This is a genomic window from Pseudoalteromonas sp. EB27 (assembly GCF_001974875.1).
GTDB lineage: Bacteria > Pseudomonadota > Gammaproteobacteria > Enterobacterales > Alteromonadaceae > Pseudoalteromonas.
This window is the reverse complement of record NZ_MTQD01000015.1, coordinates 57,672-115,342: the sequence shown is the minus strand read 5'-3', so window position 1 is coordinate 115,342 and position 57,671 is coordinate 57,672. Positions and strand designations below refer to the sequence as shown.

Sequence of the window (57,671 nt, the reverse complement as noted above, 5' to 3'; positions counted from 1 at the left end):
CTTAAAGAAGATGGGAGGAAAAATGAAAGTATATTTAGCATTAATCGCTATTTTACTAAGCTTAACCGCTTGTAGTGATTTAAAAACCAGTACTGCTTACCAATGCGATGATGAGAGCGTAAAACTCAACATCATTAACAATTCTGAAGCCGAACTTATCTTTAACAATAAAGTGCATGTACTTAATCACGAAAAAAGTGCATCAGGGAATAAATATATAAGTGAAGAGGTACTGTTTTGGAGTAAGGGTAATGAAGCCATGTTAATCATTGCAGGTAAAAAAAGACAGTGCACCAATATTTAACATAAAAACAACCAATAAATTACAATAATGCTACAATAATTAAAGACCCATTATTGTGATGAAGTTATGCGTTCAATTGCGATCAAACATAAAATAATTTTAGCCTTTACAGCCATTGGCATATTGGTGCTAACAAGTAGTGTATTTTTTTATTGGTCATTAAACAAAATTAGCGTTAACAATACCCGAACCGAAAAATTAGCGGTTCCGGTACAACAGTTCAGCAAAGATTTAAGGCTATCATTACTGTCTATTACCAAATTTAACGCCTTAGCTTACAGCCAAGCAAACCTTGATTTACTTCAACAAAATAAAAAACAGGCGCAAGTTGAGCAACTACAATTTAGCGATATGCTCAATTCGTTAAGCGCTCAACTAAATCAACAAATAACCATGCAAAATTTACTCACCAGTACCAACGCAGGCTTCGAGCAACTGACTGAAGTAAGTGTCGCAATGTTTAGCGCTAAAGAGCGTAAGTTTGTAGCGCAAAATTCCACCATAGAATTATCAGCAACGTTTAACGAGCAACTTTACAATTTAAGTTCTAACTTACTTGATATAGAACTTTTAGAAGTGCCTGTAAAACAGCAGGCGTTACTTAATGCTATGTTTGGAACAGCGACCCGTATAGACGATTTATTGTTTAACTTAAGCAATAATATAAAAAGCATTACTCAAACTGCAAGTATCAATGATTTAAATAGTCATCAGCAAGATACTCTATTTCTACTAGATAACATCCAACCTAATTTCACCTATTTAGAGCAACAAGCGCTACCTTTTAATAATGCGTTTAATGCTAAAAATTTAACGGCTAAGTTTAATCAATTAAGAGAATTGCTTAACAACGATACAGGAATTTATGCCCAACAAAATAAAGTACTCAAAAGTGCTATTGCTGCGGCTCAAAATTTTGAACACTTTCAACAGCAATTTATAACAACAGAAGGTCAGCTTATTGAACTTAATAAATTGGCTGATGAGCGCTTTAATGCCTTACAAACTAATGCAAAGGCCGCCATAAATACAGGGATTAGTTCTGTAGTAATTATTACGATTGTTTTAATTATATTGATTATCGCTATCTCTATTTTTACAACTCGCGCAATGCTAAAACCGCTTAAAAAAGTAAACCGCGATTTAGCCCGAATCGCCTCAGGTGATTTATCAAAGCGAAGCCACCCACGTAGTAAGGATGAATTTGGTACTTTGCTAAATAACATAAATAAACTCAGTGAAGACCTGACTAACCTAATTGGTGCAATTAGTAGTGACGCCCACGAGCTAGACCGCAGCGCTATTAAAACCAGTGAAAAAGGTCAGCAAATGACGGTTGTTGCACAACAGCAGTTAGAGCGAAGCGCGCAGGCAACATCGCTTGCACAAAATATGCTAATCAACTCACAAGCGGTTTATGAACAAGCAGATAAAACATCAAGTGAAATAACAAACGCATCGCAATTTGCAAATGATGTAAACGAGATTGCTAATCAAAATAGTCTAAGTATAGAAACTTTATTGCAGCGTCTTGATAAAGCAGTAGGCAGCACAGAAGAACTCGCACAGTACACCCAGCTTATTGAAGCCATTGTTGAAACAATTAGTAGCATTGCCGAGCAGACTAACTTACTTGCACTTAATGCTGCAATTGAAGCAGCGCGAGCGGGTGAAAACGGACGCGGGTTTGCTGTAGTTGCTGATGAGGTTCGATCATTAGCTGCACGAACACAAACCTCGACTGGCGAAATAAACACCATGATCCAAACATTGCAACAACACACTAAAACAACTCAAGAACACATTACTGATGGCCAACACCAAGCCAAGCAATGTGTTAAAAACAGCACTGAACTAAATAAAGCCGTAGAGCGTATTAAAAGCACATTGTTGTCTGTTAATCAGATGAGTGAGCAAATTGCTCATGCATCACATGAGCAATTGACTAACAGTGGCGACATTCAACAAATAATGGCAAAGGTGACAGAGCAAGCAACCTTGAATGCCCAAAACGCGACAACCCTAGCAAGCGAAAGTGAAGACGTAAACCAACTTGCACACTCTTTAACGAGTGCCGTAGAGCGCTTTAAGTTTTAAGTGCAAGTAATGACTTGCCTTGCATGAAATGGGTATAATACTTTAACTCTTTTGCTTAATAGCGGCCCACAATGAAATATAAAGATCTACGTGATTTTATCGATTTGCTTGAAAAAAAAGGCGAACTTAAACGTATCACCCAAGAAATCGACCCGTATCTTGAAATGACCGAAATATCTGATCGCACATTGCGTGCAAAAGGCCCTGCGTTATTATTTGAAAACCCAAAAGGCTACGATATGCCGGTGCTTACCAACTTATTTGGTACACCAAAACGCGTAGCAATGGGCATGGGCCAAACCGATGTTAGTGAGCTGCGCGAAGTAGGTAAGCTACTCGCTTTTTTAAAAGAGCCAGATCCACCAAAGGGCATTAAAGAAGCTCTAGGCGCTATACCGATTTTTAAGCAAGTGCTTAATATGCCAGCAAAAGAAGTTAAAAAAGCGCCTTGTCAGCAAGTAGTTTTAGAGGGTGATGATGTAGACTTAACTAAATTACCTATTCAGCATTGCTGGCCAGGTGACGCAGCACCATTAATTACTTGGGGCCTTACCGTAACTAAAGGGCCTTATAAAAAGCGCCAAAATTTAGGTATTTATCGCCAGCAGCTATTAGGCAAAAATAAAATAATTATGCGTTGGTTATCACACCGTGGTGGCGCGCTTGATTTTCAAGAATGGTGTAAAGAAAATCCTGGGCAACCTTACCCTGTCTCGGTAGCACTAGGTGCCGACCCTGCTACTATATTAGGTGCAGTAACGCCTGTACCCGACACATTAAGCGAATATGCGTTTGCTGGTTTATTACGTGGTAGCAGAACCGAAGTTGTTAAATCTATTTCCAATGACTTGCAAGTCCCTGCCAGTGCAGAAATAGTACTTGAAGGTTACATTATGCCAGGTGAAATGGCGCCAGAAGGCCCTTATGGCGATCATACTGGTTACTATAATGAAGTAGACGACTTTCCTGTTATGACCGTGACTCACTTAACGCATCGTAAAAACCCTATTTATCACAGCACATTTACTGGTCGTCCGCCTGATGAGCCTGCGATCTTAGGTGTAGCACTTAATGAAGTGTTTGTGCCAATATTACAAAAGCAATTTCCTGAAATCGTTGATTTTTACCTGCCGCCCGAAGGGTGCTCGTACCGTATGGCGATTGTAACAATGAAAAAACAATATCCTGGTCATGCCAAGCGCGTGATGATGGGAGTTTGGTCGTTCTTACGTCAGTTTATGTATACCAAGTTTGTAATTGTGTGCGATGACGATGTTAACGCCCGCGATTGGGAAGATGTTATTTGGGCTATAACAACCCGAATGGATCCAGCGCGCGATACAACATTAATAGAAAACACACCTATTGATTATCTCGATTTTGCATCGCCAGTCTCTGGCCTTGGTTCAAAAATGGGAATGGATGCTACCAATAAATGGCCTGGCGAAACCACCCGCGAATGGGGCGAGCCTATTGTTATGGATAAAGACACCAAAGACCGCGTAGATGATATTTGGGAAAGCCTTAATATTCTTTAAGTGTTTATATGTAAGTACATAACAGGCTATAAAATAACCCTGCAGATATGCTAGAATCGAGTCATTCGATTGCGTATCTGCTGTTAAAAGCGCTGCTAAAAGGTAAAAAATGCAAACATTAAAAGCTGAAGTTGTAGCTATCAGCCCACTTACAGAATTTGTTCATAAAGTAATTTTAAAGCCACAACAACCTGTGACCTTTGAAGCTGGCCAATACATGCAACTCGTATTGGGCGAAAAAGACAAACGTGCTTTTTCTATAGCTAGCCGCCCTTCACAGTGCGATGCAATAGAACTGCATATTGGCGCGTCAGGTGCCGATTCGTATGCAATGCAATCGCTGGAACATTTACGAAACGCCCATACCACAGGGCAGTTAGTAGACATTGAAGCTGGCTTGGGTATTTCACAGTTGCGCCTGCAATGTGAGCGCCCTATTATTTTACTTGCCGGCGGTACTGGTTTTTCATACGCAAAATCAATGGCTGATCACTTAGCTGAAATTAAGTGCGACCGTCCTGTATTATTTTACTGGGGTGTAAAAGAAGAATCTGCTTTATATGCACATACAGAAATGCAAACATGGGCCGATAGCCACAAAAACTTTGAGTTTATCCCTGTGGTAGAAAATCCATCTGCTAATTGGCAAGGTCATACTGGCTATGTACACAAAGCAGTAATGCAAGATATTGTATCGCTTGAACCGTACGATATTTATATGGCCGGTCGTTTTGACATGATAGGTATAGTGCGTGATGACTTTATTGCTCATGGTGCAATACGCGAAAACATGTACGCAGATGCATTCGCATTTATCAAATAATTGAAATTTACTTTCAGTTATAAATAAAGGCACCTAATCGGTGCTTTTATTTTATATAGCAAAAAATATTTAATAGTTAAAATCTATCAACCTCATCAATATAAACAATTTCCTAAACCCCTATCTATAAACCATACTTTGTATAGAACATCAGCGGGAGAGACCCAAATGCTAAATACAAAAGTAAAAGATTTTATGCAACGCAAGTTGCCAAATATCACACCAGATACAGAAATGACGACAGCCATAGCAGAACTACAAAAATTTAAACTACTTGGCGCACCAGTATTTGATAAAGATAAATGCCTAGTCGGATTTATCTCAGAGCATGAACTTTTAAAACCGCTTACGCAAAGCAGTTATTTTTGTGATGGGATGGTTAAAGTATCGCAACTTATGCAAACAGAGGTAGTGACTGTTAGCGGCGATACCAACATTATCGAGCTTGCACAGCAGATGCAGCCTGGTAAACCAAAAAACTACCCTGTTGTAGAGGGTGTTAAAGTAATCGGCATGATCAGCCGAGCAGATGTACTTAAAGCACTCTACGATAATTACATGAGCTGCCAAACACACTAAATATAATTTACAGATACAAAAATGCCGCTTATAAAGCGGCATTTTTAATGTTCTTAAATTAACGCGCGCTAACGAGTGCTGAAAGTTCTTTTTTATCGCCATCGCTTAAAAATGCTATTTCTAACGCATTTTTTTGCGCTTTTTCCATATCAGCTTGTGTTAAACCAGCTTTAGGTGCTGCAACAGTATATTCGTACTCAATTTCAATGCCTTCAACTGCTGGGTCATCAGTATTAATACACGCTAAAATACCGTGATCTAAAAACTGTTTAAGTGGATGTTTAGCTAAGTCGTTCACTGTACTTGTTTGAATATTACTTGTTAAGCACGACTCAATACCAATACGGTTATCGCGTAAGTAATCCATTAATTTTGGATCTTCAATAGCTTTAACGCCATGCCCTATTCGGCTCGCACCTAGCTCGTTAATTGCTTGCCAAATACTTGGGGCGCCAAGTGCCTCTCCAGCATGAATAGTCGAAGCTAAATAAGCATTTCGTACTTGCTTAAAGTGATCTACAAATAACTCCCCCGGAAAACCAATTTCGTCACCGGCTAAATCAACAGCCACTAAATCATTTTTAAATGCGAGTAATGCATCAAGCTCTTTTTGACATGTTTTTACGCCATAAGTACGCGATAAAATACCAATCAAGTTAGCTTTTATATTTGCACCCTTTGTTGCTGATTTAATACCATCAACAACCGCTTCTACAACCCCTTCAGGGTGTAAACCTTGGCTCTGCGCCATGTAGTAAGGGCTAAAGCGAAGCTCTACATAATCAAGGCCTTGCGCTTGTGCATCTTCAATGTTTTCAATCGCTATGCGTCTACACGCATCGTAGTCACCAAGTACAGTGACACCCCAATCTAGCTTTTGTAAAAAAGCCATAAGGTTTGGCTCAGGGTCAATAACTTGAACATGAGGAATTAATGCCTCAACGTTATCTGCAGGTAACTCTATATTAAACTGACGACCAAGTTCTAATATGGTTTGCGCACGTACATTACCGTCTAAATGACGGTGAATATCTAGCAAAGGTAATTTTCTATTGATCATAATAGCAACCCAGTTTAGTTAAATTTGCGCGCATGATACGCAGATATAGTTATTTTTCAAGTGTATATGGTTTGCGTTAAGTTTAAGCGGTCATATGTCTGCTTTTTGTGCAAAAAATAGCGTTACTTATTTATTTGATAAATAATGCCAAAGAGTTTTAAAAAGCGTATTTGCATCAATAGGTTTAGTAATATAACTATTCATTCCCGAGGCTAATGCCTTTTTAACATCATCGTCATGGGCGTTCGCCGATAGTCCTATTATGGGTAAATCAATTAACCCTAAATCACAACGAATTACTTTTGTTGCTTGGAGTCCATCCATTCTTGGCATCTGAATATCCATAAGAACAATGTCGTAGCTATTTTCGGTTAGCTTTTCTATGGCTTCAAAACCATCGTTAGCAATGTCGGCAATACACCCTTTTGTTTTTAAAATGGCATTGGCAACATGCTGATTAAGCGGGTTGTCTTCGACTAAAAGTAATTTATAGTTTGTGAATGATAAAGTACTTACATCTATTTCGTTATATTGCTGCTGTATTTGCTCTGCTTTTGGTAAAGGCGAGATGAGCGGCAAACTAAATGTGAATGTAGAGCCCTTTCCTTCATAACTAACTAAATCAATTGCACCGCCCATAAGTTCAACCAATTTTCTACAAATACTTAACCCTAAGCCAGTGCCACCATATTGACGAGAGGTTGAGCTATCGGCTTGCGCAAACGGTTTAAATAATTGTTTTTGTGCTTCGCTACTAATACCAATACCCGTATCGTTAATACTGAAGTAAGTCATTTTTTTAGATTGCCAAATTTTCAGAGTTATCTCACCTGCTCCTGTAAATTTAACCGCGTTATTGAGCAGATTCAGCAGCACTTGTTTTAAGCGGATTGGATCGGTATTAATAACCAAATTTGATGTTTTATCAAAATCGAGACTTAACTTTATTGATTTAATGTCAGCTTCAAACTGAAGTAAATTGAGCATTTCATCCGCTAAACTCGCTACATTAATGGGCTCTTGTATTAAGTCTAGCTTGCCTGCTTCCATTTTTGAAAAGTCGAGCACATCGTTCAATACCCGTAGTAAAACACCAAGTGCCCCATCTGCTTGTTCAATGTAACTTCTTGCTTGTTGCCAATCATTCTGCTGTAGCGCTAAATAATGCAGCCCTTTTATACCGTTAATAGGGGTGCGGACTTCGTGGCTCATATTTGCCAAAAATTGCCCCTTAATATGACTCGCTTCATCTGCTTTTTGTTTTTCTTTACGTAAAGTATGTGTTTGCTTAGCCACTTGTTCGCGAATTTGTATGTTTGTACCAGTAACTGAAATCAAAAATGTAATCAATAGCCACACAAACAACATCCCTACTATTTGTGCAAGCCAATACATTAACCAAGACGTTCTAACTATTGGTTCATATAACTCGACCTGCCACATGCGTTTGCCAATCAACAATTGATATTCTTTAAACAGCATTTGCGAGTTATCGGTATCGGCAATATAAATTGCCTGCTTTTTCCCTGGTATCGTTGTATCAAAAAAACTGGCTGAAATTGAATTGTTGTGATCAAATAACAATGTTTGCGATAAGCGCTTAAGGCTAACAATAGCGGCCACAAAACCTTGAAAATCATCTTCGGTAGATGATTCACCAAAAACAGGATATAAAAAGAGTACTCCCTTCTCTGATGTATTTTGGACTAAATTAATTGGCTCACTTAGTGCTAGCTCATTGAGTGTTTTCGCTTTGCTAAGCGCTACTCCTCTGACTTTACTTGAAGCCAAATCAAACCCTAAAGCATCTTCATTGCCCTCTAATGGATATACATATTTTACAGGAAAGTAATTTCTACGATCACCTGCAGGTTGCCAAGCTCCATCTAGTGACTTTTCTTTTATGTATAAAGGTTTGCCTGTGGCTGTATTTTCATGTGTTTCAAAATCAGTGAGTTTATTTGCTGATACATAAGGTATCCATTCAAATGCTAAAATTTCTTGGCTATAGTCCAATTGCTTTGAAGTAAACTGTTTAAACTCTTTAAAATTCACGTTATCACTACTAGCAAAGTATGTAGCTAACAATCCTAAGTGAGCAGTAATACCATCGAGCTTCTGGCTTATAGCATTTTGCACAACAAGTATTTTAGCTTCTTGCTTTTGAATGTCTTTTTCTTTTTTAACACTGGCAGCACCATAAAAGCTAACGCTAATTAGTATATAAATTAATAGTGAGGGTAAAATCACCAGCATACGGTGGCGTACTTGCGTGTAATTAAAGGCTGCGAGTATAAGAGGTGTAAATATAAGTACACCGATACTGTCGCCAATCCACCATGCTATAAAATTATCAAAAATAGCATTGGTCGGGATCACATTATTCAATGCTAATAAGCTAGTTCCCACACCTGCTGCAATAACACAGCATATTGGCCCTGCTACTATTAGGCTCTGCACACTGTGTTTTAAAGAAGATAAATCTAGCGGCGCCTTAATAACATTTACTATAATTTGACGACCAATCCAAGCCTGTAAAACAGAGGCTAAAGTGACGCAAATAGCTTGTAAAAGCACATTAAAATGAAGAATATCTACAGTGTTATCAAGATGAATTAAGTTAGTACAGAAAGCACCAAGAATAAGGCCAATAAATGACTTACGTCCCCAAATTAAAAAGCTCGCTAAAGCAATTCCTGAGGGCGGCCAAGAGGCGACCGCATAGCCATCTACAGAAAGAAGTGAGTTGCTAAAATACCCAGTAAAAAAGTAAGCACAAGCCAAGCTAAGGGTTAATATTAAAAACTTTCTCAATGCTTGTGCTCCTGGACTACAAAAAATGCTAAGTAGTTATAGTGTAGTCATTTATTGATATAAAACGAGCGCCTTTTCTGCCTGTGCACTATTTTTATAACTTAAAACAGCTTGTTCAGAGAACTGTTTTTTATTGTCACTATTCAGTGCTTTATCAAAAATCCTAGCTGCTAAGTCATAATCACCTTGCGCGTTGGCCAGGCAAGCCAATGCAAGTAATAATGAGTTATTTGAATCATCCTTTTTTAGACGATCTTGGATGCTTACTTGCAGTTTAGCTGCATCGGCAGACGTCGCTTTACTTAATATATTAGCCAGTTGCGCATGCTGTTCGTTGTGTTTAACCATTTTAATTAGGTCACCCTCAATAACAGCCAATTGACCCGCTTGCGCCATTTGCATTAAATAAGCAGTGTGTGCATGAACTTGCAGTTTTTTAGGTAGTTGTTTATATTTTTCACTCAGTTGACCTGCATCTAACGCATTAAAGTAAGCACTAAATAACTGCGTCCACTGTGCATCAGTAAGTGCTTTTTTGCGTAGTAAACGCGGTAAAAACTCTTCAAGCGCACTAAAGTGTTGTTGCTGTACCAATACTTCTGCATAAAGTTTTAACTCAAGTGCGGTGGCTTTTTTAGCTTCTGCGCTAATACGCATTTGTGATTCAATCGCGCTACTGTCGCCACTTGCCAACCATAGCTTTGCTACTTTTAATTGATGTTCTGGGCTTATTTCAAATAAACGCTCAAGTGCTTTATCTGTTTGATTATTAGCAAGCGCTGCTTTTGCAAGTAATGCTAAGCGAATATCTTCAAACTTATCTGGTACGCTATTACCCGATAGAGCCTTTTCTACGTGCTCGTAATCATCATTAATAGCACTCCACAGAGCCTGCTCAATAGCTGCTTGTTTGCGCTCTTGGCTACGTGCAAAAAAGCCATGTTTAGTATTATGATAAATCGATAATAAGTAACGGATTAGCTTATATGTTAAATATAAAACAACAGCGGTAATGACTGCCATTATACAAAACGATACTATCGTGCCTTCTATCGTCGTGTTGTTAAACGAAATAAGTACATAACCTTTTTCATCTAGCACAAATGGAGTAACCGCTAGTACAACAACAATAGCTACAATTAAAATAACTAGCCCTATCATTGCGCCCACTCCTTAACCTTTTGTGTACTGTTTAAGGTTACTTTGGGATTAAAGTTAAGCTGCTCTTTTTCAAGTTTAGACAACACTTTAAGTACCATTTTAGTTGTATCATCGTCTTGCTTAAAGTACTCACCAACTAAACGTTTTGCTTCACTTAAGGCGCTAAAGAAAATACTCGCCTGCTTACTCATAAGTGCATCTTGTGCCTGAGTTATATTAAGCTTTATACGTTGATTTATTAAATGGCGCTCTTGATCCGTAAGTAATGGCTCAATGGAAACACCTTCGTGCTGGCGAATAGTAATAAAGCTATCCACAATTTTATTCCAGCTATTACTCAGATTTTGCTGCCAATCACTCACGTCATCACTTAAAGCGTTTTCATCTATTGCAGCCGCTTCTTCTGGCAAGTTAACCGCATTAAAAACTAAGTTATCAACACTAGTTAACACACTATTTAACTGTAAATAAATAGCCTCTGTTGCTATAGGTTTAAGGCTATCAAGTGTTTGTATGTCTTGCATAATAGCTTGGCGAACTTCAACTGTTCCTGGATGTTCGCTAAGTAATGCATCTAAGCGCTTTAAAACAGCACTAGTGCCTTGGTAATCTTTTTCAGCCCATAGTTTAAATTCAGCCATACGCTGCAAGCTGGTCACTTCTTGTGGATTTAAAGACGAACCTTGTTGCTGCGCTTTTTGCAAAGCTGCTTTTAGTTCTTGCTGATTTTGAGTTGCACTTTCACTGAGTGCTGCGGCAACTTTTTTCTCACTATTAAATAGCGCTTGCTGCAAATTAGATTGTGCTGACTTAAGTGCTTGCAGCTCTTGGGCGAGTGACTTATTTTGCTCACTCAACTCATTCGCGGCCAGGTTTTGAGCCTTACCCGCATTTAATTTTTGATAAAACTCGTAACCCACGCCTGAGGCCACAATTAGCGAAATAAGAAGTGCAAGCACTGCAACTTTGCTAACTTTTTGTTTATTTTTATCTGCAGTGTTTTTAGCGGCTGCTGGCTCTTGCTTAGCTGATTTAGCTGAGGCCGTGTTAGCTATTGTTGGTGTGGCTTTTTCTGCCGTAACTGGCTTTGACTGTTCGCTCATGTTGCTACCTTGCTGATTTATGCAGGTAAACATAGCATTATCGCTTGCCCCTGCTGCAATGTGTATATTAGCCGAACTTACCTGTTGCAACTTTAAATAAGCGGCTATCCGCTCGCTTGCAACATAAAATCGGCACTGTTGTAACCATTGTAGTTGGTGTGCAGTAAGGCTTTTAAATATAGCATCAACTGCTGCATTACTTGTTATGACTATACCGTGTACATTCTGGCTTTTCCAGTGGTCTGGCCAGTTAGGAGTAATACTCTCTGTGGGTTCACGTTTATACACAATACAATTATTTAAAAAAGCACCGCGCTCTTTCAGCGTTTTAGCTAACTCAGGGCGGCCACCTTGCCCCTTAACTAACACTATATTACTGCCATCAACCTCGGCGAGTGATTTAAGCGCAAGTAACCCTTCTGAATCATACTGCTTCGGTACTGCTGCGCGCACACCAAATTGCTCATATATAATGTCGGCTGTTTGTTGTCCAACTGCATAAAACTGCGCTTTGGTATTTATATCGGGTTTTAATTGCGAAAGTGCACTGACTGCATCTTGCGATATAAATATTATTTTATCTGCATTTAACAGCGGACTAAGTTCAGTACTGGAGGGTGTTAAATGCGTTATTTTTAATACCGGAAATAAAGACGCCTGATAACCCGCTTGCTCTAATTGCTGTGCAAGGGCTGCGCCTTTTCCTTCGGGCCGAGTTATCAGAATATGTGTCATTTATGCGTCTCTATAAACTTCAGCTAATATTTTGTCTGCGCCTTGAGCTAATAATTTTTTAGCAAGCTCAATACCTAGTTCTTCTGCATCATTTACATGACCTGTTACTTCGTCACGTAAAATTTCGCTGCCATCAACAGCACCAACTAAACCACGCAAATGTACCTGCTCGCCATCAACTAATGCATAAGCACCAATAGGAACTTGGCAACCACCTTCTAAATAGCGGTTCATTGAACGTTCTGCGTTTACGCGAATACGTGTTTGGGTATGCTCAAGTGGTGCAAGTAATGCTTTTGTTACTTCATCATCAATACGGCATTCAATACCTACAGCACCTTGACCATTTGCCGGTAATGACACTTCTGGCTCAATGTAGTCAGCAATACGCGACTCCATTTTCAAACGAATAAGCCCTGCAGCCGCTAAAATAATAGCATCGTATTGGCCGTCATCTAATTTACCTAAACGCGTATTTACATTACCGCGCAAATCACGAATATCTAAATCAGGGCGAAGTGCTTTAATTTGGCACTGACGGCGTAAGCTAGAAGTACCCACAATGGCGCCCTGTGGTAGCTCGTTTAAATTAGCAAAATTGTTTGATACAAACGCATCACGCGGATCTTCACGCTCACAAATAGTATACAGCTCTAATCCTTCTGGGAACTCTACTGGTACGTCCTTCATAGAATGTACGGCAATATCAGCTCGGCCATCTAACATTGCTTGCTCTAGCTCTTTAACAAATAAGCCTTTACCGCCTATTTTAGCCAATGGCGTATCTAAAATGATATCCCCTTGCGTCGACATTGGGACTAATTCTACGCGCACATCTGCATGAAAACGCTCAAGCTCTGCTTTCACAAATTCGGCCTGCCAAAGTGCTAAGGCGCTTTTGCGCGTTGCAATGCGTACTAATTTTGTTTTTTCTATCATAGGGGTATCCAATTAATTACTGCGTTTAGCTAGCTTTATTCAGCTAAAATTCTAAATTCTTTTTGGGCAATTAAATTGCCTTGCTCATCAACTACATCAACACGCCAATGGCCTGTTTGTGAGTCCATGATATTTTTTGTTGAGTACGTTCTGTAGCGAGGCGAAGTAACATCATGTGTAATTTCAGCCATAATTTCACCTTCAAACGACCAAATATGCTTAACTTGCTGGCCTTGAAGATTTTTAATCTCGCTAAAAAACGATAGTCCTTCATCAAACTGACTTAATCTAATATCAGCAGCAAACACATTAGTAGGTTCACGTTTACTTACTTTGCGAGTAAGTACTGCACGGCTAATTTTACCTGTGTCTATTTGCGCGCCCAATGCCACACTTGCCACTTGTGCTGTCGGTGAAAAACCTTCAGTGCCACTCAATGCACCATCATCACTTTCTAAATCTAAAAGTAACTCTGTTTGATTAGCAGGTTCAGCTACGTTTTGAGCTTCTTCGGTTTCTTCTTGTAGATCATTATCAAGGTCTGAGTTTAACTCAGTATTAATACTCTCACTTTGATCAATCACAATATCGTTGTTAGCTAGTAAAACTGTATCAGTATTTACAGAATCCGCTTTAGCCGGTGCATTAATTGATATGTTTTGCTCAACCTCATTTTGCTCAGCTGACAACGGTTCAATCCGAGCTTGCATTACCTCTGCAGGCTCATTAGGGCTATTGTTTACTGATGATTCAAGCTCAACATCCGTTACTTCAACGCTTGCTTGGTTTTGAGCGTTATTGCTAAAATTTAAAAATTGTTCCTGCTCATTTGGATGCTCACCTTGCTCTGCACTGGCTGACGTTGTTAAGCCATACACAACTGCTGCAGAGGTCATTAATACCAACATAGCAATACTCACAATACGACGCCAATTCCACTCGTAGCTTACCGTTGGTACACTCTCTTGTAGTTCGCGTTTAACATTTGCTTTAATAACTATTTTTTGACTCATATTGACCTCAGCGATTCCAAAATTAGCTTAAACGAGCAATTAACCATTGGCGAATAGCTTGCAATTCTTCTGCGCAAACTTGGTGAGCCATTGGGTATTCTTGCCAGCTTACATCCATGTTATGTGCTGTTAATACTTCAAACGCACTTCTTCCCGCACTATGCGGTACAACGTTATCTTGGCTACCATGAGCCATAAATACGTTTAAATCAGTATGCTTTGCTTCATCAGCAAATTTTTGCGGCACACACATATAAGTAGAAAGCGCCATAACACCCCCAAGCTTTTGCTCAAAGCGCGGCGCTAAATGTAACGACACAACACCACCTTGAGAAAAACCAGCTAAAATAATTTTATTAGCAGGTATGCCATTAGCAATTTCTTTATTAATTAACTCTTCTACCTTTGCAGCCGAATCCCTTACGCCTTGTTCATCGGCACGTTTATCTAATTCTATAGATTTAATATCGTACCAAGAGCGCATTTCCATGCCACCATTTATGGTGACCGGTTGTTCTGGCGCATGCGGAAAAACAAACCGTATACCAAGCTCACTTGGTAAATTAAGCTGCGGAGCTACTGGTGCAAAACCATCCCCAGAGTCACCTAAACCATGTAACCAAATAACCGTTGCTTTGTGCTCACTTTGGGCTGCATATTCTACAAATTCTAAACTCATAGTGATGATTGCCACTTAACTTCTTGGCCTGCTTGACGAGTTGAGGCTTCATTTATAAATGCCCAAAATTCAGCGCCAGAGCGGTTATCGATCCATAACCCATCACGCATTTCAAAATGATGTCCGTTAAACTTAGTCGCAACCCATACTTGATGAAGAGGTGCTTGCTTGTTAATCACTATTTTACTTTTATCAGGAAAAATAATTTCTAAAATACCTTGTGCCGATTCGTAATCTAAATCAGCTTCGCAATCATCAACTTGCTCTTCAATAGTGAACATAAGAGCTTCGGCTAATTGGTGATATTCGTGTTCAGTCATTGTTATTTCCTTTGCAGGCGAGCCGCCTAATATTGGGTACGTTTTAGCTTTGAATTAGCTTTAAAAATGTGCAGCTAGTGTAACAGGAATAAAATCATCCGCGAATAGCTGCATTTTTTAGATATTCTGTTACTCTGCGATTATAAAGCCAGCAACCGTATTAATCTAATGAAAGCGACACATACCTTACAATTAAAAAAACTATTAATAAGCACTGTACTGTTAAGCGCCTTAGCTGGCTGCGGACAAAGCGGTCCGTTATATTTACCAGAGCAACAAACAGAGCAAAACCAACCTCAAAATACAGCTCAGCCAGTCACTACTGCTGAACAAGCCAAAACATTGCAAAGTCAGGAGCAATAAATGGATTATTTTAACTACAAAAACAACCAATTATTTGCCGAAGACGTAAGTGTGGCAAGCATAGCGCAGCAATACGGTACGCCGTGTTATGTGTACTCGCGTGCTACATTTGAGCGCCATTACTTAGCGTTTGCTAACGCCACTAAAAATCATAAAAGCTTGGTATGCTACGCAGTAAAAGCAAACTCAAATATTGCCGTGCTTAATATATTAGCGCGCCTAGGATCGGGTTTCGATATTGTATCCAAAGGCGAACTTGCACGTGTAATTAAAGCGGGAGGCGATGCTTCTAAAGTGGTTTTTTCGGGCGTGGCTAAAACAGCCGACGAAATAGCTTACGCATTAAAATTGGGGATTAAATGTTTTAATGTAGAGTCGGCCTCTGAGCTTGAGCGTATTTCTGAAGTGGCTTGCGAGCTTAACCTAGAAGCGCCTATTTCTATTCGCGTAAACCCAGACATAGATGCAAAAACACATCCGTATATTTCTACTGGTTTGAAAGAAAATAAATTTGGTATTGATATTCAAACGGCTGTAAGTGTTTATCAACAAGCAGCTGCTTTACCGGGCTTAAAAATTATTGGTGTTGATTGCCATATTGGCTCTCAATTAACTGAAGTAAGACCATTTTTAGAAGCCCTTGATAAATTAATGGCGCTTATTGATGAGCTAAAAACTAATGGTATTGAGCTAACTCACTTAGATATTGGTGGTGGTTTAGGCGTACCATATAACAACGAGCAACCACCGCACCCAAGTGAATATGCAGCGCAAGTTACCGAGCGCTTAGCTAACTATAAACACCTTGAACTAATTTTTGAACCAGGGCGCGCTATTGCAGCTAACGCAGGTATTTTAGTTACTCAAGTTGAATTTATTAAACAAAACCAAGACAAATTTTTTGCCATTGTAGATGCAGGTATGAACGACATGCTTCGCCCTGCGCTTTATCAAGCGTGGCAAAAAATTATTCCGGTATCAGTTCGCGACGACGAAACACCTACTCACAACTTTGATATTGTGGGCCCTGTGTGCGAAACCGGCGACTTTTTAGGAAAAGATCGTGAGCTAGCGCTTAAACAAGGCGACTTACTCGCACAGCGAAGTGCGGGTGCATATGGCTTTACCATGAGTTCAAACTACAACTCGCGCCCGCGTGTTGCAGAAATAATGGTAGATGGTCAGCAGCATCATCTTATTCGTGAACGCGAAACTATTGAAAGCCTTTATCAAGGTGAGAAAGTTTTACCATAAACGTTTTTGTCTACTAGCTGCTCTGTGGCATGATTAGCACAGAGCAAAACCGAATTAGAGCGCTATGTTAGTTAATTTTTCCAAAATGCACGGCTTAGGCAACGACTTTGTTGTGATTGATAACATTACACAAAATGTTTTTTTGTCGCGAGATCAAATCAAAAAATTGGCAGATCGCCATTTTGGCATTGGCTTTGACCAATTGCTGATGGTTGAAGCGCCGTACTCTCCCGATCTCGACTTTCATTATCGAATATTTAATGCCGACGGTACCGAAGTAGAACAATGTGGTAACGGCGCACGCTGCTTTGCACGCTTTGTACGCATGAAGGGCCTTACTAACAAGCATAAAATTACTGTGTCGACCAAGTCGGGCAACTTAACGCTCTACATTGAAAAAGACGGTCAAGTAACCGTTAACATGGGTCATCCTAATTTTGAGCCAAGTAAAATTCCGTTAAAAGCCAGCAAACGCGAGCTTACTTATATTATTAGAACCGAAGAACACACTGTATTTAGTGGCGCGGTATCTATGGGTAACCCGCATTGTGTGCTAGAGGTTGACGACGTAACCACCGCGCAAGTTGATATATTGGGTCCATTACTTGAAAACCATGAACGTTTTCCACAAAAAGCGAACATTGGCTTTATGCAGGTTGTATCGCAAGAACATATTAAATTAAGAGTGTGGGAGCGCGGCGTTAACGAAACCCTAGCTTGTGGCACAGGTGCGTGTGCAGCAATGGTTATTGGTCATATGCAAAATAAGTTATCAACAACCGTTCAAGTAGATTTACCAGGCGGTAGCTTACAAGTACGTTGGAGTGGTGAAGGTCATCCTGTACGTATGACAGGCCCCGCAGAGCATGTGTTCGACGGGCAAGTAGCGCTATGAGCGAGCTAAGTAAAGAACAGGTTATTGCTTACTTACAACAACATCCTGATTTTCTAGTTCATCATCCTGAGCTGCTTGCACAACTTGAGCTGCAACAACAAGCTCAAGGTGCAACGTCGCTAGTACATATTCAGCAACGCCAATTACGCGAGCACAACACGCTTTTAAAAAGCCAAATAGACGCTATGAGCAAGCATGCAACGCAAAACGAGCTTGTATATCGTTTGTTTAGCCAGTGCCATCGCCAGCTTTGGAATCATGACAATTTTGACACTCTTGCAAATAATCTACGTAATATAATCTGCTCAAGTGAAGATGTTAACGACTGCAAATTAGTAAAATATAACCCCGAGTACGGCGAGCTTATTGCGCATCGCCTGACCCATTCAGGACATTATTTAGGACGTATTAATCAGCAAGAGCGCGAACAATTATTTAGTGAAGATACACAATCTGCCGCAATTTATTTAATTGGCGACACTAAGCACCCTATCGCTATTTTGGCGTTTGGTAGCAGTAACGTAAACCATTTTGAGCCCGCTCAAGATAATCTTTTTGTACTCGACTTTATAAACGCATTACATCTGCGGTTGCAAAAACTAGCATGAGTGACGATGCGCCTAATACCACTGAGTTAAGCGACAACTGGCGCACACCCATAACGCTATTTAGCGATTATTTAAAGTTTGAAAAACAATATTCAGCGCACACAGTTAACCAATACGTAAGCCAACTTGGCTTTGCTGCCCTTTATTTTAGCAAATTGTGTGACGACTGGTTTGGCGTGCAAGGCGAGCATATTCGCCGCTACAGCATGGCGCTGCGCTCAAAACAATTAAGTGGCCGTACAATTAGCTTAAAGCTCAGTTGTATTCGCAGCTTGTATAAGTTTTTAAAAGCAAAAAATATTGCCGAGCAATCGCACTACCATAATCCGGCAATAGGTATAAAAGGCCCTAAGTTTGCGAAGCCTCTACCTAAAAATCTCGATGTAGATCAAATGGCACGCTTACTCGAAATACCCGACGACGAACCTCTCGCAATTAGAGATAAAGCGATGATGGAGTTGATGTATTCATCAGGGCTGCGTATAAGCGAGTTAGTTGGCGCTAACATGCAAGATATTAGCGCTGCCAATGGCGAAATTTTAGTGCGTGGTAAAGGCAATAAAGAGCGGTTAATTCCGGTTGGTAAAAAAGCGTTAGACGCACTAAAAAAATGGCTCACAATACGCCCTCAGTTTGCAAAGCCCGATGAAATAGCCGTATTTTTAAGTAGCCAAAAAAATCGTATTTCAATTCGCCAAGTGCGTCTGCGTATGCAAGAGTGGGGAATAAAACAAGGCATTAGCTCGCAGGTTCACCCGCATAAGTTACGCCACTCGTTTGCGTCACATATTTTAGAATCATCTGGTGATTTACGCGCCGTGCAAGAGTTACTAGGGCACAGTAGTTTGTCGGCTACACAAGTGTATACGCATTTAGATTTTCAACATTTAGCCAAGGTGTACGACAATACTCATCCTCGCGCAAAAAAACGAACTGATTAGGAAGTAATATGATCCGATTTAATCGTGCTATTAAGCCATTTTCTGTCATGAGCTTTGATTTAGACGACACGCTATACAGCAACCATCCTATTATAAAAGCAGCCGTTAAAGCCCAGCAAAATTATTTAAACGCAGTACCACGCTACCAAGAACAAGGTCCAAAGTACTGGCAACTATGCCGTAACGAAGCCGTATTACAATCACCAGAACTTGCCGATAACGTCACTAAATGGCGCCAACATACACTGCGTTTAGCGCTTTCCAAGTTAAATTTAAACGTCGATGATGTAGAGCTTCATGCAAATGCAGCGTATAACGCCTTTGCCGATGTACGTAGCAACATAGTGGTTAGCGATGACATACTTAACCTGCTGGATAACTTGGCAAAACATTTCACTCTTATTGTAATTACTAACGGTAACGTAGAAATTGAACGCTTTAATTTACACAATAAATTTGAGCTAGTACTGCAAGCGGGTATGCACGGTAAAGCAAAACCGCATACCACTTTATTTGATAAAGCAGCCGCACATTTAAACGTTGCTAAAAGCGATATTTTACATATTGGTGATAGCCTAGATACCGACGTGCAAGGCGCAAATAATGCCGGTTGCCAATCGGTATGGTTAAACGACCAAGGCGCTAATTATAGCTATAAAGGGCTGGCTGATATTGAAATAGCCAATATTCATGCATTAACGCACTTTATTAAATAATACCAATCGCATTAAATAAGAGGTAATAATGAGCCACTATGCCAAGCTAATCACCTTACTATTAATTGGCTCACTTAGCCTTAACGCTTATTTATTATGGCCGCAGCCCGCGTTAACTAAAGTACAAAAAACGCAAAGTACCCAGCAAAGTGTATTACCTAAACAACAAAATACGTTACTAAATACAGCAAAGCAGCAATTTAAACAACACCAATTTGAAGCCGCACTTAATAGCTATCAACAGTTAAAAAACAGCAATCCAGAAAGTGCAAAAAAACTTTATTCATCGTGGCTAGTACAGCTTAAAACATGGCTAAGTAGCAATTTATTACTCAGCGAGTCATTTCTCAATGCGCTATTAAATAACAGTCCTTATAACGTAGAATTACTTAACTTTCAGGTTGAGTATTTAATAAGTAGCGAGCAAACACAAAACGCCATTATTGCTTTATTTGAGTTGTTTCCGTTGCTATCTGCTGATCAGCAAAGCAATGCAAATACACGCTTAAATACGCTCACTCAAAACGAATTACACACATTAACTGAGCAACAAAATTGGCAAGCTATTATTGAGCAAACACAAATTTGGCTTGATTATAAAAGCGATAACGCACAGTTTTTATACCCGCTTGCGTACGCCTACTATCAGCAAGGCGATTTAATTAGCGCACAAGCAACGCTTGATCGAATGCCAAACCAGCACAATCTAAAAAGCCAAGTGCAAACACTGCAAGCGATGATCAATAAAGCACAATCGCAAGACGACTTCGTTGCTTTAACGCCTTACGGCGCACATTACTTAATAAACACCGAAATAAATAATAATCTATTGACCGAACTAATGATTGATACTGGCGCAAGCGTGACCTCGCTACCTACAAGTATAATTGAGCAAATTTCGCCACAACCTTTATATTTAGGCGATGTAACGGTAAATACAGCTAACGGTCAAATTATTGTAAAGCGTTATCAAATTGAATCGTTTAAAGTGGGCTCGCAAATTATTTATGGTTTTGAAGTGTTGAGTATTGAAAACACCCGCGGGCAAGGTTTGCTAGGAATGAACTTTCTATCGCGATTTAAATTCAATATAAATCAGCAAACAGATGAGCTAGAGTTGAGCGCTAAATAATTAAAAACCCAAAGGTAACACATGACACTAAATGACTATTTAAAAACCCTTGCAGAAAACCCAAAAAGCATTCAATTTACCGATACAATGGCGGTGATTGAAGCAAATTACGACTTTACTGCATATGGCTTTAATAACCATGGATTACTTAGCGCTGCGAGTGAGAACAACGGATCGTGTAAAATTTTTGCGTTTGCTAAATTAAACGACTTAAGTAAACAAAATACGTTGGATTGTTTTGGTAAGTTTTACCGAGAAGACGTGCTGCAAAACCCTAAAGGGGATGATCACATGAACATTCGCACGTTTATGTTAGCACCAGAGGCAACACCTTTTTTAGGTGTTACCTTTGAAGGCGAGCCATTAAAAGAAAAATAGCCAGCAAAATTAAAGTGGCTTTTCCATAAAGTAACGCGTACCTGAGCGTGGGTAATTATTAAGTTGATACTTAACACTATAACCGCGCTTTTCATAAAAGGGTTTTGCTTGAAAATCAAGTGTATCAAGCTGAGCAGTTGTTGCACCTAATTCAATAGCAGCTTGCTCAAGTGCCGTTAGCAACTTACCTGCAAGCCTCTTACCTCGCGCACTATCGCTACACCAAAGCCAACTAACCATCAGCCAATTTCCAAACACACACCCACTAATACCGGCAACAAGCTCACCTCGCTCATCAGTAAATTTATAGCCTAATGGCACTCTTTGCGCATCAAAATGCTGGGCGTTAAATTCAACCATTTGTGCGCGAAGCGCTGAGTTTAACTCATCGGTATTATCTACTTTTAATTGGTACATATTGCGCTTCTTAAAAAGCGAATGTTAGCAAACTCATACCATCAATACAGATTATTTTTACCATAAGGTACTTCAAGCATATTGCTGCCGGTTTTTTCTGGCTGACCGCACATTTCGTCATAAGCACTAGTTTGCCTTAATATCATCTGTGCATATGCTATTTTGTCAAAACGCTTTTGAACATGCAGTGGGCTTAGCGCTCTTAAAAATTCACCGCTGTCTTCTGTTACATAGTATTCAACGTTATTAATCATTACCGATACTTGATAAAGCGCCATATCTAACGAGTGAACAATGACTTTTTGTAGCGGCTCATGCTTCTTTAACTGTGAAAATTTAATACCCATAATTTTTGCCTTAATTAAATTTAACAGTATCGATACGCAGCTTTGCTATAATCGCGATCAAATTTTTATTAGCCGCTGGCATCACACGTTATGAGCACAAAAATCCGACTCGCTAAATATATTGCCCATGCGGGTATTTGTTCTCGTAAACAAGCATCGCGTTTAATTGATGAAGGTGTTGTAACTGTAAATAATCGCCTAGCGAATCATATTGATCACGTTGATGAGCAAGACACTGTAATAGTTAACGGGCAAGAAATTGAAGGTGTAGCAGATTTAGTTTATTTTGCGTATCACAAGCCGGTAGGCATTGACTGCAAATTAAATATTGATGACCCTGCCAGCCTTATTCACTACTTGCCTACACTTACCCGTGTTTACCCTATTGGTCGATTAGATAAAGACTCTCGTGGTTTGCTTATTTTGACCAACGATGGGGATTTTTGTAACCAACTAATACATCCTGATTTCCACCAGCCTAAACATTATTTAGTCACCGTAAATAAGCCTTTAGACGATGCTTTTTGTGACAAAATGGCAGCAGGCGTACCCGTTGATAAACACATAACCCTGCCTTGTGAAGTAAATAAAATAGCCAGTAATCAGTTTAGTATTGTTTTAAAACAAGGGCTAAACAGGCAAATACGTAAAATGGCGCATTACTGCGGATACAAAGTTATTGATTTATATAGATCGCAATTTAGTGACCTCACCCTTTCAAAACTAAACCTACCTGAAAACCAATATATACAAATTAATAAAACCGATATTTCAAAAATCTAATACCAAGTCACTTAACTACATCTCAAAAAGTTAAAAATAAACTTGCAATTATAGATTACAGGTGTAGTCTTTAATTAAAGATTACATTTGTAGGCAATAGCATGATTGAGTTATCAAAAGCAGAGTTTGACGTGCTCGACGCACTTTGGATTAACTACCCCGCCACCGCGAGCCAAATAATTGAGCGCTTAAGCGACGATAAGCAATGGCACGAAAAAACCATTAAAACGCTACTAGGTCGACTAGTAAAAAAAGGCGCACTTACATTTGAAAAAGAAGGTCGCCAATATATTTATACTCCCTGTATGGAGCGCGCCGACTACACCCTAAAAGAAAGCCAAAACTTTATTGAGCGATTTTTTAGTGGGCGTATTGCGCCACTTGTAAGTGGCTTTGCTAAATCGGAGCAGCTTTCTCAGCAAGATATAAACGAGCTTAAAAAAGTTATAGATGACTGGGAAAAAAACCAAAAGTAAGGGATTAACATGGTTATTCAAACTGGGTTTAATTGGTTGATTGAGCAGCAACTACTATTAAGTATTTTGTTTTGTGGATTTATTTTACTCGAGCGATTTGGTTTAAAAGCCCTTGGCTCGCGATTTGTATATAAATTAGCATGGCTATTACCTGCGGCATTGGTGATTGCTAATTTACCAAACGCAATTAAACCACTGCAAAACAGTAATATTAGTCACTACTTAATCACCCCCAACCAATCTTTTTCAAACGAGGTAGGTATTAGCTGGGCGCTCATGTATCTACTTATTACCGCAGGGTTATTAATAGCTAGTTTTATTACACATACCCGTTTTGTTAAAAGCCTGCAGTTAACTGAGTTAACCCAATTTGAAGGCACTCTTACCGCTGGTGTTAATGCCTATACCAGCCAATATGTGGCCACGCCAATGGTGATCGGGATTTTAAACAGCAAGCTAGTGTTACCGAGTAACTATAATGCGCAATTCGATAAAGCCACATTAGCGCTTATTTTAGAGCACGAAAACGTACACATTAAACGCAAAGACAACCTAACAAACGCACTTATATTACTGCCTACTATTTTACTTTGGTTTAACCCACTAGCTTGGGCTTGTTACGCAAGCATGCGCCGTCTACAAGAGCTGACTTGTGATGAACGGGTACTTACCAATAAAACCACACAACAACACATTTTATACAGCAAAGCCTTAATAAGCTGTGCGGAAAATGCGCCCACAGGACTTATGGCTTATTCACACTACGGAGATAAAAAAACGATGTTACAACGACTTACTAATATAAAACACAGCGGGGAGCGTTCAAAGTTTGCTAAAGGTGGCTTATTACTTGTAGCCGCAAGCATGCTAAGCGGCTTAGCAATTGCAAAGCAACCAGAAGTAAATAAAACGCAAGAGGAACATATTTCACCAACAATACGCATTGAACCTGCTTACCCAATAAAAGCAGCTCAACAAGGGATCAGCGGCTCTGTTGTATTAAAATACGATATTGCAGCAAACGGTAAAACAAAAAACATTAGTGTTATTCAATCTAAACCTAAAGATGTTTTTGATAAATCAGCGAAAGAGGCACTAGCAAAATGGAAATATAAAGCATCTGATTCAGGTTTTGAAGATGTACTTGTACAACTAGATTTTGCGATTAATAGTGAAGTGGCACCTACCGATTTAATTGAGCGAATTAAAGTATCGCATTAACGCCACCGGGTTGTTCAAGACTACAAAGCAAGCGCCCTTTTAGGCTGCTTGCTTTGTGGTTTTACGCTATAAAGTTATAAACTCACCACAATCATGGCAATCGCCGTACCCAAACCAATAAACCACACTAATGAGCGAATTATATCTAGGTTCATATAGTAAAATACGCAATACAAAATACGCGACACAATATGCGTAACCGCTAACATTTCGGTCACTGCACCTACAGAGTTAGTGCCGAGTACAACTGCAATAGCGACAGCAAAAACAGCAAGCGATTCAAAACAGTTTTGATGAGCAGCGAGCGCCCGTGCACCAAAGCCGGTTAATTTTATTTGTTGCGCCCTTGGGTGTTTATTGTCGTATCGACCTAATTTTGCCATTGCTATAGCAACCGGCACTTTTGCAAAGTAAGGCATTAATACCGCAAGTAATGCACATACAACTAATGTTGTCATAATTTATCCTTTTAATGTTTCGGATAATTTAGCATAAGCGCAATAAAAAAGCCGCCAGATACGTTTATGACAAACTCTGGCGGCTAACAATAACATCAGACCTACTATAGCTAAATTTATCCTCAAACCCGTGCGACATAATGTCGCAGATGATGAATATTCAACATCACGGTTAATGCATCGCTTTACTTCACAAAGCTTGTTAACTTTACTGCCTTACATTTTAACGATGACAATCATGACCTGGATATTTTTCACTTTTTTAGCCGCTTTCATGCAAGCATGGCGTAATGCCCTGCAAAGTAAATTAAGTAACGATGTGAGTGTTGCTGGCGTAACCCTCTCCCGCTTTATTATTGCAGGCCCTATTGCTGCCGTGTATTTATATGGTTTGTATCAATATCAAGATACCACCATGCCTACATTTAATAATGCCTTTTGGGGATTTATTGTAGGCGCAAGTGTTATGCAAATACTTGCTACCGGTTTAATGGTTAAGTTGTTTAAAATGAATAATTACGCTGTAGGTGCTGGTCTTGCCAAAAGCGAGGCGTTAGTGGCCGCTATTTTAGGTGTGTTATTTTTTGGCTCGGCACTTTCTCTGCTCGGTTGGCTTGGTGTATTTTTTGGCGCTATTGCCGTATTGCTGCTCAGTGGCATAACAAGCGTTAAACACTTTAATGCTAAAACAGCATTACTAGGCCTTGCTTGTGGTACTTGCTTTGCACTTACCTCACTGTGGGTACGAGAAGCGAGTTTAAATTCAGGGTTACTATTCCCACATTCTGCCGCTTGGGTTTTACTGTTTGTAATCAGCCTACAAACGCTAATACTACTTGGCTATTTATTATTAAAAGAGCCGCAAACACTCAGTAAACTGTGGCAATACAAAGGCACTACAGCCGCAATTAGTGTTTTTAGTTGTGTCGGCTCTATTGGTTGGTTTAGTGCAATGAGCTTACAACATGTTGCTTACGTTAAAACACTTGGACAGGTTGAAGTATTTTTTACCATGCTAATTGCCGTACTTTGGTTAAAACAGCCACTTAAAAAACAAGATACTGCAGGCTTAATACTCATTGCTATTGCCGCTATTTTGGTAATGTTACCGTATTAATGGCAGCATAAAAAAGCGCAGGCTTTTACACCTGCGCTGTTATAATTTTTTATAGTTTTAATAACTGATTCTAAGAGCTGATTTTTAGCGTTATCACACCACTAATAATCATTAATACTCCCGCAATACGACCAAACGTAGCGGCATCGTTATAAAACAATATACCCACTAAGAACGTACCTGCAGCGCCAATACCTGTCCATACGGCGTATGAGGTGCCCATAGATATTTGCTTTTGGGCAAGCCACAACATAAAACCACTAGCAACTAAAAATGCCACCGCTATTGCTATGCCTTGCCAACGAGTATCTGGGTTTTGCGACACCTTTAAACCTATCGGCCAGCCAATTTCAAGTAAACCGGCAATAACCAAATAAATCCACGCCATTAAACATCTCTCTTTTTCAATATAACTTCATATAAATCTTCGCGGCGGTCTTTTAAGTTACGCACTGTGCCTTCGCTGTGAAGAATTTTTAACTTATCCATATCAAGGTCACTAAATAACAGCATTTCTGTATTAGGTGTGGCTTCGTTAAGTGTTGCATCGTGCGGGAACGAAAAATCAGAAGGCGTTAACACTGCCGATTGTGAGTACTGCACATCAAGGCTTTCTACTTGTGGTAAATTACCTACCGAGCCTGCAATAACTACATAACATTCGTTTTCGATTGCGCGTGCTTGTGCACAATGGCGAACACGTAAGTAGCTATTTTTAGTGTCTGTCCAAAATGGCACAAACAAAATATCTAACCCTTGTTTTGCTAATATGCGCGATAATTCAGGGAACTCAACGTCATAACAAATTTGAATACCTACGCGCCCAGCATCGGTTTCAAATACAGCAATTTTGTCGCCGCCTTGAATAACCCAATCGTTTTGCTCATGCGGGGTAATGTGTATTTTACGTTGCTCGTCTATTTTACCGCTACGGTGACATAAATAACTCACGTTATAAATTTTATCATCTTCGGCAAGTGGCATAGAGCCAGTAATTATATTGGCGTTGTATTCTATTGCCATACGCGACATCGCGTTTTTAAACGTTTCGGTATATTCGGCTAAATAACGAATCGCTTCCGTTTGGTTGCTTTGATTTCCTAAGCCCATTAGTGGTGCGTTAAAAAACTCAGGGAATAATATAAAGTCACTTTTGTAGTCAGATACGGTATCTACAAAGTATTCAACCTGCTTTAGCATTTCTTCAACCGATTCAACGCAGCGCATTTGCCATTGCACAGCACCTACACGCACTATTGATTTAGTTGACTCAAGTACCGTGTCGGTTGGTTCATACATAATGTTATTCCACTCAAGTAAAGTGGCGTAACCAACTGACTCTTGATCCTCTGGTAAGTACTTTTTAAGTAAACGCTTTACCTGAAAATCGTTAGATAACTGAAAACTTAAAATAGGATCGTACAGCTCTCTTTGATCTACTTTTGCAATGTATTCCATTGGCGTCATTTCACTACTGTGATTAAAATAACGTGGAATACGCCCACCCGCTAAAATAGCGCGTAGGTTATATTGGCGGCACAGTTCTTTACGGGCATCATAAAGGCGACGACCTAAGCGCATGCCTCTGTGAGTTTCGCTAATAGCAACATCTAAGCCGTATAGCGCATCGCCGTCGGTATCGCTAAATACACGGTCGTGGCCATCGGCAATGTCTTCGTAGGTATGCGGGTTTGAAAAGCGTGTGTAATCAACTTGCACGCTCAGCGCTAAGCCCACCAGCACGCCGTCATCTACAATACCTATTTGTCCTTCAGGAAATTGGTCTATTAATCTAAAAATGGTATGACTTGGCCACGCACCACCTAAGTCGGGATACGCTTGATCCATCAAGGTTTTAATTTGCGGATATTGCTCTCTGGTTAAGTTACAAATTTCAAGATGGGTTTTTTCTGCCGACATACACAACTCCTTTAGGCATAAGAAAATAAAAGCCGAATGCACTTTAAAATACATTCAGCTTTGTATCATGTTTTTTACTTTAGATGTACTACTTTAAGCTGCGGTAAAAGAGTGTGGTTACTTTCTCTTTTGGTAACCAGCCTGCGTATTCAAGACCAAGTTCTGCCAATGGATCGGCTTTAAGTACTTGCTCTAAGCTTGCATTATTTTGCATTGCTTTTAGCATCACATCTTTCGCGCTTTGAACTAACTTACCATACGCTATTAGTCCTGAACGGTCACTTACCTTACCGTGCCCTGGTATTACTTTAGTGTTGTCGTCAATTTGTTTAACTACATCGTCTACTGCCGCTAAAATACCATTAACGCTACCGCCGCTATCTACATCAACAAACGGTAAGCTACCAAAATTAAAGTAAATGTCGCCCATGTGTACTATGTTGTCGTTACTAAAAAAGATAACCGAATCACCATCTGTATGTGCATGTTCATAATGCACCACATGCGCGTGTTCGTTATTAAAATGCAGTTTTAAATCGTGACCAAAACTAATGCGCGGTAAAAAGTCTGACTCTTCTCCATGCTGCTCTTCTAAACGTTTATGTACATTGTCGTGTGCTATAACGTGCGCACCCGCTTTAGCAAAATTTTCGTTGCCGCCGGTGTGATCGCCATGATGATGCGTATTAATAACAAACTCTGCGCTGCCTGGTTTTAAATCGCTAATCGTTTTTTTAATATCATCTGATAACTTGGCAAACTGATCATCAATAATATAAATGCCATCATCGCCTACACTTGCTGCAATATTACCGCCTTGCCCAAATAGTACGTATACATGGTCACTTAATTTTTGTGCTGTTACTGGGCCTTCATCGGCTTGCGCTGTAGTGCTTAGTAATAAACCTGTTATTAATGCGGGTAGTATTTTTTTCATTTTAGTTCTCTGTTGTTTTATTAGTGATTATATAGAACGTGTTTAGCTATACTTTAGTTCATCGCGTAGGCTCTATTACTATTTGATGTATTAATTCTTGAGGTAATAAAGGCGTATGTTTGCCCTCTACATAGTCACTAAAACCCGCTCTATAAAATTCAGATAACGGATGTCCCGATTGACCACCCGGAATAGCTAAAATTGCACGTTCTAAATGACCTGGTTGAGCAATAAAGCGCTGCGATGCGCCAAAACTACGCCCTTGTACGGCGGGCATGTAACTATCGCCAAAACCTTGTGCTGTAGGCATATTTAAAAACTTAGCAAGTAAGGGAATTTGCTTTGCAAACGGATGCTCTATTACTAGCTCGTTTACCTTGCCCCACTGCCAACTTTGTACGTTATTACCAAATTGCTCGGTAAGCTTAGTAACAGTTTGGCTAAATGCACCGAGTAATTGCGCATCCCAACTTTTAAATTGTGGGTTTAACCATGTGTCGGGTTTGTTGTTAATAAGCTGCCAAACTGCGGGCTCTAAACCTCGTTTTACGTATTTTAGTGTGCCTTGTTGTTTATTTAGTTGGCTTTCAATATTACTAAATAAAATATTAATCACTTCATCGCGGTAGCGCTTAACTAAGGTATACCCTATGGAGGTTGAACACGCACATTGCTGCCAATTTTCGAGCGCGGTTATATATTGCTGATTTTTAGTTTGCTCGGTTTTTAATTGCTTTAGTAACAGAGCATGCCAAGGCATTAAAAAGCGAGCTTGGTTATCAAATTGTAGTGCGTAAAAGTCGCTCTCTGCAAATGTTTGTTTTTCAAATAATCTATCGCGTATTTGGCTTGAGCGCGCGCCCAGTGCATAGCCACCATTACCAAAACGGGTATTATCTTCAGCCGACACCACGCGAGAATTACCAGTCCATAATCGACCGCTTTGTGGGTTTTTAACAAATGGGCGTTGTAACTCGCTTTGCTGCCAAAGCGCTGAGTAGTCATCGGCATTTACGCCAAGTTCGCTAGGCGTTTTACGCGCTGGTATACCGCCCATATGCTTCCACGCTGCGCTGCCTTGGCTGTCGACCACCATTAGATTTTGCACAGGTATTCCCACATCGCTTGCGACAGCAAGTGCATCTTCTACTGTTTTGGCTTGCTCTAATTTTAATAACTGCATATTAACGGCATAAGGCTGGTGTGCCGCCCAGCTAAGTGCATAAGGTTTTTCGTTAATGTATTTTACAGGACCGTATTCGCTGAGTATTAATGAGTAGTTTTCAACCTCCCCATCGGGTAATGCAATAGGCTCATCAACTTGCCATGTTTTACTGTTATCGTTTAATGCAATCCAATCGGCGGTATCTAAATAACCGTTAGTAAATCCCCATGCAACATTATTGTTAGTGCCCACTACAATGGCGGGCGCTCCGGGCAGCGATACACCGGTTACCTGAGCAGGCTCTCCATTTTTTATATAATTTAACTGCGCTCTGTACCAAATTACAGGCACTGCCATCGATAAGTGCATATCATCCGACACCATACCCGCACCTGTTTTAGTAAGCGCCCCCGTAACTGCCCAGTTATTACTGCCGCGCTCTTGGTTAGCTTCAATGCTTTTAACTGTCTGTTTTGTTTGAGTTGGCAAAGTAGGTATGCCGGCGTTATAAGTTGCTAATTTGCTGCCATCAAGCGCGGCTTGGTATTTGCTCGGTTGCGTTAAAAAATCAACCATTTGCTTACCATACGCTTGCTCAATTTGAATAAGTGCTTGGTCACGCTCAAATGTGGCGCTTTGTAAATCAAGGTACATGCTAAATATCACAAGTAGGCTGTCTTCACTTTGCCATGGCTTTTGTGCTGCACCTGTTAGTAAATATTCAAAGCTTGAATACCCTACTTGCGCTAAGCCTTCGTTTACACCTTGAGCGTAGCTTTTAAGTAATTGCTTATCACTTTGAGGTAAGCTTTTTAAAATAACTTGGCTGCGTTTACGTAATTGATGAAAACGCATTTTTTTATCAAGCCCCAGCGCTGCTTTACCAAATAATTCACTTAGCTCGCCTGCAGCGTTGCGCCTTAATAAATCCATTTGAAAAAAGCGGTCTTGCCCATGCGCATAACCTAAACCATAGGCGGCGTCGTTTCGGCTATTTGCGTTTATTACTGCTTGCCCTAGTGCATCGCGCGAAATTTTTACAGGCTCTACTACTGCGTTACTACGTCCGTTTCCATCAAGGGCGGGTAAACTTAAACTAAGTACACCATAAACAACGGCGGTACTTGCCAGTCCTAAAATCACAATTAATAACAACAAGCGTTTGATTACTTTAAACATCAACCTTTCCTTTGCACGTTTTTGACCAAGCGTTAAGGGCATATAATAACCATAGTTTTATTAAATAATAATGTTCTTGCTCGCAAAGGGTGAAATAAACATCAAAATCCACGATAATGTCGGCTCCACACATCGTGCAGAACTAGTTGAGTAAAATATGACTGAAAAAACATTTATCAAAGGTAAAGACCGCGACCTAGAATCGTCAATCTCTACCATGCAAAACAAGCTTAAAGCCCTAAACATTAATGTTGAAGAAGCGCTTTGGCTTAACCCTGTAGCTAACTGTTATTCGGTTCATATAAAAGACAGTGATTGCGGTGTTATGTTTACCAATGGTAAAGGCGCAACCGACAAAGCCTCTATTGCCTCAGCGCTAGGTGAATACTTTGAACGTTTAAGCTGTAACTACTTTTTTGCAGACTTTTATTTAGGTGAAGAATTTGCCAATGGCGAGTTTACTCATTACCCAACCGAAAAATGGTTTAAAGTTGAAGGCGATGAAGTACCACAAGGTATTATGGATGAAAGCTTATGGGATTACTTTGACCCAGAGCGCGAACTTACCGCATCACACCTTTTTGACTTTAACTCAGGCAATATTGACCGTGGCATTTGTACCCTGCCGTACACACGTCAACGCGATAACCAAGACGTATACATTCCAGTAAATGTTATTGGTAATATTTTTGTATCTAACGGTATGAGCGCAGGTAACACAAAATTTGAAGCTCGCGTACAAGGTTTATCAGAAGTATTTGAACGCGCTATTAAAAACCGCATCATCGCCGAAGGTATTTGTTTACCAATCGTGCCTGAAGATGTTGTTAAGCAATACCCTAAAATTCACGAAGCGTGTGAAGAACTTCGCAGCCATGGCTTTCATTTACGTATTGCCGATGCATCACTTGGTGGCAAATACCCTGTAATGAGCGTAACGCTTATTAACCCAACAGATGGTTCAGTATTTGCCTCTTTTGGTGCTCACCCATCATTTGAAGTTGCACTTGAACGTACCGTTACCGAGTTACTACAAGGTCGCCGTTTAGATCAACTAGATGTATTCCAACCAGCAACATTTGATAACGATGAAGTAGCAACACCAGAGAACATTGAACTGCACTTTATTGATTCAAGTGGTTTGATTTCACATGATTTTTTCCGTGCAAAACCTGACTTTGAATTTGTACACTGGGACTTTAGCGGCACAACAGAGCAAGAATATAATTTCTGTACTGACCTAATTCACAACATGGATCATGATATCTACATCATGGATTACACGCACCTAAACGTATACGCATGTCGTATTTTAGTACCGGGCATGTCAGACATTTACCCTGTTGATGAACTAATTTGGCGTAATAACAATGAAGGCGCTAAATTCCGCGAAACATTCCTATCGCTTGATCAGTACGATGCCGAGCAATGGATGGAGATTTACGACAGCTTAGAAGAAGCAGGTCACAGCGATATTATTCGCGCCGCAGAATTTATTGGTTTAGCAACTGATGCCGACACGCCATGGCACACACTGCGTATAGGTGAGCTTAAAGCGCACCTTTGCTTAGCTGCAGGCAGTGAAGAGGCAATCGATTGGGTAGATTGGATACTTCATACAGGCCAAGTAAATGAAGATGCAATGCGTCATTTTCGCTGCTTAAAAGCTATTTTAGAAATAAAATATGATGACGAGCGCCAATACGCTGATTACCAAGATGCGTTAGGCTTAATGTTTGGCGCTAATAACGTAACGCTCGCTATTGAAATTGCCGAAGGTGAAAAACAATTTAACGGTTTAACTTTCCCTGGTTTATCGCTTGAAGGCTTTAAAAAGCATGCGGCACTACTTGATGGTTACCGCAAGCTACATGTAGCAAAGCAAAATAATTGGGCGCGTGAAGTTAGCGATAGCTAAACTACTAATTATAAAAATAAAACGGCGCATTTGTTAATGCGCCGTTTTCATTTATGTCATAAATTAGCTATAGTTAATTTGCCTAAATTAACGCCACGATGTAGCTAATGCCACCGTCTACTAATAACAAAACAAATGTTCATAACTTTAAGCTGACCTTTTGGTTATCGCTTACGCTAACTGTACTAGTTGGTGTTGTTCTTGATCGTATTAACTATAATCGTGTAAAAGATGCACATAGGTTACAAATACTCTCTGAAGTAAGTACCTATCGTGCTCAATTAGAATCTATTTTAGTTTCTAATATCCAACTAGTTCGAGGCTTAGGGGTTGCCGTCGCAGCACAGCCTAATTTAAAGCAAAAACAATTTGAACAAATTGCTCAACCGCTATTTAAAACCTCAAATGAGCTTCGTAATATTGGTGGCGCTCCCGATATGGTAATTCGGATGACTTACCCCTTAAAAGGTAATGAAAAAGCACTCGGTTTAAACTTCTTAGAAGAAAAAAACCAACGCGCTGATGCAATTAGAGCCCGCGATACAAATACCATAGTTATGGCTGGTCCATTAAAATTAATTCAAGGTGACATTGCACTTATTGCCCGAGTTCCTGTTTACGTACCTCCAGAGAATCGCTTTTGGGGATTACTCTCAGTTGTTCTTAATATTGATAAAGTCTACAAAAATTCGGGTATTTATGAGCTCGAAAAAGAGTATAACGTCGCTTTACAAGGCAGACATGGGCTAGGCAAAAAAGGGGAGTTTTTTTATGGTGATCAAAATATAACAGATCAAGACCCCCTTGAGTTTACATTAAGCTTTCAAGGTGGGAATTGGCAACTTTATGTTGCACCTAAAATAGGTTGGAGCCCTCCAAACTCAGCTGTATGGCCACTTCGGTTATCGATTATTATTATTTGCGGGTTATTAATTTGGGCCTTTTTATTCTTTTTAAAAATGCTTAATCGTCAGCAACAAAATGAAAAAATGCTTGAAGCAATGAGTGATCTAGCTCAAATTGGGGCTTGGTCATTTAATTTAGAAAACAAGCAAATTTATTGGTCAGACATGACCAAAAAAATATTTAAATACTCACTAGATACACAACCTGAGTGGCCAAGTGATTTAGGTTATTTTAAAGAAGGTGAAAGCCGAAAAAAAATAGCCGGGTTAATTGAACGTGCTATAAAGTTTGGTGAAAGTTACGAAGTAGAACTTGAAGTTATTAACGCTGAAAATAAAACTATATGGGTACTCGCGCACGGTGAAGTGGAGCGAAAGAATGGCCGAAGCATTCGTATCTTTGGATCATTGCAAAATATTGATACCCGTAAAAAAATTGAATTAGAAAGCAATAAAGTTGCACTGCATAATGAAATACTCGCGTCGCTAACCGTTAATAAACTCATATTAAACGGACAACTAAGTCAATCTAAAGACATAATCACACAATCGATTTGCCAAGCATTTGACGTTAAACGTGCCAGCATTTGGTTTTTTAATGAAGATAAGAGTCAATTAAATCCGTTTGCTGTACATAGCAAGCACTTACAAAGCGACACAATAGAGTCTGTCTGGCTAAGGAAACATGCCAAAAACTTTTTTAATACCATTGATCATCAAGCTGTATTTAACGCGCCTGATACACTAAACAATCCTGTTTTAGCGCCTTTAAAAGCGCACTATTTAAACCCTTTAGAAATTCAAGCTATGTTATGCGTGGTTATTCCTGCAGGTAGTGGAGCACTGGGTGTTGTATGTGCCGAACAATGTCAATCGCCAAAGGTATGGTCACGTAACGAAGAGAGCTTTTTAATTGCCGTCGCAGCGCTTATTGGCAGTTTATACTCAAGCCAAAAACGTATTGAAACTGAGCAGCAACTCGTTACCGCCAAAGAAACTGCTGAACAAGCGGTTGAAGCTAAAAGTGAATTTTTAGCGAGTATGAGCCACGAAATTCGCACCCCCATGAATGGGGTTTTAGGTATGCTTAATATAATTAAGCAAACTCAATTAGATCTGCAGCAAAAGCATCATATCGAACTTGCTCAGTCATCAGCTCAATCTTTACTTAATATAATTAACGACATATTAGACTTTTCTAAAATTGAAGCCGGTAAACTCGATATTGAAAACGTGCAATTTAATCTGCCTCGGTTATTAGGAGAAGTGGTTGAATCGTTTGCTTTAAAAGTAGAGCAAAACAATACAAAACTTATTTTAGATGCCACTCAAATTACAGTTAGCGAAATAATTAGTGACCCTAACCGTTTACGCCAAATTTTGAATAACTTAATTGGCAACGCCGTTAAATTTACTATTGATGGCGAAGTCGTTATTACTGCCAAAGTGGATGAAACAACTGATGGCTCATTCCTACAATGTTCGATTATTGATACTGGCATTGGTATTGACCCTAAAAAACAAGCGTCGCTATTTGATTCGTTTACACAAGCAGATACCTCAACTACACGCCAGTTTGGAGGCACAGGGCTTGGCCTTGCCATAGTAAAACAACTGTGTGAGCTAATGAACGGTGAAGTAAGCGTAAACAGTATGCAAGGTGAAGGAAGTACATTTTCTTTCACAATACAAATAAAGCCTCGCTTAAGCAAAGAACAAGATTTACCGAGTCATTTAATTAAAAACAAACATATTTTAATTATTGATGAGTGCTCGTTAAATGCAAATACAGCCAGCAAACAACTCACGGTATGGGGTGCAAAGGTCAATTGCTTACGTGACTATCTCGAGGTTGATGATTATTTAAATAATGTAACCACCCACCCTGAAGCTATTTTAGTTGATTACTACTTTTTTGAAAAAGCGCCGCAAACGCATATAACTGCGCTTAAAAACTTTATAAATATGCATAGTTGCAAGTTAGTTCTTATGGCGCCAATGAGTTATTCACCTGAGGAGTCTAAAGTAGGTATGGAAGTCGACTGTATGATTTTCAAACCACTCACACCTTCTGATTTGTTTGACTCACTCACGAACGATAAATACATTGAACAACAGCAGCAACAAGCACAGCTGCAAAACAAGCTAACTAAAGCACCGGTACTCGATTCATCAGAGCCACAACTACTACTCGTTGAAGACAATAAAATAAACCAAGTAGTTGCCTCGGCGCTATTAAAGCAAGCAGGTGTGACTTTCGATATTGCTGAAAATGGGCTTGAGGCAATTGTAAAACTCAATGCAAAACAAGGTAAGCCATATAAGCTAGTTTTAATGGATTGCCAAATGCCCGAAATGGATGGCTACCAAGCCACTAAAGCCATTAGAGAAGGCGATGCCGGTAAGGGTAATGAAAATATTACTATTATTGCACTTACAGCCAATGCCATGCAGGGCGATAAAGAAAAATGCCTAGCCGCAGGCATGAACGACTATTTAAGTAAGCCGCTCGATTTAGCTGCCCTAAAACCTAAACTCCAGCAATGGCTTGGTATCCAATAAAGGTGTAAGCTAATAAAATACGCTTACTAATTTGAGATTATTTATGCAGTTATCAGCAAATCAACAACGTATTCTTGGTTGCTTACTAGAAAAACAAAGCACAACGCCCGAGCATTATCCGCTATCGTTAAACGCTCTAGTGAACGCATGTAACCAAAAGTCTAATCGCGACCCTGTGTTAAATCTTACAGATAGTGACGTGCAAAACGCACTTGATGAACTAATAGACATGCGTTTGGTAACTATAGATGAAGGGCTTTCTGGTCGCGTAAATAAATACGACCACCGCTTTTGCAACACTGAGTTTAGTAACCTGCAATTTTCTGCTCAGCAACGTGCCATTGTTTGTTTGTTACTTTTACGCGGCGCCCAAACCCCTGGTGAATTAAGAACCCGCAGCGCTAGGCTTGCTGATTTTAATAACGTAAATGAAGTAGAAACAGCACTCAATAAACTGATTGAAAGCGAGTACACGCGTAAATTAGAGCGAGAAGCTGGTAAACGCGACAGCCGATACATTCATTTATTTGGCGAACAACGAAATAATCCCGCTGATGCCTTTGTTGCTCTACCAAGCGAAGTAATTAAAGACAAAGAGTTGAGTGATTTACTTGTAGAAGTAGAAGAATTAAAAGTAGAGCTTCGCAGAATAAAAGCTCATTTAAAACTTTAATTAATTAAAACTAAATCACATAATAAGTTTATTGCGTATCACATATTAAATTTTATAAGGAGCTGGCAATGCGCGCCGAAATTATGGCTGAAATGAAGGTTCAGTCAACGATTGATGTAAATGCTGAGATAACTCGTCGAGTTGCTTTTATTAAAGCACGTTTAGTAGCTGCTCACTCACGATCATTAATACTGGGTATTAGTGGTGGTGTTGACTCATCAACTTGCGGTCGCTTATGTCAACTTGCCGTAAACGAACTAAATAAAGAGCAAAACACAAACAAGTATCAGTTTATTGCTGTGCGCCTACCTTACGGCATACAAGCCGATGAAGACGAAGCGCAACTAGCTGTTGATTTCATTCAACCAAGTAAACGTATGACCGTAAACGTACAACCTGCTGCTGATGCACTGCATGAGCAAGCGATAGCTGCCGTAGTTGGCTGTGGTGAAGCACTGCCTGAGCAAGCGCAAGTAGACTTTATTAAAGGTAATGTTAAAGCGCGCCAACGTATGGTTGCTCAATACGAAATAGCCGGTTTTTGCCAAGGTTTAGTAGTAGGTACCGATCATAGTGCTGAAAACATTACTGGTTTTTATACTAAATTTGGTGACGGCGCGTGCGATTTAGCTCCGCTATTTGGTTTATCAAAACGCCAAGTGCGTGCACTTGCTACTGCGCTCGGTGCTCCAGCTTTATTAGTAGATAAAGCACCTACAGCTGATTTAGAAAGTGACCGCCCAGGCTTAACAGATGAAGAAGCACTTGGTTTGAGCTATGAGCAAATTGATGACTTTTTAGAAGGTAAATCTGTTTCTAAAGATGTTGAACAAAAGCTTGTAAGTATTTACACGCGTACACAACATAAGCGCCAACCAATTCCAACAATTTACGATTAATGTTTAGTAAAAGAGAAAAGCAATTAACCCTTTGAGGATTAATTGCTTTTTTGATCGACAGACTAATAAACTGCGTATATTTTAATAAATTAACGCTTTGAATTTTATAATACCTATTGCGTTAAATTAGTGATCTATTATAGCCGTAAGAAAATAACGATAGATCGATCATGTTTTAATAATATTGGTATAAGTTACCCGCCAAAGAGAACACTGCCCTATATGACATCGCCCATCTTAATTACCGGTGCAGGACAACGTATTGGTTTAGCACTTGCTCAGCATTATATGGCTCAAGGGCAAGCTGTTGTTATTACGTATCGGACTCGCCACGACGCTGTTGATGCATTAGAGCAACAAGGTGCTGTGTGTATTTATGCCGACTTTAGTACCGACGACGGTATAAACACATTTATACATACGCTTAAAAAGCACACAACATCACTGCGCGCTATTGTTCACAATGCATCAAGCTGGGACTGCGAAGCTAACAATCCTGACTTTGCAGCACTGTTTGATAACATGATGCGTATACATGCTAAAACACCGTATTTAATTAATTTAATGTGCGCTGAGCTGCTTTTAAACTATCAACAAAGTGCTAAAGCACCTGCTGATATAATTCACCTTACTGATTATGTAGTTGAAACAGGTAGCCCTAAGCACTTAGCTTATGCAGCAAGTAAAGCGGCACTCGATAACTTAACTAAATCGTTCAGCGCTAAATATGCACCAAATATAAAGGTAAACTCGGTTGCTCCATCACTCATTATTTTTAATGAACATGATGACGAGCAATATAGAGCTAAAACCCTTAAAAAATCATTAATGGGCATTGAACCCGGATGCCAAGAAATTATCAATAGTATTGATTTACTATTACAAAGCCACTACATCACAGGGCGCTCCTTGCCTGTTGATGGCGGACGCCATTTAAAGTAGAACACACTAGACTGAGAAACTTATGTATGACGAGTTAAAAGAAAGTTACCAAAAAATAATTACTGCTGTAGGTGAAGATGCTAACCGCGAAGGTTTACTTGATACGCCAAAACGTGCCGCAAAAGCAATGGAATATTTAACGCAAGGGTATCGCCAAACGCTTAATGAGATAACCAATAAAGCAGTATTTACGTCTGATGCTGACGATATGGTTTTAGTGCAAGACATAGAGCTTTACTCTATGTGTGAGCATCATTTACTGCCTTTTATTGGTCGTTGCCATATTGCTTATATTCCAAACGGTAAAGTATTAGGCTTGTCTAAATTTGCACGTATTGTTGATATGTTTTCACGTCGCTTTCAAATTCAAGAGCAGTTAACTCATCAAATCGCTAAAGCAGTTGAAGAAGTTACTGGCGCTAAAGGCGTTGGCGTTATTGTTGAGGCAAAACACATGTGTATGATGATGCGTGGTGTAGAAAAGCAAAATTCAAGCATGCGTACATCAGTAATGTTAGGTAACTTTAGAAGCGATCCTAAAACACGTAACGAATTTTTGCAGCTTATAAAAGGTTAACCCTATGGCTAATGCAATTATTAACGTTACTAATTTGCGCCTGCGTACATTTATTGGCTTTAACCCCGATGAGCGTGAGAAAAAGCAAGATGTAGTGATCAATCTAGAGATTCACTACCCTGCTGATGACGCGTGTAAAACAGATGAAGTAGACCAAGCACTTAATTATAAAGTGATCACGAAAGAAGTAATTAGCTTAGTAGAGCAAGGCCACTTTTTACTGCTCGAAAAATTAGTGGCTGAAATTCTTGCGGTTTGTCACTCACACCCAAGTGTTCATTACGCTAAAGCACGTGTTGATAAACCACATGCACTGCGTTTTGCCGACTCAGTGTCGTTAACGCTCGATTGGGCTAAATAAGGTCTTAAAAAATTTATTTAAAAAAGCTTTTCGAATCCTACGGCAAGGGCGATAACCGCTAAATAGCGCGCGCCTTTGCCTAGTGTTACTAGTAATAAAAACATACTAAAGCGTACTTTAAATATTCCCCCAATCACCGTTAATGGGTCTCCCACAACGGGTAACCAAGCAAACAACAAACTATACACACCGTATTTATTAAATTGCTTTTGTGCGCTATCAAGCCCTTTTTGCGATACCGGAAACCATTTTTTATCTTTAAAACGCAGTACCTGCGTGCCTAACCAGTAATTAACACAGCTTCCTAACACGTTTCCAAGCGTTGCGACGCACCACATAAGCCATAAAATAACTTTACCTTGGGCAATCATTCCCACCATTATCACCTCAGAAGAGCTGGGCAATAATGTGGCAGATATAAATGCGCTAATAAATAACGTGAGATAAAGCATAATGCCCTTATGGCTAAACGTAAAAACCCAGCCTATAGCTGGGTTTATAATACCAATTTTATTAAAAACATAATCATTCTAGCGTATTAAATAACTCACTAATTTATTCAATTGGTATAAAAATAAACTGTATGTTTACTTTATCAAATTTAAGCTCAGCGGGTAATTAAACTCTTTACCTTCGTTAGCTTTAATACTTGCTAGCACTACCATCACAAACGAAAATATTGCCACTATAGGTAGTAATATTAAGCCTATCGCTACAAACATCAGTAAAAAACAAACTACATATGCAATTGCCATCGTTATTTGAAAGTTAAGCGCCTTTTTACCGTGCACGTCAACAACTGGCATTTCATCTCTTTTAATTAACCACACAATTAATGGCCCAATAATTGAGCCGAACGGCATAACAAAACCTGCCAGTGCACTTAAATGACATAACATAGCCCACATGCGCTCATCTTTATTAACTGGTTCAACCTGTTGATTTTCTTCCATAACACGCTCCTTTTTGTTTTATGTATGTTGCCTCTTAACTAAACAAATGTCTACTAATCAACCAACGTATTTACCTTTAAAAATCACAGCGTGAAATCTTGTGATAAAAAAGTGATAAGTTTGTGAGAGTTTCTGGAGACGATTATTCAATACTTAGCTCGAATCATCACTTACAGGAAATAATAATGAAAGCTTCTACATTAACAATCGCAATTCTTTTAGCGGCAGCTAGCCAATCGACTGTGGCCGCAGAACTAGACTTAAAAGTTACTAACCTAACAAAGGGTATTCACTTTACCCCGTTATTAATTACAGCACACAACAACGAAGACACACTATTTGAAGTAGCAACAGAAGCTTCTACAGCATTACAAACAATGGCTGAAGGCGGCAATATTGAAGAGTTAGTTGCACAAGCAACTGCAGCGGGCAGTGATATGGCTGCAAATCCAGCTGAAGGTTTACTTGCACCAGCCGCATCTACAACGGCAACACTGAGCACGACCGACGGTAATGAGTACCTATCTTTAACCGCAATGATGCTACCAACTAATGATGGCTTTGTAGGCTTAAACAGTTGGAAAATCCCAACAGAAGCGGGTACTTACACTATTAATTTAAATGCTTACGATGCAGGCACAGAACAAAACAATGAGCTTGTAGTTGAAGGCTCTGGTGCACCAGGTACTCCGGGTATTCCTGCTGCTCCAGGTGGCGATGCTGGTACTGGCGGTACAGGTATATTAAGTGGTGATACAAATACTAACATTCATATTCACCCAGGTAGCTTAGGCGATGACGATTTAGAAGCGGGTAATAGCGATTTAAGTAATACAGTACACAGATGGTTAAACCCAGTAGCGCAATTAACCGTTACAGTTAAGTAGGAGCATAATTATGTCGTCTGCTAACAACCTTAAAAAAAGTCTACTAGTGCTTGCACTTGCAACCACACTTGCAGCGTGTAGCGATAATGATAACGACCCAGTGGTTGAAGAGCCGGTCGTTGTTGAACCTATTGTTGTAGAACCTGTAATCAATGAGTTTACTATTACTTTTAGTAACTTAACTGCAGGACAGCCTTTGTCACCACTCTCTGTCATTGCTTTTGAAGATGAAGCACCTTGGACATTCGGTACAACAGCCTCTGTTGGTTTAGAAATGCTTGCAGAAAGCGGCGCAAATGAAGAATACCTAAGTTACGAAAGTGCACTTGCTACTGTTTCAGCTGAAGGAGGCATTGGTCCTGGTGAGACAACCACAGTAATCATCTCTGTTGAAGACCAAGAAACGCTTAATTTGTCATTTGCTGCAATGCTTGGGAATACAAATGACACATTTACCGGTCTTAGTCTTGTAGATGTATCTTCATTAGAAGTAGGTGACTCGCTAATGAGTACAACCGTTGCTTATGATGCTGGTACGGAAGCAAATACAGAAACAGCTGAAACTGTGCCAGGTCCTGCCGCTAGCGGCGAAGGGTTTAACGAAATACGTGACGATACTGCCGATATAATAACAATGCACCCAGGCATTGTTTCAAATCAAGATGGATTATCAACATCAGCACTCGGTGTTGAACATAAGTTTGATAACCCGGTATCGAAAATAGTAATTACGCGCACGCAGTAACGTTCCAGCTTGTAATGGGGAAGTAAGGGAGCACGGATGCCCCCCTTTTTACGAGGTAATACATGCGTCACGAAAAAATATTAGTAGTAGAAGATGACAGAGAAATAGGTAAGTTAATTACCACGCAGCTAACGTCGCTTAACTTACATGTTGATCATGTTGTAAGCGCAGAGCTTGCCTTAAAAAAAATAGCCAAGCATCCCTACGGACTTATTTTACTAGATATAAACTTACCGCAAATGGATGGTTTGAGTTTGTGCCGAAAAATAAAAGAGCATTACCCTACTACCTCCGTTATTTTACTCACCGCGCTTAGTAGCGATATGGACAGAGTTATTGGCCTTGAAATGGGCGCTGATGATTATATTTGTAAGCCATTTTTTGCACGCGAATTACAAGCCAGAGTAAAAACCCAATTACGCCACAGAGCACAGCTACTTGCTAGCCAAAATAACGACAACTCTCCCGTTGATAGCGAACAAACACTAAATGTAGGCTCACTCAATATAGAATTTAGTTCGCACCAAGTGTATTTAGGCAAACAAGCCCTTAACCTTACAGCCACCGAATTTGATTTACTCGTTTACTTTGCACGCCATCCTAATCATGTTTTTAGTCGCCAACAATTACTCGATAAAGTATGGGGATATCAACACAGTGGTTACGAGCACACGGTTAATTCACATATAAACCGCTTACGTGCCAAGCTAGAAGAACACCAACAAGCGCCTATCATCGAAACAGTTTGGGGTGTTGGTTACAAACTAAACCCTAGCCAACTCAATTAAGACACCTATTATGAAATTATCTTTGTATCAAAAATTAGCTATATCGCTCGTCGTAATTTTTTGTTTTATTTGTGCCCTAGTTTACGGTTGGAGCAAGCAATTAGAACTGACTTCAAAGCACCATGCAGAACAAAACCTGCACTTAGCGTTAGCTGAGCATTTAGTACAAGATAATCCATTAATAAAAGAAGGTGTTTACGACTATAAAGCGCTTGAAAACCTATTTCATACCTTAATGTTATTAGGCCCGGCGTTTGAATTTTATTTTGTAGACGAAACCGGAAAAATTCTTACTTACTCAGCAAAGCCGGGTAAAGTTAAACGCACACATATTAGTTTAACGCCTTTAAAAAGACTGATTAACGACCCAAGCGCCGCACCTATTTATGGTGATAATCCTCGTAATAAAGAGCAACAAAAAATATTTTCAGCCGCGCCAGTATTTAATCACGATAAGTTACAAGGTTATTTATATGTAATCATTGGTGGTGAGGCTTACGACACCTCACTAAGCACTGTAAAAAATAATGATAAGTTATGGCTAGCCGCTTTATGGCTTGGCTCTGCACTCGCATTTTTATTTATTGCGATGCTAATTTTGCTACGCTTTTTTACCAACCCAATTCAGCGCTTAGCACGCGATGTTAGTAATATTGAAGCCGCAAACTACAGCCTTACCGACACCAAGCTAAGTAACTACTCAACGCAAAAAAGTAACGAAGTGCATAGTTTAGGGCGAAGTATTCAAGCCATGCTAACGCGCATTAACGAGCAGTTTAAAGCGCTTGAACAAGGCGATAAACAACGCAAAGAGTTGCTAACTCATCTCTCGCACGACCTACGTACACCACTTGCCTCCTTGCAGGGGTTTTTAGAAGTATTAAATCAGTCGGGTGAACAACTAAGTAAACAAGAGCAGCAAGAATACTTGCAGGTATCGCTTAATAATTGCGGGCAATTAAAGCTACTCATAGAGCAAATATTTGAGCTTGCTCACTTAGAAAATGGCGAAATAAGCATAAACAAAGAAACCTTTAATTTAGGTGAGCTAATTTACGATTGCATCGCAAAATTCAGTTTAGCCGTTGATAAAAAAGGTATTAGTTTATCGGTAGAGCCCGCAATTTGTGATTTCCCTGTGGTTGCCGATATAGCTAAATTAGAGCGCGTGTTAAGCAACTTAATTGATAACGCAATTAGGCATACTCCTCGCGGCGGCAGCATTGCCGTACATGTAAAACGCAGTGACGATAATCAACTATTTGTGCATGTATCCGATACTGGTGTAGGCATAAAAGAAGATGAGCTGAATGCTATTTTTGACCCGCATTACCAAGCAAGTAATTCTAATAAAGAAGGGCGCCAGCAAGGTGGTTTAGGATTGGCTATTTGCAGAGGGTTATTAAAACTGATGGATAGCGAAATTTACGTACAAAGTGAAATTGGTAAAGGCACTATGTTTAGCTTTAACTTGCCACAAAAAAAGGTGCTTTCTTAAAAAGCACCTTACATTTTTTATTTATTTTAAATATATAAATTAATTACTTTTTAATACCCGCTAAATCAAGCATAAATGCATAGTTTAGCGCGGTATCTTCTAAGCGTTTAAAGCGACCCGATGCGCCGCCATGCCCTGCTTCCATATCTATTTTAAATAATAACTTATTATCATCAGTTTTATAGTCACGCAGCTTAGCAACCCATTTTGCAGGTTCAAAGTATTGAACTTGTGAGTCGTGCAGGCCCGTCGTTACTAGCATATTAGGATACGCTTGCTTAGATACTTGGTCATATGGCGAATAAGACAGCATGTAATCGTAATACGCCTTTTCGTTTGGGTTACCCCATTCATCGTATTCATTTGTTGTAAGCGGAATACTTGCATCAAGCATCGTTGTAACTACATCTACAAACGGTACCGCAGCAACCATGCCTTTATAAAGCTCAGGCGCTTGGTTTGCCACTGCGCCCATTAGTAAGCCACCAGCACTGCCGCCTAACGCAAATATTTCATCTTTTGCGCCATACTTTTGAGAAACCAATGCTTTAGTTACGTCAACAAAGTCGTTAAACGTATTCTTTTTAGTGAGTAGCTTACCATCTTCGTACCAAGGACGACCTAACATTTGCGAGCCACGGACATGGGCAATTGCAAATACAAAGCCACGGTCTAACAAGCTCAAACGTGAGCTTGAGAACGTTGGATCCATGGTTGCACCGTACGACCCATAACCATATTGCAGTAGCGGGTTAGCGCCATCTTTTTTAAACGTATCTTTACGGTAAACTAAGCTTACTGGTACTTTAATGCCATCGCGTGCTGTTACAAAAATACGCTCTGAAGCGTAATTGTCAGCATCAAAATCACCTAATACAACCTGTTGCTTAAGAAGCGTTTTATCGCCAGTCGTTAAATCTACATCGTACGATGAGCTTGGAGTGGTCATGCTTGTGTAGTAAACACGTAGCGTGCTGCTATCTATATCGTTATTGCCATAAGTACCAATTGTATAAGCGCTGTCGTTAAAGCTCAGTGGTAACTCTTTACCCGTTTTTAAATTACGCGCAATCAACTTTGATTGGCCCATTTCACGTTCTTGATAAACTAAGTAGTCATTAAATAAATCAATGCCTTCTAGTTTAATATCATCGCGCGCTGGGATCACACTTTGCCAATTTGCTTTGTCGCTTGCTTTATCAATATCAACTTTCATCAGCTGAAAATTTACAGCATCTAAGTTAGTTACAATGTAGTAAGTATTCCCTAGTTTAGAAATCCCATATTCAAGCCCTGCTTCGCGTTCAATTAAGCGTTTAGGCATTGCTTTGGTATCATCAGCACTTAATACCGATACGCCTGATGCGGCCGTGCTGCTGTGCCAAATATAAATTTCTGACTCATCTTTGCTTTTACTCATACCCATGTAGTAACTGGTATCAGTCTCTTCGTATATTAGCTCGTCATCAGCTTGCGGTGTACCTAATGTATGACGATAAACTTGGTAACCTAGTAGAGTTTGTAAATCTTTTTTAATGTAGTAAACCGTTTTATTATCGTTTGCCCACACAATGCCACCGTTAGTGCCTTCAAGTGTGTCTTCGAGTAATTTACCGGTAGTTAAGTCTTTTATTTTTATGCTATAAATACGACGGCTAACAGTATCTTCGCCATAAGCCATTAAATTGCCATTCGGGCTTACATCTAAGCCACTTACCGCATAATAATCATGACCTTTAGCAAGCTCATTTACATCTAAAATAACTTGCTGATCGGTACCTGCAAAATCGCTGCTGCGTAAGTAAGTAGTGTATTCGTTATCGCCACGTGTTTGCGTTGAGTAAAAATAATCACCGTTTTTAACTGGGACTGAATCATCGTCTTTTTGAATACGCCCTTTTAGCTCTTCAAACAATTCGCTTTGTAGCGTTTTAGTATGTGCAAGCATTGCATCAGTGTATGTATTTTCAGCTTCTAAATAGTTAATTACCTCTGGCGCTTTACGTTCATCATCACGCAGCCAATAGTAATCATCTATACGTGTATCACCATGAATAGTCATTTCATGTGGCACTTTTTTAGCAACCGGGGCAACAACTTGGACTACTTGAACTGTTTTAACTTGTGTATTATTTTTTTGAGTTTCTTCTGGGGCTTGGTTACAGCCACTTAAAATAGCGAGTGATAGTGCAGCGAGTGCGAATGGGGTACGTTTCATCAGTCAAAGTCCTTGTTATATTTTTATTTTTTATTAAGTAATTAAATATACCTAAAAATAACCTGTGTTGTGATTTAGTTTGTGAAGCTATGTAAAATAAATCAACGTGATTCCTCTTTTCTTAATAAGCCTACATCAGGTACTCTGTAAGTATATAAATCACTTTTAAGCTCAACTGATTAAGGGTAGTAATGAATAGCGAAGTAATTAACATTTTAACTATGGCAAAAGTAATTCAAACGGCCGTTGCTCCCGTATTTTTAATCACAGGTATAGCAGCAACTTTAGGTGTTTTATCTAATCGCTTAGCACGAATTACCGACAGAGCGCGCTTACTTGAGCGAAGATTAAAAGTAAATACAGATGACGATTTTAATAAGTCGCTAGCAACAGAGCTGCGCGCCTTATTAAAAAGATCTCGATGTATACATATTGCTTTCAGCTTAAGCGTATTAAGCGCCTTACTTGTATGTGCTGTGGTTATGTTTTTATTCTTGTCGCACATTCAATCAATTAACTTAAGCGTGACCATTGCTTGTTGTTTTGTAGCAGCGATGGCATTGCTTATATGTGCATTTATGTCGTTACTTGGTGAGGTATTCTTAGCAACCCGCAGCATGCGTCGCGGGATGATATTTGCAGATATTGATATAAATGATTAATTTTTTATAAAAAACCCCGAGCAACTAATGTTACTCGGGGTTTTTATTAAATAAGCTTATTTAATAAAATAACTTATTGTGCAGTATAAATAGTCTCTAGCACTTCAATTCTAGCTTCTTTAGCATAACCTGAAGCATTTAACTGCTCTGCTGCAATTAAAATATCTTGTCCATCATTCACTGCTAAAACGGCAATCTTAGTACCAGGAAATACAGACACTACTTTTAATCCAGCCGCTGCAGCAATGTCGCTAGCAGTAATACCATCTTTTAAAAGTACCGTAATATTACCCGATAAAGAACTTAAGTTATTAGTAAGAATATTACGAACTAATGACCCTTTAGTTACTACATCAGATGTACTTGCAACATTAACAACCGCCATGTCGCCTTTTTGCATAACTACATGCTCATCGGCAGCAACACTTGATGGTACTAGGCTCAAATTTCTCTCTACTTTATAAGAACCAAAATCAGCTTTAGTATACTTTAAGCTAGATGCTTGCTTCTTTGGTAGTTGAAGCTCTTTATCAAAGCTTGTGTTTGCCGTAGCGCTTAAAGAAATACACGCAGCAGCACTTAATACGATTAATTTATTAACTTTCATTTTCATAATCCTTACTCTTGACCTGCGTGACCGAATGCGCGTAAAGACACACCCTCTAAAACACTTGCTGAACTATTATTGCTAATACCTACTACACCTAAACCATTGTCATCACCTTTACTAAGTGCATAGCTATCTGCGCTCGTATCTAGTAAACGAACTGTCCAAGTGCCTTTAGTCGACTCACCATAAAACGCATTTGAAAGCATTACTGCATCTTTTAGTATATAGCCAACACTCCAACTGCTAGTGAAACTATATGCTGGGTAGAATAAAGCTTGCTTAGATGACAGTAATACACTTCTTGTACCCGCTGGCGATGTAACTTCTATAGCTAAATCTGTTCCGGCTGAAGTTTGTGTGCCATCGCTTAAGCCAAAGCCCATTTCAGCATTACTTACATCAAACTTAAATTGCATTGCTTCAATGCTTAGCTCTTCAGTCACTTCAATTTCTTGTGTAAGACCCGTTGCACTGTTATCTGGAATTTCTAGTGCAAGTGCGTCTTCAGCAATTACTGAACCAACACCGCTCCACTGAGTAATAACTTGTTCACCTAAAGAAACATCGTAAGCCTTCGCCATAGAAACCGCAGCTCCAGCATCAGCACGACCAAAACCATATAAGTTATTGAAGTTATAACCGGCAGAGTTTTCAATCCAACCGTCGTGAGCAACAAATTCGCCTTCACCAACTGTTAATTTAACAGCAGCATTATCTGCATCTATTAAAGTGCTAGTTGATGCAAGGATATGGCGAACGTCACGCCATGTTAAATCTGGATTAGCCGAAAGAATTAACGATACCACGCCCGATGCATTTGGCGCAGCAGATGATGTACCATTAAACGTTGAAGTATAGTTACAGCTTGCATTGTCTGCATGGCCTGGGTAGTTAAATGGATATTGACTTGCAGCAAACTCTTCACCGTAAGCAGCAGCCCATGCTGCAATAGAACCACCATTAAAACCTGAATAACCATTAATACAAGTCATTTGATCGGTTGTTACCATTGCAGGAGCAAAACGACCATACTCACCCGCTGGAGCCGACACCATTACGTTAGCGCCCGCTGTAGAATAGCTAGTATGTTTACCATTAGCATTTACTGCAGCAACACTTAAATAATAAGGGTGGCCTTGGCTTGGCTCAAAAGCGCCATTATAACAAGTTAAACCTAAGTCATTTGCACCATTGTCAGCACATAAAGAACCTTCATCGCCACCATCTTCAAATGAGTTACCGCTAGATTTCATATTTAGCGCACCTTTACCGTCACGAAGGTTAAGGTTAGGGTAAGACTCAATTGCTTCATCTAGCTCTGAATAACCGATAAACGTAGGGAACGTAATACCGTAACTACGGTTAAAGGCTGAAATATTTTCAGACGTACTAATACCACTACCAGGGAAGCCATGAGCAAGTAAATCAGTTTGTGCTACTTTATCTCCACCAAGGTAGTTCATACCGATTAAGCCTGCATCAGGTGCAACACCACGGCCGCCTTTGCCATTCCAACCTTTTGCTGCAATTAAGCCGGCAACACTTGTTCCGTGGTCACCACTGTTTGATGTACTTGTAGGGTCTGTACGATCTAGCGCTTCAGCGTTAAGGTTTAAAGAACGATTTGGTAATACGTTATCTACTAAATCTTCGTGGCGAATTTCCATACCCGAATCAACAACAACAGCAGTTACACCAGCTCCTGTAACGCCTTGAGCATAAGCGGCTGTTACATTCATATCTTCACCAGCAACCAAACCTGTAGCTTCTGCATTAGCAAAACTAGCATCAACATCTGCTTGCGCTTCTTCTTCTGTATCGCCAAATAGATTTACATATAAATTAACTAAGCCCTGCTTCATTTCATCGCTTAATGAGTATGCTTTTTGGCCTGTATTATTTAGGTGCCATTGTTGATTTGCTAATGGGTCACCAACAACTCCTGAAATGCTTATTTGCGCAGAAGCCGTTTTACCATTTGCGTTTACAGTGTAATCAATAACTGCATCATCATCCGTCATTGGAACATAAGTAAATGATGTTCCCTCTACAGTTAGAGTACCGTGACTAAATGTGAATACGCCATCTTCTGCAACCACTTCTTCACCGTTTTCAGTGAAGCTAAATGTAAGAGCATCGCCATCGTTATCGCTGGCTTTAAATTCTGCAGTAACAGGGATCCATTGTTTTAAATCTACAACAACTACATCGCTCGCTTTAGGCGCTACGTCAGTAACTAATGGTACGCTGTTTTTATTATCGTCATCACTACTTCCACAACCAGAAAGTGAAACCACTATTGCAGCAGACAATGCTGACATTTTAAAAATATTATTTTTCATAAACTCTCTTTGTTAGTTATTTTTATGATGGTGTGACGTTACACAACAGGAATAAAAATAACAACGAGGTGTTTACAGTCATTAACAATAAAGACAATAGATGTAACGATAGAGTAATCGTTGTATGCTTAGTTAAAGAAACAATTATTAAGCACATATATTAACTTGAACATTCAAAGAAGCTAATATAGAACAGGATTAACAATTACTTTAAAAGGGGCAAACATGAAATTGAAAAAAGTATTAGCAGGTATAGCATTAGCTACATGTGCACTTAGTGTATCGGCAAATTCTGCATTTAAAGAACCAAGTGACGCGATTGAATACCGCCAAGCAGCGTTTTCAATGATCTCAGTACAAATTGGTGACATGGGCGCAATGCTAAAAGGTAAAGTACCTTTTGACGCAGAGCAATTTAAAATGCGTGCTAACAACGCTGCTGCACTTTCAAAAATGCCATGGGAAGCGTTTTACGAAGGGACAGATAAAGGCGACACAGCTGCACTTGCTGCTGTTTGGGCCGAAAATGCAACCTTTGTTGAAAAAGCGAATGCTTTTGCAGCAAATGCAGATAAGCTAGCGTTAGCTGCTCAATCGGGCGATAAAGCCGTAATTGGTAAAGCTTTTGGCGCATGGGCTAAAGGCTGTAAAGATTGTCATAAGCAATTTAAAGATTAATTATTGTTGTAGCCAGTTTAACAACAATAAAAAGCACTGAGCGTTAATAACGGTCAGTGCTTTTTTTATGCTTTTTATCTACGAGACTTTCACAGCTCGGCTTTTAAATGGGCGTTTAAATACGGCACCAATATCACCTAGAATAATATATAAACACGGTACTAATATAAGCGTTATTAACGTTGCAAACATAACAGCAAAGCCAAGTGCTACCGCCATAGGTATTACAAACTTAGCCTGCAGGCTTGTTTCAAACATAATGGGCAATACACCTGCAAATGTAGTAATTGAAGTAAGTAATATAGGTCTGAATCGAGCACAACCGGCATCTATTACAGCATTTTTAATACTAACACCTGTTTTACGGGCTTGATTCACATAATCGGTCATAACGAGTGAGTCGTTTATAACCACCCCTGCTGCTGCAATAATACCAAAGCCAGACATTAAAGTTATATCCAAACCAAACCAGTAATGCCCCCATATTGCTCCCGTTAAGCTAAATGGAATCACCGACATAACAATAAGTGGTTGCGCATAACTCTTAAGGGGTACGGCTAATAAAACATACACCAAAATCATACCGCCGAAGAAAAACATCTTCTGCTGATTAGCCTGATCTTGTTGCTCTTCAATGGCGCCACCTAGTTCTGACTTAACACTTGGATATTCTTCTTTAAGTTGTGGTAGTAGCTTTTCTTTAATTTGATCTACAACTTCGTTTGGCTCAATCACTTCTTCATCTATGTTTCCATAAACATACACAGTACGATAGCCCCCTTCACGGCGGATATAACTAATGCCTGGTGTTTCAGTAAGTTCAACTACATCACCAAGCAGTACTTCACGGCCCTGCGGGGTAGTAACAACCGCATGCTTAAGTGACGAAAATGCCTCTCGAGTCAGTTTAGGGTAACGCACCATTACACGTACTTCCTCGCCTCGGCGAATAACACGTTGAGCCTCACCACCGTAAAAGCTTGCTCCAACTTGATTTGCAATAGAAGCTAAGTCTAAACCTAAGTCGTAAGCGACCGGTTTTAGGCTCATTTGCACTTCTTTACTTGCAGGATCTATTGTTGAGCTAATATCAAACAAACCTTCTTGCTGTTGCAGCAACTCTATAAAACGACGTCCTGCATTATTTAATGTATCAATATCAGAGCCATATAATAAATAACCAAATTCGCCGTCACTGCTCCCTCCATTTACATCATCATAAATGGTTAATGATTTAACACCGGCAATATCGGGCATCGCCTCGCGCCAACGTCGTGATAATTCAAACGCGTTATAAGGCCTTATACTTTCATCAACAAGGGGAACAAGCACTTGTGCTTCAGTTCGCCCTTGGTTAAATACTAAAATATCTCTTATGAGTTTTTGACCATATTTGCGTTCGGTATCTTCATCAATCGCAATCACCATCGCTTCTATTTCACGAATAGCATTTATTGTTTGTATGTCTGATACATTGTCATTCATTTCTAGATTTATTTGCGGGTAGTCATGCGGGATCTTTGGCATAAACCCGGTACGAACTTGATTTGATGAGATTAAAGCAAAGGTTACGATTAATAGAGCAATAAATGAAAATAGCACTGACCAACGCCATTCAACACAACGTATAACAAAGCGTTTATATGGGCCATTTACAAAACCAAAAAATCGCGTATTAAACCGATCTCGCCAGCCCCCCTCTTTTATTGGTGAAAAATGAGTGTGAGCAATATGGGCAGGCAGTATCAACTTTGATTCAATCAAACTAAATACCAAGCACAACATTACCACCACTGCTATACCATAAAAGAAGGCACTTTCTGGGCCTGTAGATAACGTAAACGGAGCAAATACTGCAATGGTAGTTAGTACACCAAAAGTTGCAGGGGTTGCTACGCGTTTTGCGCCATTAATCACATTAATAACACCACCGCCTTTTTTCTCTATTTCGGTGTAGGCAGCTTCCCCTATCACGATGGCGTCGTCCACCACAATCCCTAGCACCATAATAAAGGCAAAAAGTGATAAAATATTAATGGTTACACCAAACAATGGCATCATCATCATTGCGCCCAAAAAGCACACTGGCAAACCAATCATCACCCATAATGCCAACTTAAAGCGTAAAAAGATTGATAGCATAATTGCAACCAAAATAGCGCCCTGAATGAGGTTTGTAACCATCATGTCTAAGCGGGCATTTAGGTAATACGTAAAATCCATTAGTGGCTCTAAACGAACCCCCAGTGGTAGCTCTTTGTTTTTTAATTCTATAAATGCTTTTACTGAATCAGCAACTGGGATAATACTTTGCTCTTCAGTAGCTTTTACCGATATATAAACTGCATTTTCACCATTGAATTTAAAGTAACGCTCACCTTCAGTGAACTGATCTTTAATCACGGCAATATCTTGCAGTAACACTTTAGCGCCATTAGCCCCTATTTTTACCGGTATTTGCCTAAATTCTTCACCAGAGTAAAACTGATTTTCGACTCGTACAGAAATAACACCTGCGTCTGTTTTTAGCTGCCCCGCTGAAAAGTTAGCTGAGTAACGACGCACTGCATTCATTACATCACTAAGGGTTAGGTTATATTGACGCAGCGTATCGGGTTCGATTTCAATTGCTATTTCATCAAGAGGAACATCGTTTACCACTAACGACACGTTAGATAGCTGTAGTAACTCATCTTCTATTTGGTTTGCTATAGGCTTAAGCTCAGTTAGCGGTAAGTCAGCAACGAGCGTCATACCTATAACATCTTGCCTAAACTCAACTTGACTTATGGTGACCGGTTCCATACCGGCAGGGAACGTTGCTATACCATCAACCCGTAATTTAACTTTATCGAGTATATCGGTCAGCTCTACATCAGTATTAATTTCAAGACTTGCTCTACCGCCATTTCTAAATGCCCTGTAAACACCTTTTTTAATTTCGGTCACATCTTTTAGCGACTCTTCAATTTTTATAAGTATGCTTTCTTCTATTTCTTGTGGTGAAGCGCCGGGGTAGTTAGCTTCAATATTAATGTAGTTAATCTCTACATTAGGAAACATTTGGCGTTGGATATTTAGAAAGCTAATAATTCCCATCACCACAATAAAAATCATCATTAGGTTGGCAGCAACGGAGTTATTAGCGAAGTAAGCAATAATACCGGTTTGTTTTTCAGCGTTAGGCGCTGTATTTGGTAGTTCAGTGTTACTCATAACTCAGCCTACCTTTATAATTTTTCAGTGGAAGCATTTTCAAGTGCCTCTGTATTTTTAGTATTTTGAAGGCCCGCAATTTTTACAGCCATGCCTTTTTGCGGATATTCTGGCAAAGTAATCACCAACTTATCATCTGTTTGCAAACCATCACTGATGTAAAAGTACTCACCCTCTTCACGAATAACTGTGACTTTGCGCGGCTCAAGTTGCTGCTCTTCATTAACGATCCATACGGTTTTGTTATTAACTAACTCTTGCGGTAAGCGGTAAATATTATTAAGCATTGCACCTGCAAAATTTACCTGTACGTAGCTACCAAATTTAATGGCTGGTTGTATATTCTTAAGACCGTATGGGTCTTCTATACGCACTACTAAACTGCTCATACGCGTAGCGTTATCAACAATCCCTAGGTCGCGGTCAATTACACCTTCACGGGTGAAGCTGTTTAGGCCTTTTTGAATAATCGTTGCGGTAATACCTTTAATACGCTCTGGCAAAAAAACGCTATCGAACCCTGCTATAGGAATAATCACTTCAGCGGTCTCAATATTATTGAGTTCAGCAACTTGCGAACCCATAGTGACAAACTGTCCAACACCTATATTTCGGCTAATCACCAATGCGTCGTAAGGGGCTGTAACATCACAATTATCCAAATCACGTTGCGCGCGCTTTAATGCTGCTTGCGCCGACTTTACAGATGCCTGCGCACTGAGCACTTGAGGTTTACGCAAAAATAAATCTGTGCGCGCTTTACTTGGAAAGCGCTTGGCTTCGTCTTCGGCTACTTGGGCTTGCGCCTGCTCTTCAATTAAGCCTGCCTGTGCGCGAGCAAGCTCGGCCTCTGCAACAAGTACTGCTGCTTCATAGTTGTCTTTTTCGATAGTGAATAAGGTTTCACCGCGAGCAACTATGCCACCGGCTACAAAATTAGGATGCCAACTTAACACCTCGCCAGACACCTGCGCCGAGAGCAGTGTATTTTCAAGAGGCTTTACTTCACCGTAGCTATTAATAATAACTTGGTGATCGTTTGCAATCACTGGCTCAACTTGCACTGTTGGACGAGTATCAATTACTTCTTTTTTTTCTGGATCTTTTGCAATGGCATTGATTCCCATAAAGCCAACAACACCAACAATGAGCGCTACAAATGGAAAAACCCATCTAAGTGAATTTGTTTGCATATCCTATTATCCCCAAAATTCTATTAACACCATAATACCAGAGCCATATGAAACATTAAGGTGACATTTGTAAGCAACTGTTGCAAATACATATAAACCGCTGCTATTTAGGGCTATAGAATATAACTTCACATGCAGTTCACCTCATTCGTTATATTTTGTTACAAACTTTTATTCATTAATATCAGCTTGTTAGCGTTGTACACTTAAATTTCGTCGCGAAGATGTGCGAAATTAAATTAATTTACGTACAGTCCAATTAAATTAACAAATATTAAAAGTCTCAAAATGAAATTAACGACCATCACCCTTGCGCTTAGCTTAGCGTTTGGCAGCCATGCATTTGCAGCCGATAAAAAAGACGAAAAAGAGTCAAAAACACTTAGCGAAATGATCAAAGGACAAACCGAATTTGCCGGTATATTTAGCCTTTATCAAGACGAAAAAACCGGTAAGCACCTTATGGTGATTAACGAATCCCAACTCAATACACCGTTTGTGTATTTTGCGCACACTGTCGATGGCGTTACAGATGCAGGCCATTATCGTGGTTCGTACCGCGAAACTAAGTTAATTGAATTTAGAAAATACTTTGACCGTATCGATATTATTAGCAAAACACCTCGCTACAAATTTGACGAAAGTAGTGCAATTTCAAAAGCGAGTGATGCCAATATTAGTGAAGCGGTACTTGCGAGCATTAAAATAGAAAAAGAAGAAGACGGTAAAATAGCATTTAATGTAAATAAGTTATTTTTAAGCGAAGCACTTCATAAAGTATCACCTACACCAAATCCAGCAGATAAAAACGCTAAAAAACGCTTTAAAGTAGGTAAACTAGACGATAAAAAATCACGCATTATTAAACAACGTCCATACCCTAATAACTTAGACGTGGTTGTTGATTACGTATTTACTAACCCAAGTCCAACGGTGCGTGGCTCAAATGCAGTAAGCGACCCGCGTAGCGTATCGGTAAAAGTTCAGCACTCGTTTGTCGCTCTACCTAGCAATAACTACGCACCACGTATGGATGATGCGCGCATTGGTTATTTTACAAATCAATTCGATCAAATGACATCTACCGATTGGGCACCTTATCAAGATGTTATAAAACGCTGGGACTTACAAAAGAAAGACCCAAGTGCAGCACTTTCAGAGCCAGTAAAACCAATTACTTGGTGGATAGAAAACACCACACCTATTGAATGGCGCGATACTATTCGTGACGCTGTTTTAACGTGGAATACCTCTTTTGAAAAAGCCGGCTTTAAAAATGCCTTAGAGGTAAAAGTACAACCAGACGATGCAGACTGGGATGCGGGCGATATTAATTACAACGTACTGCGTTGGACTTCGTCACCTAAGCCTCCATTTGGCGGATACGGGCCAGCACTTGCTAACCCATTAACAGGCGAAATACTGGGCTCAGACATTATGCTTGAGTTTGTATTTATGAAAAACCGCTGGATTTACGACACGCTTTTCACACAAGGAACAATGAGCCACGGTGAAACAACAAATACCGGCGAGCTAAATTGCTCTCTTGGGCATGAGATTCAACAAAATCTA

At 39.7% G+C, this 57,671-nt stretch carries 53 protein-coding genes (1 of these 53 only partly in view); 31 read left to right on the top strand and 22 right to left on the bottom strand.

Annotated elements, in window-relative coordinates:
* Positions 1 to 22 precede the first annotated feature (22 nt).
* The 5 genes from BW142_RS16605 (at position 23) to BW142_RS16585 (ending at position 5,341) form a co-directional block, all read left to right on the top strand.
* On the top strand, positions 23 to 304 hold the full coding sequence (locus BW142_RS16605) for an MliC family protein (RefSeq protein WP_076925575.1): 282 nt from the start codon (positions 23 to 25) through the stop codon (positions 302 to 304).
* 66 nt (positions 305 to 370) lie between these two features.
* Positions 371 to 2,401, top strand: coding sequence for a methyl-accepting chemotaxis protein (locus BW142_RS16600; RefSeq protein ID WP_076925574.1), 2,031 nt, complete (start codon positions 371 to 373; stop codon positions 2,399 to 2,401).
* Between the two features lie 71 nt (positions 2,402 to 2,472).
* A complete protein-coding gene (gene ubiD, locus BW142_RS16595) occupies positions 2,473 to 3,939 on the top strand; it encodes a 4-hydroxy-3-polyprenylbenzoate decarboxylase (protein ID WP_024598834.1) in 1,467 nt (488 codons plus the stop codon).
* Positions 3,940 to 4,048: 109 nt separating this feature from the next.
* Positions 4,049 to 4,762: an NAD(P)H-flavin reductase gene (gene fre / locus BW142_RS16590; RefSeq protein ID WP_076925573.1), complete on the top strand. Its 714-nt coding sequence runs from the start codon at positions 4,049 to 4,051 to the stop codon at positions 4,760 to 4,762.
* 168 nt (positions 4,763 to 4,930) lie between these two features.
* Positions 4,931 to 5,341, top strand: coding sequence for a CBS domain-containing protein (locus BW142_RS16585; protein WP_024598833.1), 411 nt, complete (start codon positions 4,931 to 4,933; stop codon positions 5,339 to 5,341).
* 58 nt (positions 5,342 to 5,399) lie between these two features.
* On the opposite strand, the gene add is transcribed toward BW142_RS16585, so the two are convergent.
* The 8 genes from add to cyaY form a co-directional block, all read right to left on the bottom strand.
* Positions 5,400 to 6,401, bottom strand: a complete 1,002-nt coding sequence (gene add / locus BW142_RS16580; protein ID WP_024598832.1) for an adenosine deaminase — start codon at positions 6,399 to 6,401, stop codon at positions 5,400 to 5,402.
* A 126-nt stretch (positions 6,402 to 6,527) separates the two neighbouring features.
* Positions 6,528 to 9,215, bottom strand: a complete 2,688-nt coding sequence (locus BW142_RS16575; protein WP_076925572.1) for a CHASE domain-containing protein — start codon at positions 9,213 to 9,215, stop codon at positions 6,528 to 6,530.
* A gap of 51 nt (positions 9,216 to 9,266) precedes the next feature.
* On the bottom strand, positions 9,267 to 10,376 hold the full coding sequence (locus tag BW142_RS16570; protein WP_076925571.1) for a heme biosynthesis HemY N-terminal domain-containing protein: 1,110 nt from the start codon (positions 10,374 to 10,376) through the stop codon (positions 9,267 to 9,269).
* Positions 10,373 to 12,214, bottom strand: coding sequence for a uroporphyrinogen-III synthase (locus BW142_RS16565; protein ID WP_076925570.1), 1,842 nt, complete (start codon positions 12,212 to 12,214; stop codon positions 10,373 to 10,375). The genes BW142_RS16570 and BW142_RS16565 overlap by 4 nt, the downstream gene beginning before the upstream one ends.
* Positions 12,215 to 13,153 (bottom strand): hydroxymethylbilane synthase, encoded by a 939-nt coding sequence (hemC, locus tag BW142_RS16560; RefSeq protein ID WP_024598828.1) that lies wholly within the window; start codon positions 13,151 to 13,153, stop codon positions 12,215 to 12,217.
* A gap of 35 nt (positions 13,154 to 13,188) precedes the next feature.
* Positions 13,189 to 14,166, bottom strand: coding sequence for a DUF2914 domain-containing protein (locus tag BW142_RS16555; protein WP_076925569.1), 978 nt, complete (start codon positions 14,164 to 14,166; stop codon positions 13,189 to 13,191).
* 22 nt (positions 14,167 to 14,188) lie between these two features.
* Positions 14,189 to 14,845, bottom strand: a complete 657-nt coding sequence (locus BW142_RS16550; protein WP_076925568.1) for a dienelactone hydrolase family protein — start codon at positions 14,843 to 14,845, stop codon at positions 14,189 to 14,191.
* Entirely contained in the window at positions 14,842 to 15,165 is a 324-nt protein-coding gene (gene cyaY / locus BW142_RS16545) for an iron donor protein CyaY (RefSeq protein ID WP_002960979.1), read from the bottom strand. Before cyaY ends, BW142_RS16550 begins: the two co-directional genes overlap by 4 nt.
* A 168-nt stretch (positions 15,166 to 15,333) precedes the next feature.
* On the opposite strand from cyaY, the gene BW142_RS16540 reads away from it, so the two are divergent.
* From BW142_RS16540 to BW142_RS16505, 8 genes are all read left to right on the top strand, one after another.
* Positions 15,334 to 15,528 (top strand): lipoprotein, encoded by a 195-nt coding sequence (locus BW142_RS16540; RefSeq protein ID WP_076925567.1) that lies wholly within the window; start codon positions 15,334 to 15,336, stop codon positions 15,526 to 15,528.
* Complete coding sequence (lysA, locus tag BW142_RS16535; protein WP_024589650.1) at positions 15,529 to 16,782, top strand: diaminopimelate decarboxylase; 1,254 nt, start codon at positions 15,529 to 15,531, stop codon at positions 16,780 to 16,782.
* A 64-nt stretch (positions 16,783 to 16,846) separates the two neighbouring features.
* Positions 16,847 to 17,677 (top strand): diaminopimelate epimerase, encoded by an 831-nt coding sequence (gene dapF / locus BW142_RS16530; RefSeq protein ID WP_024589649.1) that lies wholly within the window; start codon positions 16,847 to 16,849, stop codon positions 17,675 to 17,677.
* A complete protein-coding gene (locus BW142_RS16525; RefSeq protein ID WP_024598822.1) occupies positions 17,674 to 18,285 on the top strand; it encodes a DUF484 family protein in 612 nt (203 codons plus the stop codon). Before dapF ends, BW142_RS16525 begins: the two co-directional genes overlap by 4 nt.
* Positions 18,282 to 19,226, top strand: a complete 945-nt coding sequence (locus tag BW142_RS16520) for a tyrosine recombinase XerC (RefSeq protein ID WP_024598821.1) — start codon at positions 18,282 to 18,284, stop codon at positions 19,224 to 19,226. Before BW142_RS16525 ends, BW142_RS16520 begins: the two co-directional genes overlap by 4 nt.
* An 8-nt stretch (positions 19,227 to 19,234) precedes the next feature.
* Complete coding sequence (locus BW142_RS16515) at positions 19,235 to 19,942, top strand: HAD-IA family hydrolase (RefSeq protein WP_076925566.1); 708 nt, start codon at positions 19,235 to 19,237, stop codon at positions 19,940 to 19,942.
* A 28-nt stretch (positions 19,943 to 19,970) separates the two neighbouring features.
* Positions 19,971 to 21,074, top strand: coding sequence for a retroviral-like aspartic protease family protein (locus BW142_RS16510; RefSeq protein ID WP_076925565.1), 1,104 nt, complete (start codon positions 19,971 to 19,973; stop codon positions 21,072 to 21,074).
* A gap of 21 nt (positions 21,075 to 21,095) precedes the next feature.
* Positions 21,096 to 21,452: a HopJ type III effector protein gene (locus BW142_RS16505; RefSeq protein ID WP_076925564.1), complete on the top strand. Its 357-nt coding sequence runs from the start codon at positions 21,096 to 21,098 to the stop codon at positions 21,450 to 21,452.
* A 9-nt stretch (positions 21,453 to 21,461) separates the two neighbouring features.
* Here BW142_RS16505 and BW142_RS16500 read toward each other — a convergent pair whose 3' ends face one another.
* Complete coding sequence (locus BW142_RS16500) at positions 21,462 to 21,869, bottom strand: GNAT family N-acetyltransferase (protein WP_076925563.1); 408 nt, start codon at positions 21,867 to 21,869, stop codon at positions 21,462 to 21,464.
* 41 nt (positions 21,870 to 21,910) lie between these two features.
* Positions 21,911 to 22,216 (bottom strand): DUF6482 family protein, encoded by a 306-nt coding sequence (locus BW142_RS16495; RefSeq protein WP_076925562.1) that lies wholly within the window; start codon positions 22,214 to 22,216, stop codon positions 21,911 to 21,913.
* 90 nt (positions 22,217 to 22,306) lie between these two features.
* On the opposite strand from BW142_RS16495, the gene BW142_RS16490 reads away from it, so the two are divergent.
* The 3 genes from BW142_RS16490 (at position 22,307) to BW142_RS16480 (ending at position 24,696) form a co-directional block, all read left to right on the top strand.
* Positions 22,307 to 22,999 (top strand): pseudouridine synthase, encoded by a 693-nt coding sequence (locus tag BW142_RS16490; protein ID WP_076925561.1) that lies wholly within the window; start codon positions 22,307 to 22,309, stop codon positions 22,997 to 22,999.
* Between the two features lie 101 nt (positions 23,000 to 23,100).
* Positions 23,101 to 23,475: a BlaI/MecI/CopY family transcriptional regulator gene (locus BW142_RS16485; RefSeq protein ID WP_007377323.1), complete on the top strand. Its 375-nt coding sequence runs from the start codon at positions 23,101 to 23,103 to the stop codon at positions 23,473 to 23,475.
* A 9-nt stretch (positions 23,476 to 23,484) separates the two neighbouring features.
* The gene (locus tag BW142_RS16480) at positions 23,485 to 24,696 is read left to right on the top strand and encodes a M56 family metallopeptidase (protein WP_076925560.1); all 1,212 of its coding nucleotides are present in this window, start codon (positions 23,485 to 23,487) and stop codon (positions 24,694 to 24,696) included.
* Between the two features lie 74 nt (positions 24,697 to 24,770).
* Here the strand turns inward: BW142_RS16480 and BW142_RS16475 are convergent, their stop codons facing one another.
* The gene (locus BW142_RS16475) at positions 24,771 to 25,154 is read right to left on the bottom strand and encodes an MAPEG family protein (protein WP_024594607.1); all 384 of its coding nucleotides are present in this window, start codon (positions 25,152 to 25,154) and stop codon (positions 24,771 to 24,773) included.
* 238 nt (positions 25,155 to 25,392) lie between these two features.
* On the opposite strand from BW142_RS16475, the gene BW142_RS16470 reads away from it, so the two are divergent.
* Positions 25,393 to 26,271 (top strand): DMT family transporter, encoded by an 879-nt coding sequence (locus BW142_RS16470; RefSeq protein ID WP_171972337.1) that lies wholly within the window; start codon positions 25,393 to 25,395, stop codon positions 26,269 to 26,271.
* Between the two features lie 70 nt (positions 26,272 to 26,341).
* Here BW142_RS16470 and BW142_RS16465 read toward each other — a convergent pair whose 3' ends face one another.
* The 4 genes from BW142_RS16465 to BW142_RS16450 form a co-directional block, all read right to left on the bottom strand.
* Complete coding sequence (locus BW142_RS16465) at positions 26,342 to 26,659, bottom strand: multidrug efflux SMR transporter (RefSeq protein ID WP_076925559.1); 318 nt, start codon at positions 26,657 to 26,659, stop codon at positions 26,342 to 26,344.
* Positions 26,659 to 28,191, bottom strand: coding sequence for a bifunctional GNAT family N-acetyltransferase/carbon-nitrogen hydrolase family protein (locus tag BW142_RS16460; protein ID WP_076925558.1), 1,533 nt, complete (start codon positions 28,189 to 28,191; stop codon positions 26,659 to 26,661). The genes BW142_RS16465 and BW142_RS16460 overlap by 1 nt, the downstream gene beginning before the upstream one ends.
* Before the next feature lie 88 nt (positions 28,192 to 28,279).
* Positions 28,280 to 29,128 carry an MBL fold metallo-hydrolase gene (locus BW142_RS16455; protein WP_076925557.1) on the bottom strand — a complete coding sequence of 283 codons (849 nt, stop codon included), beginning with the start codon at positions 29,126 to 29,128 and terminating at the stop codon, positions 28,280 to 28,282.
* Between the two features lie 58 nt (positions 29,129 to 29,186).
* Positions 29,187 to 31,472: a penicillin acylase family protein gene (locus BW142_RS16450; protein WP_076925556.1), complete on the bottom strand. Its 2,286-nt coding sequence runs from the start codon at positions 31,470 to 31,472 to the stop codon at positions 29,187 to 29,189.
* Positions 31,473 to 31,629: 157 nt separating this feature from the next.
* Here BW142_RS16450 and ycaO point away from each other — a divergent pair, with 157 nt between their 5' ends.
* From ycaO to folX, 7 genes are all read left to right on the top strand, one after another.
* Positions 31,630 to 33,390, top strand: a complete 1,761-nt coding sequence (gene ycaO, locus BW142_RS16445) for a 30S ribosomal protein S12 methylthiotransferase accessory factor YcaO (protein ID WP_076925555.1) — start codon at positions 31,630 to 31,632, stop codon at positions 33,388 to 33,390.
* A gap of 107 nt (positions 33,391 to 33,497) precedes the next feature.
* On the top strand, positions 33,498 to 36,857 hold the full coding sequence (locus BW142_RS16440; RefSeq protein ID WP_076925554.1) for an ATP-binding protein: 3,360 nt from the start codon (positions 33,498 to 33,500) through the stop codon (positions 36,855 to 36,857).
* Between the two features lie 43 nt (positions 36,858 to 36,900).
* Positions 36,901 to 37,530 (top strand): YceH family protein, encoded by a 630-nt coding sequence (locus BW142_RS16435; protein WP_076925553.1) that lies wholly within the window; start codon positions 36,901 to 36,903, stop codon positions 37,528 to 37,530.
* A gap of 68 nt (positions 37,531 to 37,598) precedes the next feature.
* The gene (gene nadE / locus BW142_RS16430; RefSeq protein ID WP_076925552.1) at positions 37,599 to 38,429 is read left to right on the top strand and encodes an ammonia-dependent NAD(+) synthetase; all 831 of its coding nucleotides are present in this window, start codon (positions 37,599 to 37,601) and stop codon (positions 38,427 to 38,429) included.
* 222 nt (positions 38,430 to 38,651) lie between these two features.
* Positions 38,652 to 39,371 carry a dihydromonapterin reductase gene (folM, locus tag BW142_RS16425; RefSeq protein WP_076925551.1) on the top strand — a complete coding sequence of 240 codons (720 nt, stop codon included), beginning with the start codon at positions 38,652 to 38,654 and terminating at the stop codon, positions 39,369 to 39,371.
* Positions 39,372 to 39,393: 22 nt separating this feature from the next.
* Entirely contained in the window at positions 39,394 to 39,948 is a 555-nt protein-coding gene (gene folE / locus BW142_RS16420) for a GTP cyclohydrolase I FolE (RefSeq protein WP_076925550.1), read from the top strand.
* A 4-nt stretch (positions 39,949 to 39,952) separates the two neighbouring features.
* A complete protein-coding gene (gene folX, locus BW142_RS16415; RefSeq protein ID WP_007377309.1) occupies positions 39,953 to 40,309 on the top strand; it encodes a dihydroneopterin triphosphate 2'-epimerase in 357 nt (118 codons plus the stop codon).
* Between the two features lie 17 nt (positions 40,310 to 40,326).
* Here the strand turns inward: folX and BW142_RS16410 are convergent, their stop codons facing one another.
* Positions 40,327 to 40,761 carry a YqaA family protein gene (locus BW142_RS16410; protein WP_076925549.1) on the bottom strand — a complete coding sequence of 145 codons (435 nt, stop codon included), beginning with the start codon at positions 40,759 to 40,761 and terminating at the stop codon, positions 40,327 to 40,329.
* Between the two features lie 135 nt (positions 40,762 to 40,896).
* Positions 40,897 to 41,262, bottom strand: coding sequence for a DUF4870 domain-containing protein (locus BW142_RS16405; RefSeq protein ID WP_024598801.1), 366 nt, complete (start codon positions 41,260 to 41,262; stop codon positions 40,897 to 40,899).
* 185 nt (positions 41,263 to 41,447) lie between these two features.
* On the opposite strand from BW142_RS16405, the gene BW142_RS16400 reads away from it, so the two are divergent.
* The 4 genes from BW142_RS16400 (at position 41,448) to BW142_RS16385 (ending at position 45,180) form a co-directional block, all read left to right on the top strand.
* Complete coding sequence (locus BW142_RS16400; RefSeq protein ID WP_076925548.1) at positions 41,448 to 42,149, top strand: spondin domain-containing protein; 702 nt, start codon at positions 41,448 to 41,450, stop codon at positions 42,147 to 42,149.
* Between the two features lie 10 nt (positions 42,150 to 42,159).
* On the top strand, positions 42,160 to 42,894 hold the full coding sequence (locus BW142_RS16395; RefSeq protein WP_076925547.1) for a spondin domain-containing protein: 735 nt from the start codon (positions 42,160 to 42,162) through the stop codon (positions 42,892 to 42,894).
* Between the two features lie 62 nt (positions 42,895 to 42,956).
* Positions 42,957 to 43,682: a response regulator transcription factor gene (locus BW142_RS16390; RefSeq protein WP_007580488.1), complete on the top strand. Its 726-nt coding sequence runs from the start codon at positions 42,957 to 42,959 to the stop codon at positions 43,680 to 43,682.
* A 10-nt stretch (positions 43,683 to 43,692) separates the two neighbouring features.
* Positions 43,693 to 45,180, top strand: coding sequence for a HAMP domain-containing sensor histidine kinase (locus BW142_RS16385; RefSeq protein WP_076925546.1), 1,488 nt, complete (start codon positions 43,693 to 43,695; stop codon positions 45,178 to 45,180).
* Between the two features lie 43 nt (positions 45,181 to 45,223).
* Here BW142_RS16385 and BW142_RS16380 read toward each other — a convergent pair whose 3' ends face one another.
* Entirely contained in the window at positions 45,224 to 47,398 is a 2,175-nt protein-coding gene (locus tag BW142_RS16380) for a S9 family peptidase (RefSeq protein ID WP_076925545.1), read from the bottom strand.
* A 191-nt stretch (positions 47,399 to 47,589) separates the two neighbouring features.
* Between BW142_RS16380 and BW142_RS16375 the strand changes: the two genes are divergently transcribed.
* Positions 47,590 to 48,060, top strand: coding sequence for a DUF2721 domain-containing protein (locus BW142_RS16375; RefSeq protein ID WP_024589627.1), 471 nt, complete (start codon positions 47,590 to 47,592; stop codon positions 48,058 to 48,060).
* A gap of 73 nt (positions 48,061 to 48,133) precedes the next feature.
* On the opposite strand, the gene BW142_RS16370 is transcribed toward BW142_RS16375, so the two are convergent.
* Both BW142_RS16370 and BW142_RS16365 read right to left on the bottom strand, forming a co-directional pair.
* The gene (locus tag BW142_RS16370) at positions 48,134 to 48,667 is read right to left on the bottom strand and encodes a hypothetical protein (protein WP_024598796.1); all 534 of its coding nucleotides are present in this window, start codon (positions 48,665 to 48,667) and stop codon (positions 48,134 to 48,136) included.
* An 11-nt stretch (positions 48,668 to 48,678) separates the two neighbouring features.
* Positions 48,679 to 51,012, bottom strand: coding sequence for a S8 family serine peptidase (locus BW142_RS16365; RefSeq protein WP_024598795.1), 2,334 nt, complete (start codon positions 51,010 to 51,012; stop codon positions 48,679 to 48,681).
* Positions 51,013 to 51,237: 225 nt separating this feature from the next.
* Here BW142_RS16365 and BW142_RS16360 point away from each other — a divergent pair, with 225 nt between their 5' ends.
* Positions 51,238 to 51,690, top strand: coding sequence for a cytochrome c (locus BW142_RS16360; protein ID WP_024598794.1), 453 nt, complete (start codon positions 51,238 to 51,240; stop codon positions 51,688 to 51,690).
* A 78-nt stretch (positions 51,691 to 51,768) separates the two neighbouring features.
* On the opposite strand, the gene BW142_RS16355 is transcribed toward BW142_RS16360, so the two are convergent.
* Entirely contained in the window at positions 51,769 to 54,906 is a 3,138-nt protein-coding gene (locus BW142_RS16355) for an efflux RND transporter permease subunit (protein ID WP_076925544.1), read from the bottom strand.
* 14 nt (positions 54,907 to 54,920) lie between these two features.
* The gene (locus BW142_RS16350; RefSeq protein WP_076925543.1) at positions 54,921 to 56,099 is read right to left on the bottom strand and encodes an efflux RND transporter periplasmic adaptor subunit; all 1,179 of its coding nucleotides are present in this window, start codon (positions 56,097 to 56,099) and stop codon (positions 54,921 to 54,923) included.
* A gap of 288 nt (positions 56,100 to 56,387) precedes the next feature.
* Between BW142_RS16350 and BW142_RS16345 the strand changes: the two genes are divergently transcribed.
* Positions 56,388 to 57,671 carry the 5' portion of a zinc-dependent metalloprotease gene (locus BW142_RS16345; protein WP_076925542.1) on the top strand. Its footprint extends 1,224 nt past the window's final position, so the window shows 1,284 of its 2,508 coding nt (coding positions 1-1,284); it begins with the start codon at positions 56,388 to 56,390; its stop codon lies beyond the right edge, outside the window.

Excerpts from the sequence above, each read along its gene's own strand:
- BW142_RS16605 (WP_076925575.1), top strand. The coding sequence starts at position 23 with ATGAAAGTATATTTAGCATTAATCGCTATTTTACTAAGCTTAACCGCT.
- BW142_RS16600 (WP_076925574.1), top strand. The coding sequence starts at position 371 with ATGCGTTCAATTGCGATCAAACATAAAATAATTTTAGCCTTTACAGCC.
- ubiD (WP_024598834.1), top strand. The coding sequence starts at position 2,473 with ATGAAATATAAAGATCTACGTGATTTTATCGATTTGCTTGAAAAAAAA.
- fre (WP_076925573.1), top strand. The coding sequence starts at position 4,049 with ATGCAAACATTAAAAGCTGAAGTTGTAGCTATCAGCCCACTTACAGAA.
- BW142_RS16585 (WP_024598833.1), top strand. The coding sequence starts at position 4,931 with ATGCTAAATACAAAAGTAAAAGATTTTATGCAACGCAAGTTGCCAAAT.
- add (WP_024598832.1), bottom strand. The coding sequence starts at position 6,401 with ATGATCAATAGAAAATTACCTTTGCTAGATATTCACCGTCATTTAGAC.
- BW142_RS16570 (WP_076925571.1), bottom strand. The coding sequence starts at position 10,376 with ATGATAGGGCTAGTTATTTTAATTGTAGCTATTGTTGTTGTACTAGCG.
- BW142_RS16565 (WP_076925570.1), bottom strand. The coding sequence starts at position 12,214 with ATGACACATATTCTGATAACTCGGCCCGAAGGAAAAGGCGCAGCCCTT.
- hemC (WP_024598828.1), bottom strand. The coding sequence starts at position 13,153 with ATGATAGAAAAAACAAAATTAGTACGCATTGCAACGCGCAAAAGCGCC.
- BW142_RS16555 (WP_076925569.1), bottom strand. The coding sequence starts at position 14,166 with ATGAGTCAAAAAATAGTTATTAAAGCAAATGTTAAACGCGAACTACAA.
- BW142_RS16550 (WP_076925568.1), bottom strand. The coding sequence starts at position 14,845 with ATGAGTTTAGAATTTGTAGAATATGCAGCCCAAAGTGAGCACAAAGCA.
- cyaY (WP_002960979.1), bottom strand. The coding sequence starts at position 15,165 with ATGACTGAACACGAATATCACCAATTAGCCGAAGCTCTTATGTTCACT.
- BW142_RS16540 (WP_076925567.1), top strand. The coding sequence starts at position 15,334 with ATGAAAGCGACACATACCTTACAATTAAAAAAACTATTAATAAGCACT.
- lysA (WP_024589650.1), top strand. The coding sequence starts at position 15,529 with ATGGATTATTTTAACTACAAAAACAACCAATTATTTGCCGAAGACGTA.
- dapF (WP_024589649.1), top strand. The coding sequence starts at position 16,847 with ATGTTAGTTAATTTTTCCAAAATGCACGGCTTAGGCAACGACTTTGTT.
- BW142_RS16525 (WP_024598822.1), top strand. The coding sequence starts at position 17,674 with ATGAGCGAGCTAAGTAAAGAACAGGTTATTGCTTACTTACAACAACAT.
- BW142_RS16520 (WP_024598821.1), top strand. The coding sequence starts at position 18,282 with ATGAGTGACGATGCGCCTAATACCACTGAGTTAAGCGACAACTGGCGC.
- BW142_RS16515 (WP_076925566.1), top strand. The coding sequence starts at position 19,235 with ATGATCCGATTTAATCGTGCTATTAAGCCATTTTCTGTCATGAGCTTT.
- BW142_RS16510 (WP_076925565.1), top strand. The coding sequence starts at position 19,971 with ATGAGCCACTATGCCAAGCTAATCACCTTACTATTAATTGGCTCACTT.
- BW142_RS16505 (WP_076925564.1), top strand. The coding sequence starts at position 21,096 with ATGACACTAAATGACTATTTAAAAACCCTTGCAGAAAACCCAAAAAGC.
- BW142_RS16500 (WP_076925563.1), bottom strand. The coding sequence starts at position 21,869 with ATGTACCAATTAAAAGTAGATAATACCGATGAGTTAAACTCAGCGCTT.
- BW142_RS16495 (WP_076925562.1), bottom strand. The coding sequence starts at position 22,216 with ATGGGTATTAAATTTTCACAGTTAAAGAAGCATGAGCCGCTACAAAAA.
- BW142_RS16490 (WP_076925561.1), top strand. The coding sequence starts at position 22,307 with ATGAGCACAAAAATCCGACTCGCTAAATATATTGCCCATGCGGGTATT.
- BW142_RS16485 (WP_007377323.1), top strand. The coding sequence starts at position 23,101 with ATGATTGAGTTATCAAAAGCAGAGTTTGACGTGCTCGACGCACTTTGG.
- BW142_RS16480 (WP_076925560.1), top strand. The coding sequence starts at position 23,485 with ATGGTTATTCAAACTGGGTTTAATTGGTTGATTGAGCAGCAACTACTA.
- BW142_RS16475 (WP_024594607.1), bottom strand. The coding sequence starts at position 25,154 with ATGACAACATTAGTTGTATGTGCATTACTTGCGGTATTAATGCCTTAC.
- BW142_RS16470 (WP_171972337.1), top strand. The coding sequence starts at position 25,393 with ATGACCTGGATATTTTTCACTTTTTTAGCCGCTTTCATGCAAGCATGG.
- BW142_RS16465 (WP_076925559.1), bottom strand. The coding sequence starts at position 26,659 with ATGGCGTGGATTTATTTGGTTATTGCCGGTTTACTTGAAATTGGCTGG.
- BW142_RS16460 (WP_076925558.1), bottom strand. The coding sequence starts at position 28,191 with ATGTCGGCAGAAAAAACCCATCTTGAAATTTGTAACTTAACCAGAGAG.
- BW142_RS16455 (WP_076925557.1), bottom strand. The coding sequence starts at position 29,128 with ATGAAAAAAATACTACCCGCATTAATAACAGGTTTATTACTAAGCACT.
- BW142_RS16450 (WP_076925556.1), bottom strand. The coding sequence starts at position 31,472 with ATGTTTAAAGTAATCAAACGCTTGTTGTTATTAATTGTGATTTTAGGA.
- ycaO (WP_076925555.1), top strand. The coding sequence starts at position 31,630 with ATGACTGAAAAAACATTTATCAAAGGTAAAGACCGCGACCTAGAATCG.
- BW142_RS16440 (WP_076925554.1), top strand. The coding sequence starts at position 33,498 with ATGCCACCGTCTACTAATAACAAAACAAATGTTCATAACTTTAAGCTG.
- BW142_RS16435 (WP_076925553.1), top strand. The coding sequence starts at position 36,901 with ATGCAGTTATCAGCAAATCAACAACGTATTCTTGGTTGCTTACTAGAA.
- nadE (WP_076925552.1), top strand. The coding sequence starts at position 37,599 with ATGCGCGCCGAAATTATGGCTGAAATGAAGGTTCAGTCAACGATTGAT.
- folM (WP_076925551.1), top strand. The coding sequence starts at position 38,652 with ATGACATCGCCCATCTTAATTACCGGTGCAGGACAACGTATTGGTTTA.
- folE (WP_076925550.1), top strand. The coding sequence starts at position 39,394 with ATGTATGACGAGTTAAAAGAAAGTTACCAAAAAATAATTACTGCTGTA.
- folX (WP_007377309.1), top strand. The coding sequence starts at position 39,953 with ATGGCTAATGCAATTATTAACGTTACTAATTTGCGCCTGCGTACATTT.
- BW142_RS16410 (WP_076925549.1), bottom strand. The coding sequence starts at position 40,761 with ATGCTTTATCTCACGTTATTTATTAGCGCATTTATATCTGCCACATTA.
- BW142_RS16405 (WP_024598801.1), bottom strand. The coding sequence starts at position 41,262 with ATGGAAGAAAATCAACAGGTTGAACCAGTTAATAAAGATGAGCGCATG.
- BW142_RS16400 (WP_076925548.1), top strand. The coding sequence starts at position 41,448 with ATGAAAGCTTCTACATTAACAATCGCAATTCTTTTAGCGGCAGCTAGC.
- BW142_RS16395 (WP_076925547.1), top strand. The coding sequence starts at position 42,160 with ATGTCGTCTGCTAACAACCTTAAAAAAAGTCTACTAGTGCTTGCACTT.
- BW142_RS16390 (WP_007580488.1), top strand. The coding sequence starts at position 42,957 with ATGCGTCACGAAAAAATATTAGTAGTAGAAGATGACAGAGAAATAGGT.
- BW142_RS16385 (WP_076925546.1), top strand. The coding sequence starts at position 43,693 with ATGAAATTATCTTTGTATCAAAAATTAGCTATATCGCTCGTCGTAATT.
- BW142_RS16380 (WP_076925545.1), bottom strand. The coding sequence starts at position 47,398 with ATGAAACGTACCCCATTCGCACTCGCTGCACTATCACTCGCTATTTTA.
- BW142_RS16375 (WP_024589627.1), top strand. The coding sequence starts at position 47,590 with ATGAATAGCGAAGTAATTAACATTTTAACTATGGCAAAAGTAATTCAA.
- BW142_RS16370 (WP_024598796.1), bottom strand. The coding sequence starts at position 48,667 with ATGAAAGTTAATAAATTAATCGTATTAAGTGCTGCTGCGTGTATTTCT.
- BW142_RS16365 (WP_024598795.1), bottom strand. The coding sequence starts at position 51,012 with ATGAAAAATAATATTTTTAAAATGTCAGCATTGTCTGCTGCAATAGTG.
- BW142_RS16360 (WP_024598794.1), top strand. The coding sequence starts at position 51,238 with ATGAAATTGAAAAAAGTATTAGCAGGTATAGCATTAGCTACATGTGCA.
- BW142_RS16355 (WP_076925544.1), bottom strand. The coding sequence starts at position 54,906 with ATGAGTAACACTGAACTACCAAATACAGCGCCTAACGCTGAAAAACAA.
- BW142_RS16350 (WP_076925543.1), bottom strand. The coding sequence starts at position 56,099 with ATGCAAACAAATTCACTTAGATGGGTTTTTCCATTTGTAGCGCTCATT.